The sequence below is a fragment of the Neisseria montereyensis genome (assembly GCF_024834045.1).
Lineage (GTDB): Bacteria > Pseudomonadota > Gammaproteobacteria > Burkholderiales > Neisseriaceae > Neisseria > Neisseria montereyensis.
Genome location: NZ_JANUXW010000002.1, coordinates 114887 through 172557 on the forward strand (window position 1 = coordinate 114887; position 57671 = coordinate 172557).

Genomic DNA, 57671 nt, shown 5'->3' on the forward strand with positions numbered 1-57671 from the left:
GAAAGCGATGGCCAATCCGATAATAAAGGTCAGCAATAGTAGAATTTGCCATAAAGGGCCGAAAATACTGACCGACCAGTCAAACCCGGTTTTCACATATTCGGATAAGGTATCTTGTTGGAATACGGCCATTAATACAAAAAGAATAATAAAACCGCCGCTATACCAAAAAGCAGGATTTTTAAGCCCTAGGCCGCCTGAAGAAGCGGTTTCGTTGCCGAAGCCGGCAGGCTGTTTGGTTTGTTTTTCTGACATGATTATGCTCCACTATTTCTCTTTCGTTGTTTTCATTTTTTCGGATTGTTATGGTTTAATTTTCTGTAATACAGGTCTATTCGGATAGAGATTAATAAACAAAAAACGATCTACTGGCGGGTAGGCAGAGAGTGCCTCAAAAACGCTAACCAATTGCCACCGATAATTTTTCCTGCTTCTTGTTCGTTAAAACCTGTTTTGACTAACCCGTTATAGATATTTTCCATACCTGATTTTCCAGTGAACCAGGGAAGAGAATCGGGCCAGCCAGCATTGGAAGAAGAACCTTCGCCGTAATCCATAACCTTAGACCAACGCCCGTTGCGCATCCATTCAAGTACGGATATCGGTTGGTTTAAACATAAGTCACTACCGATGGCTAAGGCGTCCGTACCAACAAGATCGGCTGTTTGGGCAACCATCTGGCAAAAATCTTCTAAGGTGCACTGGCTGCCGTTAGGCAAATGAAACGGGTATAGACTAAAACCCAATATTCCCCCCTTGGCGGCTAAGGCTTTAATAACGGTATCGGATTTATTGCGTAAAGCCTTATGGGCAAATAAAGGATTGGCATGACTGATGCAAATGGGGCGCTCTGATATTTCAATGGCTTCTAAAGTAGATTTTTCGGCACTATGAGACATATCGATAATCATGCCCACGCGGTTCATTTCGGCAATAGCTTGCCGACCGAAGCGGGTAATACCCGTATCTTGTTTTTCATAACAGCCGGTAGCTAATAAACTTTGGTTGTTATACGTTAGCTGCATAATTAATAAGCCTTGGCGGCGCATAACACCGATTAAGCCGATTTCATCATCTATCGGGGAGCAGTTTTGTGCGCCAAAGAAGATGCCTACTTTCCCTGAGGCTTTAGCAGATTCAATATCTTCCGCACTATAAACAGGCATAATGAGATCTGAGTGCTGTTCAAAAAGTAGATTCCATTCAGCGAAGCGGGTGAGCGTTGTTCGGGCATCTTCATGATAAACCAGTGTGACATGCACGGCATGTATGCCACTAGCGTGAAGCATCATGAAATAGTCACGATTCCATTTGCTATATTGAAGACCATCGATAACAACATGTTGTTGATACATAATAATTTATCCTTTTCAAATAATCGGTTTACGAATTATGAGAAATTGGTTCAATAAGCACGTTGATACGCGGTTTTGACAATCGTATAAAACTCTTTGGCATACTGCCCTTGTTCACGCGGGCCGAAGCTTGATGATTTACGGCCGCCAAAAGGAACATGGTAATCCGTACCGGCAGTGGGTAAATTGACCATAACGCAGCCGGCTTGTACCTGTTCTTTAAATAATGCGCTATAGCGGAGACTTTGAGTAATAATGCCGCCGGTAAGGCCGAAGCGTGTCGCATTCGTTAATGCTATGGCTTCTTCGATACTGTCTTGAATACGGATAACGCATGCAAGCGGTGCAAATACTTCTTCTTGATTGATTTCCCAATCGTTTTGCGTGCCGGTTAGTAATGTGGGTGCCATATAGTAGCCATTGTGCGGCATATCCAACCGGTTTCCGCCAAACGCTACTTCTGCGCCGAGTTTTTTGGCTTTTTCGACCCAGTCCAAATTAGCAGTCAATTGTTTTTCATCCACTACAGGTCCCATAAAAACACCATCCTCCAGGGCATGTCCGACTTTAAGGGTTTTCATACGGGCGATCAGTTTTTCTAGATATTCGTCATAAACACTATCCATCACAATGAGCCGCGAGGAAGCGGTACATTTCTGACCGGCGCCGGAAAACGAACCGGCAATCGTTGCTTCAACGGCAATATCCAGATCGGCGTCATGAGCGACGACCAACGCATTTTTACTACCCATTTCAAGCTGGCATCGGACAAAATTCGGTGCGGTTGCTGCGGCAATTTTACGTCCGACATCTACAGAGCCGGTAAAGCTTACGGCGTCAATTTCAGTTGAGTGGATGAGGGTATCCCCGACATGACTTCCGCTACCCAAAACGAGATTGAAGACTCCGGCGGGAATACCGTGTCGGTGTAGAATCTCGGCAAGGGCAACCGCACTGGCCGGTGTAAGATTGGCCGGCTTCCAAATAATGCTATTGCCGTAGGCCAGAGCCGGAGCGATTTTCCAAACGGCGGTTGCCATTGGGAAATTCCAAGGGGAAATGATAGCAACGACACCAACAGCTTCGCGTGTTACTTCTATCTTGACACCGGTTCGGACAGAGTCGGCAAAGTCGCCGATTTGGCGTAAAACTTCGGCGGCGTAGTAATGGAAAAATTGGCCCGACCGATAAACTTCACCGCGACCCTCGGCAAAAGGTTTGCCTTCTTCTCGCGATAACAAACGACCCAATTCATCGCAACGGGCAATCAGTTCGTCACCTATGGCTTGTAGAATGGCCTGCTTACGTTCCATCGGCGTTTGTGCCCATTCGGGCTGCGCCTGTTTGGCTGCTGCAATAGCTTCTTTGACTTGAGCAGTGCTAGCTTGGGCATAGTGGCCGATAATGTCGCTGGTATCTGAAGGGTTGATATTGGCTATTGTGCTTTCGCCTTGCTGCCATTGGCCGTTGATATAAAGGGTGTTATGAGTGGAATGCATATTCATGAAAAATCCTGTCTTATCAAAAGTGTTGTATCGGTTATCGAAAATAATAAAAAATATTGTGTATGATGATTTGCTATGCCGGTGATGTGGGTTTGACGGCGGCATATACGACTAATTCCACCAACATTTCCTCACGCGCCAATCCTGCCACAATCATGGCGGCACGATTGGGGTAGGGCGGTTGAAAATATTCGGCATAAATTTTGTTTACTGTCGGCAGATATTCCCTATCGGTTACATAAATTAAAACCTGAAGAACCGAATCCATATTTTCACCTGCACATTCCAGAGTGTGTTTCAGATTTTGTAGTGTTTGGCGAACTTGTGCTTCAATTCCTCCGCCGACAACGGTACCGTTTTCATCAATTGGGATTTGGGCCGTATAAAGCGTGCCTTGATGGGTTACGGCCCATTCCAAGGGTGCTTTAGATGCATATAGCGAAGTTGGAACCGGCTGTTTTTGTGTTGAAGATAATGGATTCATGTCTACTCCTATTGTTCTCTCATTTGTTTTCTTGAATAAATCTAACGAATTACTCAGGCAGATATTGGTTATTGGTTTGAATGCATAGTATCGAATAAGTCAGCGATAGGCCTAACAAATAATATTTGGCAGGTGATAGAATAAATCCATCACTTGGATGAAATGATTGTGTGAATGGATGGTGAGTAATGGATTTAAAGCAGGAGTCGGCTAGATCATGAATATTAAATTACAACAGCTGCGTCATTTTTTATTTGTTGTCGAAGAAGGCGGATTTCGGGCGGCGGCAAATAGGGCCAACCGTTCGCAAGCAACGCTTTCCGCTTCGGTAAAAACGTTGGAGGAGGCGCTAGGGCAACGTTTGTTTGAACAAGGTAATAATGCTGTTTTAACACCGTTTGGTCAGTTTTGTGTTTTTAAAATCAAGCAGTTCATCAGTATTTATGAAGCGTTTGAAGCGGACTTGATTGCCGCAGCAAAAGGGCAGGTGGGTGAAGTGCGTATTGCCAGTGTACCTTCTTTGGTAACCAAACTTATCCCCAATGTGCTTGCCGAATATTCCAAGCGCTATCCGAATATAGAAATCAATTTGATTGATGATAGTTCCGTCGGTGTTTCTAACCGTTTGTTGGCGGGGGAGGTAGATATTGCTTTGGGCAATCTGACGACTGCACAACAATATGGCATAGAATTCCGCCATTTATTAACCGACCCTGTCGGCGTTGTTTGTACGCGGGAACACCGGTTGGCAGGGTATGTGAAAGGTGTGGTATGGCAAGATTTGCTGGGGGAGCCGTTTATTTATAACGGAACGTGTAATCTATTGAATGTTACTCCTGCGTATCGTTTGAACCAGCAGCCGAGATATAAAGTTGAAAATATTACTTCGTTATTTTCACTGTTAACACATGGTTTAGGCATTACCACATTACCTAAATTGGCTTTTCCTTCCGATAATGAAAGCTTGGTGTGGCTGCCATTATTGGATCCTGTTGTGGCGCGGCAAATCGGTATATTCAGCATCCCGGGGCGTAGTATTTCACCTCAAGCGCAGATATTTTCAGACTTGTGCGTCGAGTATGTTCAAACATTGGCCAAATGATATATGGGTGAGATGCTGCCGGAATAGGGATATTGGTTAACGTAATTGCGTATTTGTTTAAGTGACTCAATTTCCCCACGAAAAATTTTGATAATGTTGTGTGTATATTGTGGAGAAATCAATATGCGCTTTGAAATATAAAGAGAATTTTAAATTGCTGAAAAAATAGGCAGTATAAACAAGCAACCCACAAAAAAGATTTGCTTTCATGTGCATGGTTTGTGGATAACATACTTAATACTATTATTTATAACATAAAAATAAATTTGCTTAAAAAATAAGCAGATATTTTTTTAATATGAAGCGGTATAATTGGCAGTGAAAGATAAAAATAAGGAGAACCGCCGTGCACACGCTATCTACCGAAGTCCGTACCCAAATTGCCCGCAAGCGGTTGCAAAAAAGCCGCCGTTGGGCTACCGGATTGTTGTTGGCGGCTTGTGTGTTGTTTGTGGTATCGGCGATTTATATCCGGCAATACCCTGCGTTGGGTTATGTGAAGGCTTTTGCAGAAGCTGCGATGGTGGGGGCGTTGGCCGATTGGTTTGCCGTTACGGCATTGTTCCGCCGCCCGCTGGGACTACCGATTCCGCATACCGCGATTCTGCCGCGTAATCAACACCGTATTGCCGATGAATTGGGGCGGTTTATCGAACATAATTTTTTGCAGGGTAAACCGATTGCTTTGCGGGTTTATCAGGCCGAACCGAGCCGGAAATTATTGGATTGGCTGGCAGCGGAAAAAACGCGTAGTCAGTGGCTGCCTTGGTTGGCCAAACAGCTACCGGCGGTACTTAATGTGGCAAAGCCGGAGCAGGCGGCGCGGTTTATCGGGATGTTGCTGGCCGAGCAATATAGCGGCGAGCGGATAGGGAAAACGCTGGCCAATATTCTGAAAGCCTTAAAAGCGCAGGGGATGCATGAAACTTTGTTTGTGGCGATGTTGAAGCAGGCGCGCCGTTGGTTGCAGGATCCGGAGACCCGTGCGCTATTGGAAGAAAATTTGCGCGAATGGGCGGCGCGAATCGAAAGCGATGCGCCGAGCACTTGGGAAAAATTAAAAGCTTCATTGAAAGGAACCATTGTCGATAGGGTAGATGGCTGGGTATCGGAAAAGGCTTTGGATTGGGCCGACAGCTATCTGGAAGCGGCTTTGGCAACCCCCGAACACCGTATCCGTGCCGCTTTTAATGAAGAATATGATCAGGTTGTTCATTCACTTAGCCATTCGCGCTTGTGGCATAAGCGTTTGGAACAGGGAAAAATGCAGATAGCACAATCGCCGGCCATGCGTGAAATGCTGATGCGCAGTTGGCAGGGTTTGCAAAACTGGACGGCGGCTGATGTCGAAAAGGCGGATTCTTTGTGGCTGGTGCAGTTGAATCGGCTGTTGGATCATATGTTGTCGCAAGCGCAGGCTTATCCGCAATTTATGCGCCGTGCCGATCTTCGTATTTCGTTGCTGGTGCGTGATTTTGTCATGCGTTATAAGGATAAGGCGGCGGTTTTTGTGTCGGATAAGGTAAAAGGTTGGGACAGTGCGCAGATGGTGGAAAAACTAGAATTAAGCGTAGGCCGCGATTTACAGTTTATCCGTATGAACGGCACAATTGTCGGCGGTTTGGTGGGGTTGGTGATTTATATTGTGTCGCAATGGTTGTTTTGAGTATTTTAAAGATAAGAGGCCGTCTGAATGTTTTTTTCAGACGGCCTCTTATCTTGATTTAAAACCGCAGATTAAATTCGGTTAGCCAATGCTTCGGCTTTGCCGATATATAGCGCCGGAGTCAGTGCCAATAGGGCGGTTTTGGCTTTGGTCGGAATCTCTAAAGATTCGATGAAAACTTTTAATACTTCCGGTGTGATGCCGTCTTTGCCGCGTGTCAGGTCTTTCAGTTTTTCATACGGATTGGCAACACCGTAGCGGCGCATCACGGTTTGAATCGGTTCGGCCAGTAATTCCCAAGTGGCATCCAAATCGGCAGCCAATGCGGCAGGGTTGGCTTCGAGTTTGTTCAGGCCGCGTAAATGGGCGGTTAAACCTAAAATGGTATAGCCGATACCGACGCCCATATTACGCAATACGGTGCTGTCGGTCAGGTCGCGCTGCCAGCGTGAAACGGGTAGTTTTTCCGCTAAGAAACCCAATACGGCATTGGCCATGCCCAGATTGCCTTCTGAGTTTTCAAAGTCAATCGGGTTGACTTTATGCGGCATGGTAGAGCTGCCTACTTCGCCGGCTTTGACTTTTTGTTTGAAATAGCCCAAAGAAATATAACCCCAAACATCGCGGTTAAAGTCGATAAGAATGGTATTAACGCGGCTGATGGCTTGGAAAAATTCGGCCATATAGTCGTGCGGTTCGATTTGAATAGTGTAGGGATTAAAAGTGAGGCCGAGCGATTGTTCGACAAATGTTTGGCAATGCGCTTCCCAGTCTACATCGGGGTAGGCGACCATATGGGCGTTGTAGTTGCCAACGGCGCCATTGATTTTGCCTAAAAACGCTTGGGTTTTCAGAATCGCTACTTGGCGTTGCAGGCGGTATACCACGTTGGCGATTTCTTTACCTAATGTAGTCGGTGTTGCCGGCTGGCCGTGGGTACGGCTCATCATGGGTACGGCGGCGAATTGGTGTGCCATTTCGGTGAGCTTGGCGGTGATTTCAGCCAATTTCGGCAACAGCACGGTTTCGCGTGCTTCTTTCAGCATCAGCGCATGGGAAAGGTTGTTGATGTCTTCGCTGGTGCAGGCAAAGTGGATAAACTCGCCCACGGCAGCTACTTCGGGCACATTGGCAAAGCGCTCTTTCAGCCAGTATTCGATGGCTTTTACATCGTGATTGGTGGTGGCTTCGATGGCTTTTACTGCCGCTGCGTCTTCTAAGGAAAATTCACGGATAACACGATCGATTTCGTCAATGGTTGCTTGGCTGAAGGCTGGAACTTCGGTGATTTTGGTTTCGGCAGCCAAGGCTTTGAGCCAGTTGAGTTCGACGGTAACACGGGCTTTCATCAGGCCGTATTCGGAGAAAATCGGACGTAAGGTTTCTACGGATTTGGCGTAACGGCCGTCTAAGGGGGAAAGGGCGGCGATGGTGTTTATCATATTTGTCGGATTCCTGTGAAGATAGACGAAAAAATATTAGCAGTGCACCGTTATCGGTGCGTTTCAAAATATATTCGGCAGCACGGGGGATAGGCTGCCGGATTTTTATCGAAGCGGTTATACGATATGGAAAATTGGCCGCTATTATACATCAAGCTGCTTTCAGACGGCCTGATGCTTGCTTAAAATAGTATTTTGGTTGTAATGGCATTATCGATAAACAGTCTAAATAAAACATGCTTAAGCCGGTTTTTTCGGATAAAACTGCACCGGGCTTTCCCCTTGCGGCAGGATTTGTTTTTTAACCGCATGGCCGTATACCGTTTCTAGGGTAATCGTGAGTTGTTTGTCAGCGGCAAACCAATCATCGACGGCATTGCGTGCGGCAGCGGGATCTTCAAAAACCAATGACGACCACAAACCTAATGTTTCCATATCCAGCCAAAAGGTTTCGGCTCTGCGGTAGCTCAATTCGAGTTTGGCCGTATCCATTACCGGATCATAAAAGCCGTGGTGAAACAGCATATCGCCCAAGTCGTGCATATCAAACAACATAGGGGCTTCAACACCGATACCTTGTGCATTCAGACGGCCTCTAAGTTCTACCAGCGTATCGACACCAAAATGGGTGAAAAACAGCAAGCCGTCGGTTTTTAATGCATTTGCCCAATTTTCCAAAACCAGTATCGGGTCTTTGTCGGCATGAATCAGCCCCAGATTCGACCATAGCATATCGGCTTGGGCGGTCGGTAAAGGGTCGGTCGGCGTTTGCTGATATTGGATAACGGCTTTCCCGGTTAACTTTTGCCATAAACCGGTTTGACGCGCTTCGGCAGCTGTTTCTAAGGCATCGGCGCGCGGATCGTATTCTGAGAAAACCGCTTTAGGGTAACGGGCAGCCAGCAAGCGGCGGCTTTCGTCGGCATCTGCGCCTACTAAAATAATTTGTTGCGGGGTGCGGCGTAATAATTGCAAGCGCTCGTCGGTATTTTGGGCGAGAAGGCGGTGGATTTGCCAGCGGTCATCTGTATTCATAGGTTCGATGTATGGTTATCGGTAATTAATATTATCGTGGTTGTATAAAGTATTAGAGGCCGTCTGAAAAAGTTTCAGACGGCCTTTGTTTAAATTAGATTGCGTGAGCCAATTAGATAAGCAGTAGCAGAGCTTATCAGACTAAATCATCGAATTGTGCTCGGCCTAGGGTCGGAAACAAGCTGTATTCTACCTGAATTCTGCTATTTCCGATGTAGCCTATTCGGGGGTGATAACGGCTTTAACCCATGCCAAACTTTCACGAACCAGTTTGCGTGAGTAGCCGCCGCTATTTCTATCGCAAGTGTCTTGTCCGGAATAAGCCTGTATGGTTTTCTTGTCTTTCCAGATTTTACCGCCCAGCCAAACCGCCCTTTTGAGGTGGTAGTCTGCACTAACAATAATCACGCTCTGATTGTTGGTGAGCGGTATCGTGCTAAAAAAGATATTTTCATAGGTGTTTTCTGATTTGCCTTCGGTGACAATACGGAATTCGGGTACACCCAATTCCATAGCGATTTCTTTCATATGAGCCGCTTCATTGCTGCCATCGCTATCCGTGCCGCCGCTGACAACTAGTTTCGGTGCTTTTCCGGCATTGTAAAGTTCGACAGCAGCGGTTACACGGGATCGTAGGCAGGGGTTGGGCTCGCCATTTCTATAAACGGCATTGCCCAATACCAATACGGCATCGGCGGGTTGGATTTCATTTAAGGTAACATTTCGTGCAAATAATGCAGATATATAGACCCAAGCCAGCAACACCAGCCAACATAATGCCAATATAACGGGCAGGTAAAGAAGCATATGACGTTTTTTACTCATGAATATCAGTTAAATTTTGGTGAATAGGATTTGTGGGAGCTCTTTATTTTGTGGGCGGGCCAGTCTTGGGCTCTAAAGAGCATATTTGTGTTATGTTATTTCGAAACAGTCTGCATTTATATTGCTACTTGTTTTGTTTTTTTGCAGTAAAGTAAAGTGGTATTTCGGTATTAATATTGTTATGTGTTCGGTAGGGTAGGACTTTACCGCAAGCATCCGTGCAAAAAAGGCAATAAATAAAAATCTGTGTAAAAGTAATTTGATAAATACGGAATAGTGTATTGAAATTATATTCAAATATGGTAATAAATCCGGTAGATATTGTATTTCTCAAATCTTCAGATAAAGATTATCGGTTATCGAGTTGGATGTTTCTGCTGTATTCGTCTCAGCGGTTTGAAAATATACTTAGCGGCATGATAGTCGAGTATTTGGTGTTTATGGCTAATTTGACCACTTAGTTTTTATATGTTAAATAATTTTATCTTTTGAAAAACAATGTTTCTATAAGGAGTGATTTGAACTAGAAGAAATTCTATATTATGTAATTTATTGTGTTGATGACTTCTTTGGGCTCACTCTGAGTTGATATAAATTATGGTCATTGGTTTTTAAATGGTATCTTCTTGTTATAAAAATTCCCTTTTATGCTAACCATTAAGCATTACATAAATTATGCGTTTTTTTAAAAAAAGCTATTTTAGATTTTATGCTATTTTACGAATTGAATACCTTTTGAATTAGTGGTATACACCTTATACTAAAAAATATTTAAGCTATTTTTCAGACTGAAATGCCTAAGTATGTTATAAACAAAAAAATGATTTTATTTATTATTTTTTTAGTTAGTAATTTAACCTAGTTGAGAGATGAGACTGAATAATGGAAACACTTGCTACCTTAGACGATCTGCCCAGAGCTTATGTTGATGAACTGACTCAAAAAAACTTGGTTCCTTTGTGGCCGAGTTTAAGAGAAGTGCTGCCTCCGAATAAGCCTAAACCTAACACCCAAGTTATTTCTTGGAAATACAAAGATATTCGGCCGCTGCTAATGCGTGCGGGTGAGCTTACGCCGATAGAAAAGGCGGAGCGTCGGGTGTTGGTATTGTCCAACCCGGGACATGGTTTGGAAAATATGCGTGCCAGCTCTGTTATGTATTTGGGTATGCAACTTTTGCTGCCCGGAGAATGGGCACCTAGTCATCGTCACACACCAAATGCTGTCCGTTTGATTGTTGAGGGCAACGGTGCTTATACCAGTGTGAACGGTGAAAAATGTTCAATGGAAAGAGGCGACTTGATTCTAACTCCTACCGGTATGTGGCATGAACACTCGCATGAAGGTGAATCGGAAGTCGTTTGGCTGGATGTATTGGACCTACCCTTAGTATATTATTCCGAAGCCAGCTTTGTTGAAGAGGGTAAAAAAGAAAAAAGCAGTAATGAAGCTAAACCGCATGTTTATGGGCCCGGCATCGTAGCTACCGAAAACTTCACACGCAACGACAATCATCTGGTTAAATATCCGGTATTGCGCTATCCGTGGGCTGATGCTAAAAAAGCATTGGAAACGATTGCGGAAAATAGTAATGTAGAAATGGTTCAAGTAACCTATGTGAACCCTGAAACAGGTGATGACGCACAAAAAATTATTGGTTTTAGTGCAATTATGCTGCGTCCTAACCAGGAGCTGAAATTAAGACAGCGTTCTTGTGCGATGGTATTCCATGTAATTGAGGGTGATGTTGATATTACTATTGATACGGTTAAGCACGATTTAACAGTTTCAGATACGCTTTGTACGCCTTGCTTTACAAACGTTACTTTAACCAATAGATTAAATAAACCAACTTTTGTTTTTGTAGCGGATGAGTCTCCTTTTCAAAGAAAATTAGGCTTGTATTCCGAACGCGAAAGAACGGATATTTAAGTATCAATAAGTCCTATCAAAGGATAAATAGGTATAAAAATATCGGTTTGTCACTCAAGAAGGTATCTATTCGGAGCAATTATTGATAAAAATAAATGAATAATTGCTCCTTAATAGATTAATCTTGTATTATGCCGGTATATTTTATAGTGATTATTCATAAAGGAATAATAATGAAACTTTATGGTTATTTTCGTAGTGGCACATCACATCGTCTACGCATTGCTTTGAATTTAAAAGGCTTGGAATATGAATATATTCCGGTTAACTTGTTTAAAGAGCAGCATTTGCAGCCTGAATTTAAAGCCATTAATCCTCAGGGGTTGGTGCCGGTATTGGAAGTAGACGGGTTACGTTTATTTCAAAGTCCGGCGATTATAGAATGGTTGGAAGAAACCTATACCGATACGCCTTTATTGCCTGAAGACAGCTTCGGCCGTATGAGAGTGAGAGCATTAAGTGCTTTAGTAGGTTGCGATATTCATCCGATTAACAACCGCCGTATTTTGCAGTATCTGCGCAAAGATTTATCGGTAGATGAAAAAGAAGTACAAGCATGGTGTCATCGTTGGATCAATGATGGATTTACCGCCTTGGAAAAACATTTGGCTGAAGATAAAGAGCGCGGTGATTTCTGTTATGGCAATAAACCCACTTTTGCCGATTGTTATTTGGTGCCGCAGGTTTATTCTGCCCGTCGTTTTAATGTCGATCTGACTCCTTATCCCAATATTGTGGCTGTTGACGAACATTGCCGCAGTTTGGAAGCTTTTATTAAAGCCGAGCCGGAAAATCAATCGGATGCTTTTTAATTTAAGTTGGTCATTATTTGGTAAACCTTGATTTATTATTCTGAAATATGAATTTTAATTGGTTTTTAGATTAATAAGTTGTTAATATTTATTTGCCGTTAAGGTAAAAATAGCAAAAGGAATGAAATATGTCATATGTTTTTGAACCTGTAAAAACAGTTGGTTTGAATGTACAAGGTACGGAAGATAAATTTCCCGTACGTCGTGTTTATTGTGTAGGTCGTAACTATGCGGCTCACGCTCGTGAAATGGGTTTCGATCCCGATCGTGAACCTCCGTTTTTCTTTTGCAAACCAAACGATCCGGAATCAGTGATTCCTGTTGAAAAAGACGGTACTGTTGATGTGCCTTATCCGACACTGACTGAAAATTACCACTATGAAGTAGAATTAGTTGTTGCCATTGGTAAAGATGCTAAAAATATTTCTGTTGAAGAAGCTAAAGATGTGATTTTCGGTTATGCCGTTGGTTTGGATATGACCCGTCGTGATTTGCAAATGAAAATGCGTGAACAAGGACGTCCTTGGGAAATCGGTAAAGCATTTGACTACTCAGCACCTATTGGCGAATTGGCTCCGATTTCTGCCATTGGTGAATTGAATGAAGGCAATATTGAGTTAACTGTAAATGGTGAAACCAAACAAAAGAGTAATATTACTCATTTGATTTGGAATGTATCAGAAGTAATTTCCCGCTTATCTGAACTGTTCGAATTAAGAGCCGGTGATTTAATTATGACCGGTACCCCTGAGGGTGTTGGCGCTGTTGTTAAGGGTGATAAGATGGTTGCGACTCTTGATGGCCTCAGCAAAATCACTGTTAACGTTAAATAAAAAGTTATTGATAACAAGCTGATTATTTAGCTTCTAAATTATAAAAAAACCTTATTGAGTTTATAGGCTCAATAAGGTTTTTATTTCGGCATACTATATTGATGGAATTTTAATTCGTCATTAATCTATAAAAGACGGTAATGTTGTACGATGGCAAGCATCTCTTTAATAATTTTATTTCTTTTGCTTGCTGGGAGTTGCTCCGCAGTTCCAATAGCAGTAATGGCATATATGTGCTGCTGTTGTCCGGCTGTATTAGAAAAATCTTGTATGTTTGAGAGATACATTACATCTACTGCTATGCTAAAAGCATTGATACCGGTCATCATATTGCCGATAACATAAGAAAAGCCTTGTTTTTTTATCTCTGGTAGTAATAATTCAAATTCATGCCAAAGTTTTAAAGCATCTTCTTTGTTGGCTTTTTTTGAGGTTTCAATATCATTAAATGAACTGCTTTCATTTGGATTATTGGACTGTAATTCTGTTAACACCAAAGGTTTAACGGTATCTAATGGTTGATAGCTTGCTAAGAGTTGGCCTGTTGCCGAGGAAGCGATAGGCATGCGGGAACCTATACGGGTATTGATACTAATTAGATTATTCGGATCGATAGATTGGATGACAACAGGCCCTTCATTAAACCATTTGGCTATCTGAACCCCACAATTTAAATTGTTTTTTATCTCAGTCGCTATTTTATTGAGTTGATTGATTACGCTGGTTTGCTCCAAACCCGTTTGCCGGATAGAGTTAATCCGTTCACCTAAAGTATAGTATCCGTTACTCAGTTGTTTCACATAGTTTTTAACTACCATGCTAACCAAGTAACGGTGTATTTTGGCTGCAGGCATTTGCATTGCAGAAGCAATGTCTTTCAGTTTCATCGGTTCTTTATGGTCAATTAATATATCTAAAATCGATAATCCGATTTCTATTGACTTTACGCCATGACGAGTTTTGTTAGGTTGAGTCATAGGTTACTCTATTAATGTTATATAACTTATCTTACTGTTACTTCTATTGGCAATTGAAGCAGATTATCAGTTGATATCATATCAAATTTACGAGATTTTAATGCTCCTTGTTGACTATGATCTCTATCAGATAGGGTGGGTTTTTCATATTAAACAAAAGAAGGATATTTGATTTTAATTTTTGGGATATTGTGGCTTATGTTGTACTACATTGATTTAAGATATAACTGGATATTTGTATGCCGATAGAGAGGCAAATGCCATCTTTCAAAAGTATAAAAATTTTAATTGCAGTGATTGATTCTGTATTTTTTTACTTTTGTTTTTTAATAAAAATCTCATTATTTCTCGCTTACATTGGTTCAAATATATTTAATAAAATTAATAATATGTTATTTTTTGTAAATAAATATTAGTATATATTTGTATTATTAATTATTATGTAAGCCTTTTTAAAATGATTATTAAATATTTTTGATATCAGATTTGTGGATGAAGTTTAGTTTAGCATGGATTGATTCATAGTTTAATTATCGGTGCATTTAAAATGATGCTTATTCAAAATCAGTTTATCTAAAGTATAAGACAAAAGTATATGTTATATGAAATATATTTGTTTTTAAAAGTATAAAAGTAAATAAAGCCAAACATTGATTAATTTATAGGTATGTTGGAATACGAATATATTTGTGAATTCTACATAATCGAAATATCTTTTTTAATCGTTTTATGTTAAAGAAAATAATCTTAATAACTTTAAATTTTTAATGTACAAATTATGTAATACATAATTTAATAGAAAAATTTATTATCATTTCTATTTTAGTTGTTATGAGTTCCTTTGATTGAAGCCTTATTATATACTTTGGAGAAATTCAGTTTTTATCTGGCATGTTTTTAGGAGGTTGGAGGAGATAAAACATCAATTACATAATTTCGAAAATAAAAAATTATTTCCGTTATGAGAAATGATGATTTAAAAATATTAGATGCCATCCATCGAAAAGTTTCCGGTTATATGTTTTCTATAAGGCTTAAATATTTTGCCGGACAACTTCAGAGTGGCATTATTTTTATACCAATAAATTAGACTATACAAAATAGTCATTTCTATTATTCGTCAAAGAAGGAACCTAGAATGAAACGAAAATTATCTTATGTAGCATTAATGGCAGGTCTGTTGGCTGTTGCAGGCTGTTCTAATGACCAATCATCTGCCGATTCTAACTCTGAAGGGGTAACTACTCTTAGATTTTCACATTTCATGACACCAAACGATCCGATTAACAAAGAAGTTTTCGAACCTTGGGCTAAAAAAGTTGAGGAAGACTCTAAAGGACGTTTGAAAGTTGAAATTTATCCTTCGGCTACTCTGAGTAAACCCGATAGTACTTATGAGTCATCCGTTAGCGGTATTGTTGATATTGGCGTTCAGCCACAAGGTTATACCAGTGGCCGTTTCCCTATCAGTCTTATGGCAGAGTTACCGGGCATATCAACTTCCGGTGAACAGCTTGGCTGTGTAATGCATAAGCTTTATGACGATGGTGTGATTGCCGATGAATATAAAGATACTCATGTATTGTTTATGTTGGGATCAGGTTCTCATTCCTTGCATACCAAAGATAAAACCATTAAAACGCCGGCAGATTTACAAGGCATGCGCATCCGTCGCACTTCTTCGGTAACGGCTGATTTACTAGATGCGCTAGGTGCCGTTCCCGTCGGCATCCCGGCAATGGATACTTATACCTCTTTGCAACGTGGTGTGATTGACGGTGTAAGCTTGCCATGGCAACCGATGGCTGCTTTCCGTTTAAATGAATTGGTGAATACCCATACCGTTCTTCCTTATTACAATGCCGAGTTCGTTATCTCTATGAACAAGGATAAATATAACAGTCTGCCCGATGATTTGAAGAAAGTAATTGATGACAACTCAGGAGCTCAGATGGGTATTAAAGGCTCGAAGATTTTTGACCGTATTAACGAAGAGGTGATGAAAGAAGCCGCTGCCAGAGGTGATACGATTATTGAAATTAAAGATCCTTTAAATGATCCGGCTTGGAAGCCGGCCCTTGAGAAAGGTACGCAAAAATATCTTGATAATCTCAAAGCTCAGGGTATTGATGCGGATGCTTTATATGAAAAAGTGAAAGCAGCCAGCGTTTCTTGCCAAGGCTAAGTTTAATCGCATAAATCACTTAAAAACCTAATGAACATTATCATGGCAGGTTGCTGTATGAAAATATAGTGAGAACCATGCCATGGTATGCACCATTAGGTTTTTTATAAAACCAAAAGGGTATCATATGGAGAGTTTATTTAAAGCGAGTGGCTTTATCTCAAAACTATGCCAGTTTATTGGCAGTCTCTGCATTGTTATTAGTGTATTGGCAACGGCAGTTGGCGTAACCACACGTTATTTGTTCAAATTAACCAATGGTGAATTTGGATTCGTGATGCAGGGTGGCGTTGAGATTGTTTCTTATTGTATGCTTTTTTCTTTATTGGCTGCTTTTGCTGCTTATATCGAACGAGCACAGATTATTGTGGATCTGTTCACACAAAAAATGCCGAAATCTGTCAAAGGTTTCTTGATGGCTATTTTCTTACTGGGCTTTGCTGTAATAGGGGCTATTTTTGCTTGGGGACTTTATGAAAGTGCCGTTGAAGCTCATGAGGTAGGCACATTTACTCAAGACCTTCGTATTTCATTTACACCTATTTATTCATTTGCTGCTTTCTTAAGCGGATTACTTGCCATTCGCTCATTGATTGAGTCTATTAAGATATTTAAAACAGGTGAGTTTTTTGATGCAGAGGAGATAGCACATGAGTCCTGAGGTGATTGGTGCCATTGGTTTGGCATGTATGATTCTATTGGTTTTAGTTAGGGTTCCGGTTGCATTGGCTATGCTGGGGGTCGGTATTATCGGCTTCGGTATCATTACTACACCTGGAAATGCTTTGCAGGTTATGAAGGATATCCCTGTTGAAGTTCTAGCTAAATATGATTTTAGTGCGATTCCTTTATTTATTTTAATGGGTGTGTTTGCCACACATTCGGGAATGGCCGGAAAACTCTTTACCTCTACGCGTATGATATTCGGCGGCGTTCGGGGAAGCTTGGGCATTGCCGGAGTCGGCTCTTCGGGTATTTTTGCTTCGATTTCAGGCTCTTCTTTGGCAACTGCCTCTACCATGACTAAAGTTGCCTTACCGGAAATGGAAAAGTTCGGCTATCAGCCGGGCTTTGCATGCGGTATTTTGGCAGCAGGCGGAACCTTGGGGATTATGATTCCGCCCAGTATTGCTTTACTGGTTTATGCTGTTTTAACAGAACAATCGGTTGGCGATATGTTTGTAGCCGGATTTTTACCCGGTATTTTGGGTATGGTGATGTATTCTTTGACCGTGGTTATTATGGTGCGTTGGAAGCCGCATCTTTCCCAACGCGGTGCGAAGACCTCGTGGAAAGACAAAATCTTGTCGTTGGTAGGCTTGATTCCTTTTAGTGTCATTTTTGTCATTATTATTTCGGGTATTTATTTTGGTGTGTTCACGCCTACAGAGGGTGCTGCCGTTGGTGCGCTGGCCTCTTGGATCTATGCCGTGATGAAGGGTATGCGTCTTAAAGGTTTGAAACAATCCTTAATCGAAACGTTATCTTTGTCTGCCGTTGTATTTTTGATGCTGCTTGGTGCGGAAGCTTTAGGATATTTTATTACTATTTCCCGCTTGTCTTATACCTTATCGGCATGGATTTCCGGTTTGGCCGTTAGCCCCATGATTATTTTGCTTTGCATCCTTTTGATGTATTTCCTATTGGGATTGTTTATGGATGCTTTGGCCATGTTGGTGATTACTATTCCCGTGGTCTATCCTATTATTGTTTCTTTGGGATTTGATCCGATTTGGTTTGGCATTATTACCGTGCTTACCGTAGAGCTTGGCTTGATTACACCGCCGATGGGCATGAATATTTTTGTGATTAAAGCGATGGCGCCACATATTAAGCTGGCCGATATGTTTAAAGGGGTGACGCCGTTTATTATTTCCGACTTTATCCGATTAGCCATATTAATTGCCTTTCCGATTATATCCCTCGGCTTATTATAAAGTTGATATTTAGTATATTGGCATAATTGAGACAGAAACCGGTTTGGAATCAGTATGAATACCAAGCCGGTTTTTTTATTGCATAGTATTTGCGCAACCATATATTTAGATTGATTTTTAGAATAGTAGATAAAGATAATAAAGAAGTATTGCTTAGTGATATTTTCATTAAATGAATCGTTTTATGGGTGAAAATAATGGATGAACTGCCACGAAGATAAGCAGATAGGATAAAATACGGTAAATTCTAAAACAGTGTTATTTGAGTCACAATTTTAGTGTTTTGAGAGCCAAATAGATGGTATCGGGCTATTGTTGGCATTCTTTCAAAGCACTGTATATGGAAGCTTTACATTATGGATAATATTCTAGCCAACCTTACCGGCCTACTTGCCGAATATGGTCAAACCGTTTCTTGCGCCGAATCCTGTACCGGAGGGCTATTATCCGGGGCGCTTACCAGCTTGCCGGGTAGCTCTGCATGGTTTCAAGCAGGATTGGTAACATATAGTAATGAAGCCAAACAGAATATTTTGGGTGTGAAAAAAAACACCTTGGAGTTTTATGGTGCCGTTAGTGAAGAAACCGTGCGTGAAATGGCACTTGGTGCATTGCTGACAACCAAAACGGATTATGCTTTGAGTATTTCCGGTATTGCCGGGCCGACGGGTGGGAGTGAGGAAAAGCCTGTGGGAACAGTATGGTTCGGATTGGCTACCAAGCAACGTATTTGGGCCAAGACTGCGTTATTTGAAGGTAATCGTGATGAAATTCGCCAACAGGCTGTTCAATTTGCGTTGACATTTTTATATGAAAAAATCATTGAGAAAAACAAACAGCCAAAATAACGGGAAGCTCTGTTTTTATTAACATTGCCCAAGATGGGATTGCGTAGTGATAAATGGAATGAGGCCGTCTGAAAAGTTTTCAGACGGCCTCATTCCATATTACTTTACCAAGCATAAATCACTAATGTACTGTACTGTCTAGAAGGTGTGCAGTAATAAGCAGTGCGGCTTTACTAATAGGATAATGATATCTAAATGACTGTTTTATATTTTTAAAATATCGAATATATTACTTATTGATGTTATATTATTAAATAGATGTCCCATCATTATTGGCCGAATCATTACAGATAGGTAGTTAAATATGAAGAATACAAATATCCATAACGCTGATAAAACAGTATCTGATTACAAAAACCATAATGATTTGATAGATAAGCAATTTGGCTCGCAGGCAAGTTTATATTTACAAAGTAACGTACATGCTTCAGGTCAAGAATTTGCATTAATGGCGCAACAAGTAGAGCAGTTTCAGCAGCCTACGATCTTAGATTTAGGCTGTGGGGCAGGGCATGTTAGTTTTAATGTGGCGCCATTGGCTCAGAAAGTGATTGCTTATGATTTGTCAAAAGATATGCTTAATCTCGTTGCGAAAACAGCTAAAGAAAAAGGGCTGAATAATATTGCCATAGAAAAAGGGATAGCTGAATCATTGCCTTTTGCAGAGGATAGTTTTGATATGGTTATCAGCCGTTTTTCGGCGCATCATTGGCAAGATGTGCCCCAAGCTTTAAAAGAAGTGCGACGGGTTTGTAAGCCTGATGCCAAAGTGATGATAGTAGATGTGATGTCCCCCGCCAATCCGCTCTATGACAGTTTTTTACAAACCATAGAGATGCTCCGCGATACCAGTCATGTGCGAGACTATTCTGCCGCTCAATGGCAAGCTATGTTTGCCTATGCAGGGTTGGAAATTCAAAGCATGCAAACGCGTAAACTGGTTTTAGATTTTGCTTCTTGGATAACAAGAATGCGAACGCCGGATCACTTTGTTACCAGCATTAGGGCGTTACAACAAGGCAGTAGCCAAGATTTAAAAAACTATTTTGATATTCAAGAAGACGGTTCGTTTACATTAGATGTTGTGACTTTCATCGCATCGGTATAAAAATATAAGATTATATTCATAACATTTGGATGAGTTTATATATAGAAATAAGGCCGTCTGAAAAAGTTTTCAGACGGCTTTTATTGTCAAATAAATATTGAAAAGCAGATGGTATCCAAACTGCTTAAACAGCTTACTCTACTTCCCGATAAACCGTAGTCGAGCCTTTGCGTTTTAAAGTAGCACGGCTGTCTTGTACATGCCAGCGGGTGGTGGCATTACCATATTCCACACCTTGTGCCCATGATTGGATTTGCTGCAGGGTTTCAACCGTATTGCCTTGGCGCAGTTCTACGGTGAGCGGACTATTACTATTATTGTAAATGGCAGTTAGGCGCTTGTTTTTTCCGGCCTGATAATGGATGGTTTGTGTTTGTGCTTCGACTACTAAAGGCGTAGGGGCATCGGGGCGGACGGCTTTTTGCGAACCGCAGGCGGCACATAATAAAACGGGAAGTAAAATAAAGTAACGCATCATTTTATTTGAATAATAGTTGAGAGGTACAAAACGGATAGTGGGCAGATTATAACAAATTCATGATACGGCTTGGTTATCCTAACGGATATAAACCATAATCTGATGGGTTTATTTTATTTGTATATTTTATACAGGCTGATAATTTTTAGCTTATCAGCCCGTTGTTGGTCAAACGCTTAGGCGGCAGGCGGGACTAATGCCGATAAATCTTTATCGACATAATACAAGCCTTTGCCATCATCGCCGACTAAATTGAGCTTGTCTAAAATAGATTTGAACAAGCGTTCTTCTTCATGTTGTTCGGCTACATACCATTGCAAGAAGTTAAAGGACGAATAATCTTTTTCGGCGAAAGTGGCTTCAACCAATTCGTTGATTTTTTGCGTAATCATTTTTTCATGTTCGTAAACCGTCTGAAAAACATCTTTTAAGCCGTTGTAATCCGCTTTGGGGGCATTAATGGTACCGATTTGGGGGGTGGCGCCTGTTTCGCTCAAGTAATTGAACAGCCGTTGCATATGTTGCATTTCTTCGGCGGCATGTGCTTTTAAGAAGGCGGCGGTGCCTTCAAAACCGTGGCTGTCGGCCCATGCAGACATTTGTAGGTAAACATTGGATGAATAAAACTCAAGGTTCATTTGATCGTTTAGATGATCGATGATTTTTGTGGAAAGCATAATGTTGCTCCTTTGTTATCCATAGTCGTCAAAAAATGAAATCAAAATAGTGCAGATATTGCGCTTAACCTATTTTTATCACTGATACCGGTATGCCGGAAAAGTTCGGCATATTGCACTTTTTCTTTCCCATCCTACACATGTTTATCATAGCAGGTTGCTTAGCCTTTGGGGATACATACGGGTGACGTTCTTTCAATATTGCTTTATGATAACTATGTTTACTATTAAAAAAAGAATTTGATTGATGCGGGGATTAGGGTTGCCGCTGTGGGTGGCTGGTGTGGTAGTGTCGTTTGCATTGCCTATTGTGCCGCCGTGGGCATGGTCTATTGCGCTGTGGTTGGTTCTGCTGGCTGCATCATGGCGGTTTCGTGCGGCAGGGTGGGCTTGGATATGCCTTTCAGGTGTGTTGTACGGCATCGGGCATACGCAATGGCAGTTGGCGAAACAGTGGCCGTTGTCTGAGGAAGTGGTTGCCGTGCCGCTAACCGTTCAAGTCATCGACTTACCTCAGGCTGATGAGCGGCGGATACGTTTTATTGCCGATGCGGTTGACGAATCCGGCAAGCATTTTCGGTTGCGGTTGTCAGACTATCATTTGCGGGATTGGCCGGCAGGTAGCCGCTGGCAGGTTCGTGCCAGAGTGCGTGCACCTGTTGGCGAAGTTAATTTACGCGGATTAAACCGTGAAGCATGGGCGTTGGCATCCGGTTTTGATGGGCTGGGTACGGTTGGGAAAGAGCGGCGGCATTTATCAGATAGTACGGGCGGATTATTGGGTATGCGCGAGGCCATCAGTTTGAATTGGCAGCAAACCGATATGCGCGGCTATGATTTTTCAGACGGCCTATCGTTAATGCGGGCATTAAGTTTGGGCGAAAAATCGGCTTTAAGGGCGGATGTCTGGCAAACCTTCCGACCGCTAGGTTTAAATCATCTGGTGAGTATTTCGGGCCTGCATGTGGGCATGGTGGCTTTATTGGCGGGCTGGTTGATGAAGCAGATATTACGCTTATGGCCGTTTGTGCCGAAAATACCGCGTTTATGGATATTGGCGGCAGGATTAACGGCGGCTTTGCTGTATGCGGGTTTGGCGGGTTTTTCCGTACCGACGCAACGTAGTGTTTTGATGTTGTCTGCCTTGGCATGGGCTTGGTGGCGCGGTAACGGTGTGGCAGCATGGCGCGGTTGGTGGCAGGCATTGGCGTTGGTGTTGTTGTTTTCCCCGCAGGCGGTATTGAGTGCGGGGTTGTGGTTGTCTTTCGGTTTGGTGGGGGCTTTGTTGTGGGTGTCGTCAGGCCGTCTGAAAACGGATAAGGGGTGGCGGCAGGTATTACGCGCTCAGTGGGCGGTTTCGGTGCTTTCGGTGGTGGCTTTGGGCAGTATATTTGCTTCGCTGCCACTGATTAGCCCGTTGGTTAATATGGTGGCGGTGCCGTGGTTTTCGTGGGTGTTGGTGCCGCTGGCTTTATTGGCTTCGTTGCTGCCGTTTCCTACATTGCAATGGTTGGCGGCAGGGGCGGGCGAATATACATTGCGTGCGCTGGCGTATATGGCGCAGGGTGCGCCGGAATATGCGGTTGCCGCCGCGCCGTCTTATTTGCTTTTGTTGGCCGTGGTGTCGGCATGGCTGTTGTTATTGCCGCGTGGCAGCGGTTGGAAACCTTTTGCCTGTTTGGTGTTGTTGGGGTTTGTGGCATACCGTCCGCCTGAAGTAGGGCAAGGCCATCTGAAAATCACGGTTTGGGATGCGGGGCAGGGTTTGTCGGTATGGATGCAGACACACCGGCATCATCTTCTGTTTGATACCGGTACGGAGCCGACGGCAGTGATGAATATTCTGCCCAGCCTGAATGCGGCGGGGGTGCGGCGTTTGGATATGTTGGTGTTGTCGCATCATGATGCCGATCATGACGGCGGGTTTCGGCAGGTCAATCAGGCGAAAAAGCCGCAACTCATCATGGCCGGCCAGCCTGAGTTTTATACCGGCGCTTCGTTGTGTGAAGAGCGGTATTGGTTTTGGGACGGTGTATATTTTGAATTTTTAAGGCTGTCTGAAACCTTGGCGCGTGAAGACAATGATAAGAGTTGTGTCTTGCGGGTGTTGGCCGATGGGCAGTCGTTATTGGTGACGGGGGATTTAAGAAAACAGGGCGAATCGGCCTTGGTGAATACATTCGGTGAGAAATTGTATAGCCAAGTGCTGGTTTTGGGGCATCACGGTAGCGGGTCGTCTTCAAGCGGGCGTTTTTTGAATACGGTGTCGCCGCGTTATGCGGTGGCGTCCAGCGGTTATGCCAATCCTTATAAACATCCGGCCAAGGCGGTTAGGCGGCGATTGCGGGCGCATGGCATTACATTACTGCGCACTGATTTATCAGGGGCTTTGGTATTTGAATTGGGTGATGACGGACAGGATATTTTCAGAGGCCGTCTGAAAGGTTTAAAACCTTATTGGCAGAAGAAACCGTTTAATGAAAAATAAATATAATAAAATGACAATAGAATTAATATCCGGTTATAAAAAAAAGCATAATTTTACAATGCAGAAAGATGGATATGCTTGAAACATCAGGTGAAAACTACTATGCTGAAAGCAAGCTTCAGGGCTTAAAACCTACACATTTAGGAGAATGACAATGGCTAAAAATTTAAATGTATTTGATAAAGAATATGGTTTGCTGATTAATGGCGAATGGACCAAAGGTAGCAAAGGCGAGCTGCGTGCATCCTATAATCCGGCTAATAATGAGGAGTTGGCTAAATTTGTCGAGGCTACGAACGAAGATGTGGATGCTGCTGTTCAAGCGGCACAAGAGGCGTTTAAAACATGGCGTAAAACAACTGTTGTCGAACGTGCGGCGATACTCAATAAAATTGCCGATGTAATTGATGAGAATACCGAGTTGTTTGCCTTGCAGGAAACGCTGGACAACGGTAAACCGATTCGTGAAACCCGTGCTGCCGATATTCCTTTGGCTGCCGATCATTTCCGTTATTTTGCCGGTGTTATCCGTGGCGAAGAGGGCACATGTAATCAGTTGGATGAAGAAGATTTATCTATTGTATTGCGTGAGCCGATTGGCGTGGTTGGTCAGATTATTCCGTGGAACTTCCCGTTCCTAATGGCAGCGTGGAAAATCGCCCCTGCATTGGCAGCCGGTTGTACCATCGTTATCCATCCTTCCAGCAGCACTTCATTGAGCTTGTTGTCTTTTGCTCAAAAAATTAACCATCTGCTACCTAAAGGTGTTTTGAATATTATTACCGGTGGCGGTTCTAAATCCGGCGAATATATGCTGCACCATAAAGGCTTTAATAAATTGGCCTTTACCGGTTCGACCGCAGTCGGTCGCCGTGTCGGTGTGGCAGCCGCTGAAATGTTGATTCCGTCTACTTTGGAATTGGGCGGTAAATCTGCCAATATCTTCTTTGACGATATGCCGTTCGACAAAGCTTTGGAAGGTGCGCAAAAAGGTATTTTGTTCAACCAAGGTCAAGTATGTTGTGCCGGTTCGCGGATTTTTGTGCAAGAGGGTATTTACGATAAATTCGTTGCCGCTTTGGCCGAAGAGTTTAAAAAAGTGAAAGTTGGCCTGCCTTGGGAAGACGATACCCAAATGGGCGCACAAGTAAACGACGGCCAACTGGAAACCATTCTGAACTATGTGAAAATCGGCGAAGAAGAAGGTGGCCACGTTCTTACAGGCGGTAAGAAAATCGAAGGCGGTGATTTGGGTAAGGGCGAGTTTTTGGAGCCGACCCTGATTGAAGCCAAAGGCAATGATGCCCGTATTGCCCAAGAAGAAATCTTCGGCCCGGTGGCAACCGTGATTAAATTCAAAACCGAAGAAGAAGTGGTGAAAATGGCCAATGATTCCGAATATGGCTTAGGCGGTGCGGTTTGGAGTAAAGACATCAACCGTTGCCTGCGTGTTTCACATGCATTGGAAACCGGCCGTGTTTGGGTGAACTGTTATAACCGTCTGCCTGCCGGTGCACCATTTGGCGGTTACAAAACATCCGGTATCGGCCGTGAAACCCATAAAATGATATTGAATGCTTATACCCAAGTGAAAAATATCTATATCAGTACCCGTGAAGAACGCGAAGGTATGTATTAATTCATTTACCCGATATTAAATGATTGAAATTGAATTAAGGCCGTCTGAAAATGTATTCAGACGGCCTTTGGGTTTTATTTATTATCCGATTCATCAGGTTTATCAGGATGTTCTAAAAATTCATCCACACCATGTTCGCAGCGGATTTTCTTTTCTTCCAAAGTGGCTTTTAATAAAGCATCATTGGCCGGTAGGGCAGCCCTGTCGGCCTCGTTATGCCATAAATGATAGGCAATGCCGGCAAATTTGAGATTATGCCGTTTCATACCGTTATGGTAGCAGCGTGCGATAAATTCACTGTCTTCACGCCCCCAGCCGACAAATTCGTTATTAAAGCCGTTAACCGCCAGTGCGTCGTCACGGAAAAAGCCCATATTGCAGCTTTTAATGCCTTTATGTTTTTGATTGCCACGTTTGCCGATAAATTTGGCCAGTTTGGGTAGTCGGAGTGCGGCAAAACGTTTGTCAATGCCATGTGCGCCAAAGGAAAGTTTGGGTAATAGTAGCTCACGGTCGTTCAGAATATCGTGGGTACGATTTTGTGTGATTAATACGCGCGAACCTTGAATCAGACGGCCTTTACGGGCAATGGCGATATGGTCGGCGATAAAAGACGGATCCAATATCATATCCCCGTCGATAATAATCAAATAATCGGAAGAGGCAGCGGCAATGGCACGGTTGCGGGATTGGGCGGCGCGAAAACCTTTGTCTTGCTGCCAAGTATGCTTCACCGGAACCGGGCTGGCTTGGGCGAATTTGCCTATCACTTCGGTGGTTCTGCGGTCGGAGCCATCGTCGGCAATAATAATTTCTTGGGGTAGGCGGGTTTGTGCCAAAGCGGATTTCAGCACCAAAGCCAAGGCGTCGGGGCGGTTGTAGGTGGTGATAATCAGTGCAACACTGACATTACGGTTGTGTTCGTAGAGCTTAACGTATTTGTAATAAGAGCCTTGTGCATTAGCCGCCGAAATAATTAATCCGTCATAACCGTATAAAATCCCTTTTTTCAGTAGATAGTTTTTCAAAAAAGACGTACCGCCGTGTAATAAGGCTTTTAAAGGTGATGCGGTTTTTTTAAAACGGTTTTCTTCTGCATACAAGGTAGTGTATTGCTGCATTTTTTGAATCAGACCCTCTGCATTTTGAAACGAATAGTGTTTCAAAATACCTTTGAGCGAGCGGATATTGAATTGAGGGCCGATAGATAATGCTTCATGTACGCGCCTATTTGAAAAAGATACATAATTACGTTGGTAAAGCCTTGGCAAAACATCAGGATACCAGCCGCACCCTTTAATCAGGCGGCCGTTGTAATGGTTTAGGCGCGAAAGGCTGTAAACGGTTTGCGGGTCGTTATGTGCAACCGCTTCCCGAATGCTTTCGATTAATTCGGCATCGGGTACTTCGTCGCTGTCGATACTGAATATCCAATGATGTTTGGCCAGAGAAGCGGCTAAATTTTTCATGGGGCCGAAACCGGTGAATTCATGTGTGTGTATGCGTACGTTTTCAAATTGTTGTGCGATTTCTAGGGTGCTGTCGGTCGAGCCGTTATCGAGTAGCAGCACTTCGTCGAATGCCGACAAAGCGGCCAATACTTCGGGCAGATAGCGTTCGGAGTTTTTCACCAGCATGGCGGCGCTGGCAGGGATTTTATTTGCTTGCATAGGTTATCGGAGGCCGTCTGAAAAGTAGGGTTGTGGAAAGAGATAAAAATCGGCTTACGTCGGTTAAGACGTTCAGACGGCCTTAAGTTTCCAACATTTTGGCGGGTTTTGCAAAAAAATCAGGCCGTCTGAAAATAAGTGAATATTTCAGACGGCTTAAATATTGTATGTTATGGTTTTATGGGGTGTAAAAACACGCTTTATCGGTGTCAATGCGCCCTATAAAGCATCATAATTTAGCATGCAGTGCTTGGGCTTTTTCAAAGGCCGCGCCGGCATCTTTATCTAATACGGTGAAATGCCCCATTTTGCGGCCTTTACCGGCTGATTTTTTACCGTAAAGATGCAGATAGGCATGTAGGTCGGTTTGTATAGGTAACCAGTTCGGCTCGCCGTTGTCTTTCCATACATCGCCTAAAATATTGGCCATGCAGCAGGAAGACAATAAGCGGGTGTCGGCGGGCGGCAGGCCGCACATAATACGGACTTGTTGCTGGAATTGATCGGTTGTGCAGGCGTTTAAGGTGTGATGGCCTGAGTTGTGCGGGCGGGGTGCCATTTCGTTGACGATTAAGCTATGGGTATCGCCGACCACAAACATTTCAACCGCCAACACGCCGACATAATCCAGCTCATCGGCCAGGCGCCGCGCCATATCCTGCGCTTGTTGTTGTACATCGGCACTCAAACGGGCGGGTACGATGGAATAGGCGAGTATGCCGTCTTCGTGGATATTTTCGGCAGGGTCGAAAGTTTGTTCGTTGTCGCTGTCTAAACGGCAGACAATCACGGAAATTTCACTGCGCAAATCCACCATTTTTTCCAAGATACAATCCACGCGGTTTAGCGTTTCAAAGGCCGCTTTCAGTTCGTCCAATGTTTTTACGCGAACCTGACCTTTGCCATCATAGCCCAAGGTGGCGGTTTTTAAAATGCCGGGTAGGAGTTCCGCGCTGGCTTCGGTAATGTCGTCAAGAGAACAAACCGCCTGATAAGGTGCCGTTTCCAAGCCGGCTTTTTGAATCCATGCTTTTTCCTGAATACGGTTTTGGGCAATGGATACCGAATCGCCGCGCGGTGAAACAACGGTGTGGTCGGCCAAAAAGTGCATTACATCGGCGCTAACGTTTTCAAATTCGGTGGTTACGGCAGCGCATTTAGCCAATTCTGCCAAAGCGGCTTCATCATCGAATGGCGCGCACAAATGGCGGTCGGCAAATGCGGCGGCCGGCGCATCAGGATTGGGGTCGAGTACGGTGACTTGATAGCCCATGGTTTTGGCGGCAACGACAAACATACGGCCGAGTTGACCGCCGCCAAGTACGCCGAGCATAGCAGGAGGGAGGATGGGTTGGGATGTGTTCATAGTTATATTTCTATAATTGGTTTCATTCGGTATCATTTTGTTTTGTTGATACATAATTTGTCTATATAATTATTTAAGATACAATGGTGTAATTCATTTTATTTTTCCTGTGTGGTAGGAGGTAAGCAGTTATTTTGTTTTAATAAATTTGAGAATTGTTCTAGCTGTAATATTCTTTGTTGTCTTTCAGATTCAGATAAGGGGCGACCAACAATAGCAAACCCCTGTGCAACACCAGAATTTAGCTCATCATTTATACGGTCAAGTTCATTTTGCCATTTTTGTCTTTCTTGCCAGCAAGATTGCTGATTGAGAAATTGCGTATTATTTTTTTGAGATTGCCCTTCTAGCTCTTGATTGCGCTGCTCTAACTCTTGATTGCGCTGCTCTAACTTTTGATTTTGATCTTTTAAGTTATTTAAAGAATTAATATATAGAGACTTAGATATTGAATCATTTTGAATTTGTTTTAAATTCCTGATTTCTTCATTTTTCTGCGTAACTAATTCTTTTTCACTTTTGAGTTGAGCTTCAAGAGTATCTTTTTGTGCACCTATAATTAAATGCCATACCCCTGCTCCAATGGCAATACCAAATAGTAAAGTAATTAAATATTCTTTGAATAATTTTTCCGTTTTATCACTAAATAAAATATTCCACATGGTTATGTCTTTTGGTTTTTTTGTAAAATGCAATAAATATTAAATTAATAAGCTAAATTGGTTACTTATCCAGCCCGTTCTGAACCATTTCTGCCGCCCGCAAGACTGCGCGGGCTTTGTTTTGGGTTTCCTGCCATTCGGCTTCTTCGTCTGAGTCGGCCACAATGCCACCGCCGCTTTGCACATACAGGGTTTGATCTTTAATCACGGCAGTGCGGATGGCGATAGCCAAGTCCATATCGTTATTAAAGCTCCAGCAGCCGACGGCGCCGCCGTAGATACAGCGTTTAACGGGTTCGAGCTCTTCGATGATTTCCAATGCCCGCACTTTGGGTGCGCCGGATAGGGTGCCGGCGGGGAAGGTGGCGGCGAGTACGGCCATATTGTCGGTGTCGGGTTTCAGACGGCCTTCGACATTGGAAACAATATGCATTACATGCGAATAGCGTTCGACCACCATTTTTTCGGTTACTTTAACTTGTGCGGTTTCGCTGACTCTGCCGACATCGTTGCGACCCAAATCAATCAGCATCACATGTTCGGCGATTTCTTTGGTGTCGTTCAATAAATCTTGTTCGTTGGCCAAATCTTCGGCAGGTGTTTTGCCGCGCAGACGGGTGCCGGCAATGGGGCGGACGATAATATTGTCGCGTTCGCGGCGTACGAGGATTTCGGGGGACGAGCCGACCACATGAAAATCGCCGAAATCATAATAAAACATATAGGGTGAGGGGTTGAGCGTGCGCAGGGCGCGGTAGAGGCTGAGCGGGTGGTCGCTAAACTGCTGTTTCATGCGTTGGCTGGGGACAACCTGCATACAGTCGCCGTCGAGAATGTATTGGCGGATTTTGCGTACATATTCTTTATAGCGCGCTTCGCCGGTTTCGTGTTCCGGTTCGGTTTTCGGGCTGCCGAGTGATAACGGAATGGCGCAGCTTTGGCGCAACAGGGTGCGTAAATCTTCCAAGCGGTTGCGTGCCCGTTCGTAGCCGTCTGAAAGGCTTGGGTCGGCATAAACAATCAGGTAGATTTTGCCGCTGAGGTTGTCGACCACGGCCAATTCTTGCGACAGCATTAGCAGGATATCGGGGGTGCCGATGGTGTCGGGTTTGTTGCTGTTGCGGAAACGGTGGGCGAAATGCTCGAAATGGTAAATGGTTTCATAGCCGAAATAGCCGACCAAACCGCCGGTAAAGCGGGGTAGATTGGGAATTTCCGGTGTTTTGAAGCGTTCATGGAAGGCTTCGATAAAGTGTAGCGGATTGCCTTCGTATTGTTCGGTTAGATTGCCGTCTTGATATACGCTGACTTTTTTGCCTTCTGCTTTTAAATAGGTTTTGCAAGGTAGGCCGATAAAAGAATAACGCCCGAAACGCTCGCCGCCGACAACGGATTCCAGCAGATAGGTAAAAGGCTGGTTGGCGAGTTTGAGGTAAAGCGATAGCGGGGTGTCCAAGTCGGCCAGCAGCTCTTGAACGAGCGGAATGCGGTTATAACCCGCTTCTGCTTGGGCTTGGTATTCTTGTTTGGTAATCATGTTTCAGACGGCCTGAAAATGGTGTAGAAAAATAGGGGCTGAGTATAGCATTTTTACGGGGGCAGATGTAGCGTATCGATGGCTTGATTGGATAAAGTGCGGTGGTTGTAGGGGTTTGTTTTTGTTTGGGTTCGTTATATGGAAAGATAGTGTTGTGATTTTGCTTCATTGTCGTATACGGCAATCGGATAAGCCGTATGTTGATGTATTTAAACGGCCTTGCCGTATTGCCTGAAAATGTAAAACCGTATTTTCAGACGGCCTGATGTTATATAATAAATCAGATAATAAAACCAAAAACGGACACATTATGACCCCAGTTCCTGTTACCGTTACCTCTTACAATATGCATAAAGGCATGTCTGCCTTAAACCGTAAAGTACAGGTCGGCAGCATGGCGGAAGCGCTACACGACTTAAAATCAGATATCCTGCTTTTGCAGGAAGTGCAGGGCGAGCACCGTATCCGCCATAACCGACTCCCCGATTTCCCGCATAGACCGCATTACGATATTCTCGGCGAGCATTTATCGTTTAACAGCAGTTACGGTAAAAATGCCGTCTATCCCGAACGGCATCACGGCAATGCGATTCTGAGCCATATGCCTATCGATACCCGCCATAATTTGAATATTACTGTGAACAAACTCGAACAGCGCGGCGTGTTGCATTGTGAGTTTCAGCCTGAAAATTGGGCGCTGCCGCTGGTGTGTTTATGCGCCCATTTGAATTTGCGCGAACTTGACCGTATCAAGCAATATCAGGCGATTTACGAATATGTCGATCAACATGTTGATCCGGATAGTCCTTTGATTATTGCCGGTGATTTTAACGATTGGCGCTATAAATCTTCGCATTCGCTGGGCAAGGCTTTAGACCTGCAAGAGGCATTTGTCGATGCGGCGGGCAAACGCCCGAAAACGTTCCCTGCCCGTTTGCCGGTATTAAGCCTCGACCGTATTTATACGCGCAATCTCGAAGTGTTGGATGCCCGTATTCATAAAGAAAAACAGTGGCAAAAACTTTCCGACCATCTGCCTTTGAGTGTGAAAGTTTTACCACGGATTAAACAGCCTTAAATCTCAGGTTTATATATTGATTAAGGCCGTCTGAATCGTTTCAGACGGCCTCTTTAATGGTTATAAAACCAAGTTATGCGGCAGATTAGTTTTTATCTAAATCAACCAGTTTGTTTTTAGAAATCCAAGGCATCATGCTACGCAGCTGGGCACCGACTTTTTCGATTTGATGGTCGGCATTCAGGCGGCGGCGGGCAGTCATGCTGGCATAGTTGCTGGCGCCTTCTTGGATAAACATTTTGGCATATTCGCCGGATTGGATGCGGTATAACGCTTTTTTCATGGCTTCTTTGGTAGCTGGTGTAACTACTTCGGGGCCGGTAACGTATTCGCCATATTCGGCATTGTTGGAAATTGAGTAGTTCATATTGGCAATGCCGCCTTCATACATTAAATCTACAATCAATTTCAATTCGTGCAGGCATTCGAAATAAGCCATTTCTGGGGCGTAGCCGGCTTCCACCAAGGTTTCAAAACCGCATTTCACCAACTCTACCGCACCACCGCACAATACGGCTTGTTCGCCGAATAAGTCGGTTTCAGTTTCTTCACGGAAGTTGGTTTCAATCACGCCGCCTTTGGTGCCGCCGTTGGCAGCTGCATAAGAAAGGGCGATATCGCGGGCTTTGCCGGATTTGTCTTGATAAACGGCGATAAGCGTCGGAACGCCGCCGCCTTTCAGGTATTCGCTGCGTACGGTATGACCGGGGCCTTTGGGGGCAACCATAATCACGTCTAAATCGGCGCGCGGCACGATTTGGTTGTAATGTACGTTAAAGCCGTGGGCAAAGGCCAATACCGCGCCGTCTTTCAAGTTAGGTTCGATTTCGTTTTTGTAAACGACAGGTTGGTTTTCATCCGGCAGCAGAATCATCACCACATCGGCTGCTTTGGTGGCATCGGCTACGTTGTAGACTTTGTGGCCGGCGGCTTCGGCTTTTTTCCATGAACCGCCTTGGCGCAAACCGATGACAACGTTTACACCTGAATCTTTCAGGTTGGCTGCGTGTGCATGGCCTTGCGAACCATAGCCGATGATGGCAACGGTTTTGCCTTTGATTAATGATAGGTCGGCGTCTTTATCGTAAAAAACTTGCATTTCGGGTTTCCTTAAAATTGAATATGAATGATTGATGATAACGGTATTAATCGGTGTTTTCGGATATGTCTGTCATCGTGATGACTTCCAAACCATCGGTTTTACCTTCGGCGGCTTTCAAGAAGTTTTGAAAATGGGCGGTTGTGCCGTGTTTTTCCAAAGCAGCTTGGGTTTGCCAATGTTCAAAAAAGATAAAACGGTTTTCGTTTTGCGTGTCTTGATGCAGATCGTAACGGATATTGCCTTCTTCGCTGCGGCTGGCGGCGACCAATTGGCGGAATACTTCAAGTAGCTCGTGGCGGTACTCGGGTTTCACGATAATTATGGCAGTCACTTTAACATTACTCATATCCGTTCCTTTCAAATACAGTGCTTAAATTTTCAAAATCCGTTCGCCGCGTCCGATTCCGGCCGCACCGGTTCGCACGGTTTCGAGAATTGAAGTTTTGCCTAATGTTTCTAAGAATGAATCCAGTTTGTCGGATGAACCGGTAATTTCTATGGTGTAGGTTTTATCGGTAACATCGACAACGCGCCCACGGTAAATTTCAGAGAGGCGCAGGAATTCATCGCGGTCTTTGCCGACGGCGCGGACTTTAACCAACATCAGTTCCCGTTCGACAAAACGGCTTTCATTTAAATCGACCACTTTAATCACTTCAACCAACTTATTAAGCTGTTTGGTGATTTGTTCTATAACCGTGTCGTCGCCGTGGGTGACAATGGTCATCCGCGATAAGGTTTTGTCTTCGGTGGCGGCAACGGCCAATGAGTCGATATTGTAATCACGGGCGGAGAACAAGCCTACCACACGGCTCATCGCGCCTGATTCGTTTTCCATCAGGATAGATAAAATATGTCGCATTATGGCACGCTCCTTGTATCGTAATCACGGTCTTTCACATCGTTCACATCCGAATCTTTCGGTGTTTCGCGCATGTGCGGCGGCAATACCATTTCATCTAAGCCTTTGCCGTTGCCGACCATGGGGAACACGTTTTGTTTTTTGTCGGTAATAAAGTCCAAGAACACCATGCGGTCTTTTTGCTTGATGGCTTCAAGCAAGGCGCCTTCCACGTCGGCTTTTTTATCGACGCGGATACCGATGTGGCCGTATGCTTCGGCCAGTTTCACAAAGTCGGGCAGCGAATCAAAATAGGTTTCGGATTCGCGGTTGCTGTAATACAGCTCCTGCCATTGGCGAACCATGCCCAGATAACCGTTATTTAAGGTCACCACATTAATCGGAATATGGTATTGGAAGCAGGTCGACAATTCTTGGATATTCATCTGAATCGAACCTTCGCCCGTGATACAGAAAACATCTTGGTCGGGTGCGGCTAACTTAGCGCCCATCGCATAGGGTAGGCCGACGCCCATAGTACCGAGGCCGCCTGAATTGAGCCATTGGCGGGGGCGCTCGAAAGGATAATATTGCGCGGTAAACATTTGGTGTTGACCGACATCGGAAGTAATGATGGCGGAATTGTTGGTTACTTCCGCTAATTTTTGCAGCACATATTGAGGCTTGATAATATCGCCGTCATTTTCATTATCAAACCACAAGCAGTTGCGGCTGCGCCAGCTTTCCAGAGCGTGCCACCATTTTTCAAGCGAAGTAGGCGAAATCAATAATTCTTGCTTTTTCCACAACGCCGCCATATCTGCTAAAACATTTTTAACATCGCCGACAATCGGGATATCCACTTTTACACGTTTGGCAATGCTGGAAGGGTCGATGTCGATATGGATGATTTTTTTGGGTTTTTCCAAAAACTTAGACGGTACGGAAACCACACGGTCGTCAAAGCGCGCACCAACGGCAAGCACGACATCGGCATTTTGCATGGCCAGATTGGCTTCATAAGTGCCATGCATACCGAGCATGCCGAGGAACTGGCGGTCGCTTGAGGGGAAAGCGCCTAAGCCCATCAATGTGCCGGTACAGGGAACACCGGTTAAGCGGATAAAATCAATCAATTCTTGATGGGCATTGCCCAATACTACGCCGCCGCCGAAATACACCAAAGGCCGTTTGGCCGATGCAAACATCTGTACGGCTTTTTTGATTTGGCCGGCATGGCCTTGGGTTACCGGTTGGTATGAGCGGATAAAAACATCTTCTTGCGGATAGCTGAACTTAGCCATTGCCTGAGTCACATCTTTGGGGATGTCGACAACCACCGGGCCGGGGCGGCCGGTAGCGGCAATTTGGAATGCTTTTTTAATGGTTACCGCCAGATCGTTGATATCGGTGACCAAGAAATTGTGTTTAACACACGGTCGGGTAATGCCTACGGTATCGACTTCTTGGAATGCGTCGGTACCGATAGCGGGTGTGGCAACTTGCCCGGTAATCACGACAAGAGGAATCGAGTCGGAATAAGCAGTAGCAATGCCGGTAACCGCATTGGTGGCGCCGGGGCCGGAAGTCACCAGTGCCACACCTACTTTGCCGCTGGTGCGGGAATAGGCATCGGCGGCATGAACCGCAGCTTGTTCGTGGCGTACCAGAATATGTTTGAGTTTATTAAATTGGAACAGCGCATCGTAGATTTCGAGGACTGCGCCTCCGGGATAGCCGAAAACGTATTCTACACCCTCGGCTTTAAGACTTTGCACGAGTATTTGTGCACCTGATAATTGCATGTCTGCCTCTGTTTTCTGCGTGTAAGCCAAAAGGAGCAATTCGTTTCGCCACAGCACCTGTAATGCAATTTTTGTAAGCAACGATTTAGGGTACGCGCATTACAAAAAAACGGCGACAACCAAACTGCCCGAGCAATTGAGCTCAGACGCTTGAGCGTTTTACTGATAAAGGGAATCAGAACAATAACCTAAACTTAATGTTTAAATCAAGATAAAAACTTTCATCTTGATAAAGAAAAAATGATTTTATAGATTATTGTTTGATTTATAAAGAATAAAATAAAGCGGTTTGATAGAGCGCTATTTAATGAAAATATGTATATGATAATGAACCCATAGCAAGTTGTTTCAAACGGCGGCGATTAATCAAGCAAGTCTGATGGTTTAAAGAGGGGTTGTCGGCCTTCTTCACGAGCGGTTATGTCGAGGCGGTATTATTGCGGACGGGCCGTCTGAAAATATAAAAATATATAAAAGCCTTTGATTGATACGGTTCAATCAAAGGCTTTCGGGTTATTTATTGTGTTAGACGGTTAACGGATAGATTCGATTTGATAATCCAACCGGTCTGTTTTATTGGTCTGATGATTGGTTTGAACCACAATGCGCGGGATAAACATTTGATAGTCGTATAAGTAATAACCCTCGAAATTCTGAGTGAGGTTAACCGTTCCGGCAGGGTTTTTCATCGTCAGCGTACAGTTGGCATGTTGTGCATTGCCTTTGAGGCTGGAATGGATGGCTTGGGCATTTGCCGCTGCCGCAAGCGTACATTTTTCCTGTACATTCAGCGTGCCGTTGGCATCTTCCAATACGGCGGCACTTTCAACGGTGGCGCCGTGTAACGACCATTGTGCAGGCGGCGGTGCGATTTGAATATCACGCGTGGTAAAACCCGCTTCATTCATTTTCCATTGTAAATCCCAGTGGTTGAGCAAAACCAAGCTTTCTGAATCAGGGCGGTCGGTGACGGAAGAACTTTTACGTTTGAGTACGCTAGGGGCGGAAGAAAACCAGCCCAAACCGGAAAATTTATCGGTTTGGCGGTATATACGGACGTTGTCTTGCGTATTGCTTTGTTCGGCAACCTGATAAACGATTCTGCGGATACGCTGTTCGGGTTTGCCAATCTCAAACGCTTCGCTCAGGTTAATCAGTCTTTTTTCTTCCTGATCCGCTGCCGATGCGGCGGCAGGCAGGAGGGACAGGGCAAGTATAAATATCAATGGACGCACGTTCGGTATCCTCATTATCAATGATTGAATAATATAACAAACAAGTAATCGGATAAATAAGACAACAGGCCGTCTGAAAGTTTCAGACGGCCTGTTAATATTTACATACCTTCTTTACGTTGGCGGCCTAAATCGGCTGCGGCGGTAAACAATACATCGGTAGAAGAGTTCAGCGCGGTTTCTGCAGAATCTTGTACCACACCGATAATAAAGCCGACGGCAACAACCTGCATGGCGATATCATTGGAAATACCGAACAGGCTGCAAGCCAACGGAATCAGCAGCAAAGAACCGCCTGCCACGCCGGAAGCACCGGCGGCACTCACGGTGGCAACTAAGCTCAACAATAGGGCGGTAGCAAAATCCACTTGGATATTTTGCGTGTAGGCTGCGGCCATCGCCAATACGGTAATCGTGATGGCGGCACCGGCCATATTAATGGTGGCACCCAAGGGAATCGAAATAGAGTAGGTGTCTTCATGTAGGCCGAGTTTTTTTGCCAAAGCCATATTCACCGGAATATTAGCGGCGGATGAACGGGTGAAGAATGCGGTGATACCGCTTTCACGCAGGCAGGTCAGCACCAGCGGATAGGGATTGCGGCGGATTTTCCACCAAACCAATACGGGGTTGACCACCAAAGCGATAAACAGCATACAGCCTAATAATACGGCCAATAAATGGGCATAGCTGGATAAGGCACTGAAACCGGTTTCGGCAATGGTAGACGATACCAAGCCGAAAATACCCAAAGGCGCAAAGCGGATCACCCATTTCACAATGGCGGATACCGCATCGGATAAATCGGCAATCATGGTGCGCGTGGTTTCGGATGCGTGTCTGAGTGCGAAGCCCAATAACAATGCCCAAGCCAAAATGCCGATATAGTTGGCATTGGCAATGGCGTTAATCGGGTTGGCCACCAGATTCATCAATAAGGTTTTCATCACTTCGGTAATACCCGAAGGCGGTGTGGTGGTAACCGCATCCGCATTAACCAATATCATTTCGGTGGGGAAGATAAAGCCTGCCAATACTGCAACAAATGCGGCGGAAAAGGTGCCGATGGCATAAAGTACGACAATCGGTTTGATATAGGCTTCGCTGCCTTTTTGGTGGCGGGCAATCGCGCTGATGACCAATACAAAGATCAATACGGGGGCGACGGCTTTCAATGCGCCGACAAACAAACTGCCGAGCAATCCTGCCGCAAGGCCGGCAGCAGGCGAGAGCCAAGCCAAAATAACACCCAAAATCAGGCCGACAATGATTTGTTGCACCAAACTGATGCGGTTGACGGCATCAATAACCGGATTTCCGCTTGCCATGAGTTTTCCTTTAGATAAGGTTAAGAAAGGATAACATTTTAAAATAAAATGCCTTTCCCGTAATGGGCTTCAAAAAATACAGCATTTAAAGTTTTAATAAAGCAATTATTTAGAATTTTATTCTTATTTTTTACAAAAAAATCTAAGAAAACGATAACTTTTTGTAATTTTAATTTTGCTTTTTTCGGGATAAACAGGCTTGTTGATAATGCGGTTAAGATATATTCGGGTATAAAGGCAGCTATAAAACAGTAGATAAAAATTAATTTCCTGATTTTTTATTTCAAATTATGGTTGTATTGATTATGGATAGATTATTTCAGACGGCATGTATGTCTTAATGGTTTTTTTCTAAGATAACCATATCGGTTACAGATGCTTGGTATACAAACTGCTGAAAATGGTGAAAATAGTGCTAAAATCGCCTTTCTTCCAACAAGCAGATTTGGTTTTTGGTTTGAACATGATGAAAAAGCGTACTGCCTCCCTTTTTTTATTTTCCACCTTGTCGCTGGCCTGTATGCAGGCATGGGCATTTGTTGCGGTTCCTGAAGATTATGTTCCGATTAAGCAGACGGAAAAGGATAAGGCGGATAAAAAATCAGAAGAAGGCAATCTGCCTATCAAATATCCGGTTGAAATTCGTGTGTCCGACAGGGAAGTAAGGGAAATGTTGGAGGAATATCTGCCGTTGATTACCCAGCAACAGGAAGAAGAATTAGATAGGGAACAGGTCGGTTTCTTAGCGGAAGAAGCGCCGGAAGATGTTCTGACCATGTTGAAAACCAGAGGTTATTTTAACGGTAAGGTAACGGTGGAACCTTCCGGTAGCGGGTATATTGTTAATGTGACTCCGGGCCCGCGTACCCGGGTCGAAAATGTGGGGGTGGCGATTGTCGGCGATGTGCTGCAAGACGAAGATTTGGCGCTTTATTATAAAAATGCGTTGGAAAATTGGGCTTTACCGGTAGACGATTATTTTAACCAAAGCGGCTGGAGCCAGAGTAAAGCTTCGGTTCTCTCGGCGGTTACACGCAAAAAATACCCGTTGGCCAAGCTGTCGCAAACTCAGGCAACCATTAATCCGGAAAACAATACTGCCGATTTGAATGTGGTGGTGGAAAGCGACCGGCCGATTTATTTCGGCGATATTCAGGTGGACGGCGTTCAGCGTTATCCCGAAAGCGTTGTGCTCGGCATGGCCAGTTTCCAGCCCGGCGCACCCTATGATTTGGATCAGCTTTTAGACTACCAACAGGCATTGGAGCAGGACGGCCATTATTCCGGTGCTTCCGTACAGGCGGACTTTAATAATCTGGATGAAGACCGTGTGCCGGTAAAAGTAGCGGTTTCCGAAGTGAAGCGGCATAAATTCGAAGCCGGTATACGTTATGATTCCGAATATGGTCCGGGCGGACGCCTCAACTACGATTATTACAATTTGTTTAACCGCGGCTATATCGGCTCGTTGGTAACGGATATAGATAAATATGAAACCACATTGGCGGCCGGTATCAGCCAGCCGAGAAGAGATAACGGTCACTACTGGACTTCTAACGTTTCTTATACCCATTCGACCACGCAGAATCTGGAAAGAAACTCTTTAACAACCGGCGTTTGGTATGTCCGCGACCGCAACAATATCGAGTCGCGGATAGGTTTGGAATACATCACCGAAAGCCGCAATGTTCCCGGTACCGACCTTGATTTCGGCCGCAGTCATGCCACCATGCTGACTGCATCTTGGCGCAGACAGGAAATCGAAACAACACTACGCCCTGAAAACGGCTATTACCTTGATGGTAAAATCGGTGCCACTTTAGGTTCGTTATTGTCTTCCACTTCGGTTATCCATGCCAGAGCCAATGCAGGTTATTACTTCACACCTGAAAACAAACAGATAGGTACGTTTATCGTACGGGGGCAGATGGGTTATGTTCGTGCCAGCGAAGATGATTCCGTGCCGTCCGTACTGCAATTCCGTACCGGCGGCGCCACTTCTATCCGGGGTTACGACCTAGACAGTATCGGCTTAGACGGGCCTAACGGCTCGGTATTGCCGGAACGTGCTTTGGCGGTAGCCAGCTTCGAATACCAATATCCGATTAATAAAAGTTTTTCCGCTGCGGTATTCCATGATATGGGCGACGTAGCGCCTAACTTTAAGAAAATGACCTTGAAACATGGTACGGGCGTAGGGCTGCGTTGGTTTAGCCCTGTCGCACCGTTCTCTTTTGATATCGCCTACGGTCATCAGGATAAAAAACTAAGATGGCATATCAGCTTGGGCACACGGTTCTAATGCATACCGTTTATTAGGCCGTCTGAAAACCTGAACAACCGCTTTCAGACGGCCTTGATTTCCCAATATAGATAGCATACAGCACAAGTGCTGTTTTTAAGATGTAAACAGGTTAATACAATATGACAGAACATCACGATACGGCCGAATCCACACCATCTGAACAAACTGTTCAGGCCGTAGAGCAGACAGCGGGTTCGGAACCGCCCGAGAAAAAGAAGGGCAAAAAAAGCCGTAAATTTAAAATATTTGCCGGGCTGGCGGCTACGTTGTTTGTTTTCTTTGTGGCGGTAGCTGCCGCTTTGGTGTGGCTGGCGACAACCGAATCCGGTTTACGTTTCGGTTTGTATAAGATTCCATCTTGGTTTGGTGTCGGCATTCAATCCAAAACCTTACAGGGCACATTGTGGGACGGCTTTAAAGGCGACGGCTGGCGTATTGAAACCGAAGGTGCCGATGTCGATATCAGCCGTTTTGACTTTGATTGGCAGCCGAACGAACTGATGCAGAAGAAACTGCATATCGAGCATATTCTGGCCGGTGATATTCAAGTAGTGACCAAACCGACCCCGCCGCGCGAAGAGGAGCCCGCTTCGGGTTTCCCCCAAAGCGTGAGCCTGCCGTTGGAAGTGCTGGTCGACCGTTTGGAAACCGGCAAAATCAGTGTCGGCCCGAATGCCGAAGAACAAACCGTTTATTTGGAAAAAATCGGCGCGTCTTATGTTTATAACCACCAATTGCATAATCTCAAATTAGCCGCCTTACAAACCCCTTGGACAACCTTGTCGGGTAGTGCCACTTTAGGCACCAAAAGCCCGTTTTCGCTGAATGCCATTATTAATGGCGACGGTGTGTTGGATAATGAGCCGATTGTGGCTGCGAACCGTTTTTGGGGCAGTTTGCAGGATATACAAACCGATATCCGCATCGACGGCGATAATGTGCGCCTTCATGTCGAATCTGTTTTGCACCCTTTTGCTGAAAAGTTAAATGACAAAGTCGAACTGGTTCAGGTAATAGGCTTTAATATCAACCCGAAAGCATTCTTACCCTCTTTACCGCAGGCATTGTTGCAATTTGAGGCTGCCGTTAAGCCCTCTTTTGAAGAAGGATTGGCATTGCAGGGTTCGATTGATTTATTAAACCCGGGTGCGGCAACGGTAGATGCTGGCGGGATTCCCGTGCGCGAATTAAAAGGTGCTTTTTTTGTTGATCAAAACGGTTTGGTAAACATAGACAATGCTGCTGCACAACTCTTACAAAAAGGCGTGATCGCCCTTGCCGGCGATATTGATACGGTCGGACAGAAGCTGGCTTTAGGGCTCGCTTTAAAAGACATTACTGCCGCCGATGTGGTCGAACAATCATTAGAGGGCAGTTTAAACGGCACCATTACCGTTGGCGGTAATTTTCAAAACCTGGAAACAGGCTGGATGTTGAATACCGGCAATGCCGTTTCAGACGGCCTGCTTCAAATGCAAACCGATAAGCAAAACGGGCAGCAGACCTTATTGTTTAAAAATGCCCGTATCCGCCCTGAAAACGGCGGCGTTATCCAAGCCGAAGGTTCGTTGGAATTATTTAAAGATCAGATTTTACAACTGGTGATAACCAGTGCCGACTTTAACCCGAACAGATTGAATGCCCAGTTTCCTGCGGGTAGTGTCAACGGCACCATCAACCTTGCCGGCGAACTGGCCAATCAGAAATACAGCGGCAAAATGGCTTTCGGCCCCAGTACGCTTTCCGGTGTGCCGCTCAGGGGCAGTGCCGATGTGGTTTACGAACAAGCCCACTTGTCACGCGCGCTTACCGATATCTTACTCGGCAATAACAGCATCAAAACCAACGGCAGTTTCGGCAAACGGGGCGACCGCCTGAATGTGGATATTAACGCCCCCGATTTGGCACGCTTCGGCTTCGGCCTGAACGGATTGGTAACCGCCAGAGGCTTTATTGCCGGTGATATGAATACCCCTGAAGCCAATTTAAGCGGGCAGGCACGCAACCTGCGTGTGGGCGACAGTATCCGCATTAACGATTTGAACTTTACTTTACAAGGTTCGCCCGATTACACCCGCCCGTTAAATATCGAATTGAGAGGCAATAATATCGCCATAGCAGGCGAAGGAGCGCCGACGGTGATTGATACGGTTGATTTGGCCGTGAACGGAACCGGACGCAATCACCGTATCCGCGGCAGTGGCAATATGTCGTTGGCGGGTAAGCCGTATCAGCTCAATATCAATGCCGAGGGTGGCTTGGATGACAGGCAGCAATGGCGCGGCACACTCAGTGCGCTTAATATCAGCGGTGCGTTTAATCTAACCCTGCAAAACCGTATGCGTCTCGAAGCAGGTAGCGAGCGGGTGGTGATGAGTGCGGCACGCTGGGTGGCTATGGGCGGCAGCCTGAATATGGAAAATTTTGTTTGGGATAGCCGCAGCGGTATTACCACCAAAGGCAGTGCCAACAATCTTGAAATAGCGCAATTACATAATTTCTTTGAGCCGCCGTTGCAGCACAATTTGGTTTTATCGGCCGATTGGGACTTGTCTTACAGCAATAATGCCCGCGGATATTTGAATATCCGCCGCCAAAGCGGTGATATCGAATTGCCTTCCCGCAAACAAATGCTCGGATTAGGGGCATTGTCATTGAATACCCGTTTTCAAAACGGCCGTATCGATACAACGCTTAACGGTGTAACCGGATATGGCAATATTGATGGTAATTTAGTGATTAACCAGCAATTCGGCAACGACATCAGCTTGGCACCGATGAGCGGCCAAATCCGCATCAGTGCGCCCGATTTGGAACGTTTCCGCAATTTCTTGCCCATCGGCCAATCGTTGCGCGGCAATCTGTTGGGCGTGGCAACCATTAGCGGGCGTGTTGGTGAGCCGCAATTAAACGGCACGTTAAACGGCGATAATTTATATTACCGCAACCAAGATTTAGGTTTGATATTGGATAACGGAGTGTTGCGTTCGCGTTTGCAAGGGCAGACTTGGGTAATAGACCAACTGCGTTTCCAACGCGGTGGATCAGTCGAGCTGAAAGGCACGGTAAATATGAGTAATGCCGCGCCAGATGTGGATGTGGATATTGTTCTAAATAAATACAATGCCTTAGATAAAGCCAGTCGCCGTTTAACCATTAGCGGCAATGCCAAAATGCTTTATAGTCAGGCACAAGGGATTACCCTAACCGGAGCGCTTAAAGCAGATTCGGGGCGGTTCGGTTTGCAGAAGTCATCTATGCCTACTTTGGATGAAGACGTAGTAGTGTTGGGTGAAGCGGAAAAACCGGTATCGACACCATTGGCCATTAATATGAACCTGACTGTAGATTTGAACAACAGTGTGCGTTTCAGCGGTGTGGGTTTGGATGTGACACTTGGCGGCAAACTGCAATTAATTGCCAGGCCGGGCGAATCCATACAGGGTATCGGTACGGTAACGGTGGTCAAAGGCGGTTATAAAGCTTACGGCCAAGATTTGGATATTACCAAAGGCAGTATTTCGTTTGTCGGCCCGTTGGATCAGCCAAACCTAAATATCCGTGCCGAACGCCGCCAATCGCCGGTCGGTGCCGGTGTGGAAGTATTGGGTAATCTCAGCAGTCCGCGTATTTCATTGGTAGCCAATGAGGCGATGAGTGAAAAAGACAAACTATCGTGGCTGATTCTAAACCGTGCCAGCAGTGGCAGCGATGGTGATAATGCCGCATTGTCAGCAGCCGCAGGCGCATTCTTGGCCGGTAGTGTGAATGATAGGCTTGGTTTGGTGGACGAAATCGGTTTTACCAGCCAACGCAGCCGTAATGCGCAAACCGGTGAAATGAACCCGGCCGAACAGGTGTTGACGGTCGGCAAGCAGTTGACCAATGATCTGTATTTCGGCTACGAATACGGCCTGAATACCAGTACCCAAGCGGTTAAATTGGTGTATCAGTTAACACGGGCGCTTCAGGCCGTTGCCAGAGTCAGCAGTGTTTCATGGGGTGGCGAGGTGAAATACAGCATACGTTTTGACTAAGTTTTTTATGTATCATCAATAAAAGCCGTCTGAAATATTTCAGACGGCTTTTTTATTTGTTTGTGCGTATGGTATAAAATAATCATGATATTTGTATAAATTGATTACTTTGTGTGAATGACAATGTATTTTTTAATGTTTGCTTGAAACCTGTTAAGTAAATATTTTTTACTACCCGAAATGCATTTTTAAAAGATAAAAAAAACCATTCATACCAAGGGAGAAGTATGAATGGTCAATACATTGCGGGAAAACGTCTTACTGTACCGGCTGCTTTAAGGGAGGAAAAGCAGCCGCTGCCAGTGCTTTGCATTTTAACCGAGTTAGCTTTAAATAGCGTTAATCTATGCAATTATTTTCATTTTTTACGTTCAATGTTGTATGTTTGCAAATGTCATAAACAATTATTGGTTTTCACGAATCCATTTTAGCCATTTTTCAAATAGGGCAGGTTGTATGCCGGCAATCACGGAGCGTTTGAAAACATGCATGCCGCTCCAGAATTCATCGCCTTCCAAAGTAGCCAATTGGCCGCCGGCTTCTTCAAAAATCAGCGCACCTGCCGCATAGTCCCACAATTTTTGGCCGCCGTGTACATAGATGTCATATCTTCCGGCTGCCAGATAACACCAGTCTAAAGTGCTGCTGCCCATGCTGCGCAGGCTGCCGAACGGGGCGAGGGTATTCATACGGCTGGATAGTTTGCCTGAGCGCAGGTATTTGATTTCTACGCCGGCAATGGCTTCGTGTAAATTTTTCTCAACACTGCGCAGAGGCAGCGGGCGGCCGTTCAGATAGGCACCTTTGCCGTGTTTGGCATAAAAACATTCGTCGCTGACAGGGTTGTACACCACGCCCAATTGGGCGCGGCCGTTTTGGATAAAGGCACAAGAGAGGGCAAAGTGCGGCAGGCCGTTGATAAAATTATTGGTGCCGTCGATGGGATCGACCACCCATAATCCTTGCTGGCTGTGCTGCCATAATTCCTGTTGGCGCTGTGTGGTCATTTCTTCGCCGAGCATCGGACAGTCGATGAGTTCGGGCAGTGTCGCCGCAAAGGCCGCCTGTGCCGCAAGGTCTGCTTCGGTTAACAGCGAACCGTCGGCCTTACGGCTGATGCTGGCGTTGAGAAAACGCGGCATCACTTCGGCCATGGCTATTTGGCGTACCAATGAATGCAGTTTATCTAACACAGTTTATCCTCTGATGTGAACAATACTTGCTATTTTGATTTGAAAACGACAATATTAACTTTTTTCTGTAAACGATACCAACCTGTATGCCGCGTTTTTATCTTTCCGAAGCCCTTCATCAGGGGCAAATCATTGATTTGCCCGATAATGTTGTCCGCCATCTTCATGTTCTGCGCATACGGCCGCATGAAGACATTGTTTTATTCAACGGCAACGGTCGCGCTTATCACGCCCGTTTGCTGACTTTGGAAAAACGTCGTGCTTCGGCGGAAATCCTGCACGAACAAACGGCCGACAACGAATCCGCACTCAAAATCACTTTGGTTCAGGCGGTATCGAGCGGCGACCGTATGGATTTCACCCTGCAAAAAAGCGTTGAATTGGGCATTACCGAAATCCGTCCGGTTTTAAGCGAGCGTTGCGTGGTGCGTTTGAGCGGCGAGCGTGCCGAAAAACGCGCTGCCCGCTGGCAGGATATTGTTATTGCCGCTTGTGAGCAGAGCGGCCGCAACGTAGTGCCTAAAGTTTTGCCGGTGGCGGATTATCATGCTGCTTTGGCGGCATTGCCGCCGGAAAACACCCGATTATTAATGAGCCTGAACCGTGCCCGCCGTTTAAAAGACGTGGTGCCGTCGCCGCAGGGCATTGTATTGATGATCGGCCCTGAGGGCGGTTGGACGCTGCAAGAGGAGGAGCAGGCGTTTGCGGTAGGGTTTGAATCCGTCACTTTGGGCCCGCGCGTATTGCGCACCGAAACCGCTTCATTGGCGGCGATTGCGGCCATGCAAACCTTATGGGGCGACTTCACCTAAATCGGGTAAATCATTTTATATATAGAACGATTGAATATTCAAGTAAAGCGGCGATATGCTTTCGCTATGATAGGCCGTCTGAAACCTTTCTTTTTAAATTTTTCAGACGGCCTGTTATCCGTCTAGATTCAGCAGAATATCTTCTTTCACTTCTTCCATCACCACATAGCTGCGGCTTTCGGCAGCGGCGGGCAGATGCAGCAGGATATTGCCGAGCATATCGCGGTAGGCCGACATATCGGGCAGGCGCACCTTAATCAAATAGTCGTATTCGCCCGATACCAGATGGCATTCGAGAATTTGCGGAATCATTGATACTTCGCGGCGGAAATCTTCGAAAATATTGCCTGATTTCGAGCGCAGTTTGATTTCTACAAACACCAGCAAGCCTTGCCCTAACGCATGCGGGTTTAAGCGGGCATGGTAGCCGGTAATGATATTTTCCCGTTCCAAACGGCGTACGCGTTCGGTAACGGGGGTGGTGGATAGGCCGACTTTTTCTGCTAATTCGGTCATTGGCATACGGGCATTTTGTTGTAATAATTTTAAAATTTTGAGATCGGTTTTATCTAATTCTTTCATCTTAAAAATTTCACTGTTATTTTTTATTATTGAAGAATAATAGCCTTTTTTATTGTTACAATAAAGTGAAAAACACTGGTGGAAATTGTTTAGACTATGCATCTTCACTTTATTACATAATATTACAAAGGAGGGGTTGTGCGGGTTATTGTTTTGGGTGCCGGCGTTGCCGGGGTGTGTACTGCTTGGTATCTTTTAGAAGCAGGGCATGAGGTGACTATTATCGACCGTGCCGGCGCGGCGGCGGAAGAAACCAGCTTTGGCAATGCCGGGCAGCTTTCTTATGGCTATACCACGCCGTGGGCGGCACCGGGGATTCCGAAAAAAGCCGCTAAATGGTTGTTAAAAAAACATTCGCCGCTGATTTTCAGACCCGACGGCAGCTTGTATCAATTGCAATGGCTCAAGCAGATGCTGGCAAACTGTAATCACGACAGCTATAACCTCAATAAAGAGCGCATGGTACGGATTTCGGAATACAGCCGCGAAATGTTCCGCCGTTTTGAAGCACAAACCGGATTAACTTTTGAAGGAAGGCAAAAAGGCACTTTACAAATTTTCCGCCAACCGCACGAAGTGGAAGCTGCCGAAAAAGATATCGAAGTATTGGCCGCTTACGGCGTGCCTTATCAGCGTTTGAAAGCGGAAGAATGCCTGCAATACGAGCCGGCTTTAAAAGGCGCGCTGCCTAAAATCGCCGGCGCTTTGCATCTGCCGAACGACGGCACGGGTGACTGCCATTTGTTTACCCAAAAATTGGCGGCCTTATGTGTAGAAAAAGGGGCGGATTTTCAATTTAACCACACCATCGAACGCATCGAACATACCAACGGCCACGTTCACGCCGTTTATGCCAGCGGGCAGCGTTTCGAGGCCGACCGTTTTGTGTGTGCACTCGGCAGTTTCAGCCGCCCCGCCTTAGCCGAATTGGGCTTGGATGTGCCGATTTATCCGGTGAAAGGTTATTCGCTCACCGTTCCGATTGTCGATGAAGCCGCCTCACCGGTTTCCACCATTATCGATGAAACCTATAAAGTGGCGATTACCCGTTTCGACCAAAGAATCCGCGTCGGCGGTATGGCCGAATTATCCGGCTACCAGATTACACTTAAACCCGAACGCCGTGAAACCTTGGAAATGGTGGTGAATGATCTTTATCCGAACGGCGGCAATGTGAGCCGTGCGCTGTTTTGGAGCGGCTTGCGCCCGATGACGCCGGACAGCACACCGATTGTCGGCAAAACCCGCTTTGACAATTTATTCCTCAATACCGGCCACGGCACACTCGGCTGGACCATGTCGCTCGGTTCGGCCAAAATCGCCGCCGATATTGTGTGCGATGTTCCAACCGAAGTCCGTAGCGACGATTTGGGCTTGGCGAGATACAGCGCATAGCCATAGAGAAATACAAGTGCCGTCTGAAAATTTTCAGACGGCCTTATTAGCTAGGGCAGCCTGCCGCCCTAAACAAAACGGCATCAAAGCAGATGCCGGATAGATTGAAAAATAGATTGTATTGATTGTGAACAGGCCGTCTGAAAACCTACTTTAAGCATTTTTCAGACGGCCTCGAAATGTAAAAAGGATTTTATTGATGCGCCCGCTGAACGCCCAAATCAGGCTCGACAACCTGCGCCATAATTACCAAACCCTGAAAAATATCCACGGCGGCAAACTATTGGCCGTCGTAAAAGCCAATGCCTACGGGCACGGCGCAGTACGTTGCGCCCATGCCTTGGCCGACAGTGCCGACGGTTTTGCCGTTGCCTATTTGGCCGAAGCGGTAGAGTTGCGCGAAAACGGCATTGACCATCCGATTTTGTTATTGGAAGGCGTTTTTGAGGCCAAAGAATATGCCGCAGTCGAACAATATGATTTATGGCCGGCCGTGTGCAGCCAGTGGCAGCTTGAAGCCCTGTTGCGGCATCCGTGGCAGAAGCCGGTAAAAGTATGGTTGAAAATGGATTCCGGTATGCACCGTGCCGGCTTTTTCCCGCATGATTATGCCGCCGCCTATACCGCATTGAAACAAAGCGGCGTGGTTGCCGATATTGTGAAGTTCAGCCATTTTGCCAGTGCCGACGACCCCGAAAGCGGCATGACCGATATGCAGATAGAGGCTTTTGATGCCGCCTGCGCCGGCTTGGAAGGCGAAGAGAGCTTATGCAATTCCGCCGCCCTAATGAATTACCCCGAAGCCCGCCGTGATTGGGGTAGGGTAGGGATTGCGCTGTATGGTGTCTACCCTTTCGGCGGTACCCATCCCGAATTAAAACCGGTGATGCGCTTGAGCACGCGCGTATTCGGTGAACGCGTTTTGCAACCGCATTCGCCGGTAGGCTACGGTGCCATTTTCTACACCCAAAAATCCACCCGCGTCGGCCTTTTGGCCTGCGGCTATTCCGACGGCTATCCGCGTAACGCCTCCACCGGCACACCCGTTGCCGTCGGCACACACCGTACCCGCGTTATCGGGCGCGTTTCTATGGATATGATGACGATAGAACTTGATCCGTCGCATGAGGGTATCGGTGACGAAGTCGAATTGTGGGGCGATATTGTGAATGTGAATGAAACCGCCAAAGCCGCCGGAACCATTGCTTATGAATTATTGTGTAATGTGAAACGGGCGAAGTTTACTTATTATGAGTAAGCCATTTCGTGGGCGCGGATTATATATCCGCCCGCGTGGGCATTAAACAACAGGCAGATATATAATCCGTGCCCCTACATATTGTTTCAGGCCGTCTGAAAGCTTTTCAGGCGGCCTTTAGAATATAATCATAAAGATTGTGCCACCCTATTATTAGGCGCTTTTGGGCTATTTCGGGGTGAGGTGGAAAATTCAATATTAAACAGGATAAAATAATGAAAATAAAAGATTTTAATTCAATAAAAGAAGCGCTTATAGCGTTGGGTCTCAAGCAGGGATTTGACCTTAGCGACAAAGAGGCAGTCGAAAAAATCAATAGTGAAGTTCCTTTTGATTCACGATGGCTTTGCTACTATTCGTATGACTGGGATAATGATTTGAAAGAACGCTTTCATGATTTTCTTAAGTATATGCAGAAATATCAAGATGCAATGGACAAAGAAGATATTAAATCTGCCAGTTGTTCCTTCGGCTTAGCTGTGCTCTGTGTTGGTAGTCTCAAAAGTTTCTTTGAGTGTTTAGAAAGTGATGTAAATAAACTTTTAGACGGCGAGAGCAAAACAAATGATTTCCAATGGACACAATTTGATGATGAATAAAACGCAGTAAGCCGTAGAGTGGGTATTTGTTGCCTACTCTAAAAAATTCAAACCTATCATTAGGCACTTATCGGCTATTTCGGGGCAATGTAGAAAATTTAATATTAAAAACAGAATGAGATGATGATGGAAATAAACGATTTAAACTCAGTAAAAGAAGCACTTATAGAATTGGGTCTTAAAGAAGGACTCGACCTTTGCGACGAAAATATAAACGAAAATTTCACGAGTGAAGATTCTATTTTTTCACAATGGTTTCGCGATTATTCGGAGGACTGGAATGATGAACAGCAAACACGCATTCGTTATCTTTTAAAGCATATGCGGAAATACCAAAATGCAATGGATAGAGAAGATACCCAATCTGCCAGACGTTCTTTATTATTAGCCATGATCTGGATTGGTACTATCAAAAATGCCTTTAGTTATCTAGAATGGGATATGATTAAACTCCTAGAAAATAAGAATAAAACAACTGATTTCCAATGGACACAATTTTGATAATGAATAGAACGCAGTGAGCCGTAGGCGGTATTTGTTGCTTACCCTGAAAATTCACATGCAAGGCCGTCTGAAAGGGTTTCAGACGGCTTTTAGAATATAATCATAAAGATTGCGCCGCCCTATGATTAGGCACTTATCGGCTATTTCGGGGTGAGGTAGAAAATTTAATATTAAACAGGATAAGATGATGGAATTAAACGATTTTAATGCAGTAAGAGACGCACTTAGAGAACTGGGCCTTAAACAAGGATTTGAGCTTGGCGACGAAGAGGCAATCAACAAATTCAATGATGAAGTTCCTTTTGATTCACGATGGATTTGCTACTATGCGGATGACTGGAATGAAAAACTGGAAAAACGTCTTCATGATTTTTTTGAGAATATGAGGGACTACCAAGATACAATGGCCAAAGAAGATATTAAATCTGCCAGTCATTCCTTCCTCTTAGCTGTGATCTGTGCTGGTAGTCTTAGAAGTTTCTTTGAGAGTATCGAAAAAGATATGGATAAACTCCTAGTAGGTGAGCATCAAACAACTGATTTCCAATGGCCACAATTTGATAATGAATAGAACGCAGTAAGCCGTAGGGGGTATTCGTTGCTTACCCTGAAAATTCACATGCAAGGCCGTCTGAAAGGGTTTCAGACGGCCTTTGATAATATGGCACTTAGGGTATATGCCGTCGGTACGCATGTATTGGTCAGGCTTTTATTAACCACATGTATGGTTCGCTATTATATTTTTGATACGGTAATGGCAAGGGGTGCTATTTGGTAGGGGCGGATTATATATCCGCCCGCATGGGTATTTCCCCGATAATGTTTATAAAAATACGACTGTTTGAACCCGGCCATATTGTTATCATTTAACCGTTTATGCGCCGCAAACAACGGGCGGATATATAATCCGCCCCTACATATTGTTTTAGGCCGTCTGAAAGTTTTTCAGGCGGCTTTTTCATAACATAATGGATACGGTGCTTAGGGTATATGCCGTCGGTACGCATGCATTGTTCGGGCTTTTGATTAACCGCATGTGTGGTTCGCTATTATATTTTGGATACGGTAATGGCAAGGGGTGCTATTTGGTAGGGGCGGATTATATATCCGCCCGCATGGGTATTTCCCCGATAATGTTTATAAAAATACTACTGTTTGAATCCGGCCATATTGTTATCATTTAACCGTTTATGCGCTGCAAACAACGGGCGGATATATAATCCGCCCCTACATATTGTTTTAGGCCGTCTGAAAGTTTTTTCAGACGGCCTTTTCATAAAATAAACGGATACGGTGCTTAGGATGTATGCCGTTGGCGCGCATGCGTTGGCCAAGCTAACCGCATGTGTGGTTCGCTATTATATTTTGGATACGGTAATGGCAAGGGGTGCTATTTGGTAGGGGCGGATTATATATCCGCCCGCATGGGCATTTTTCCGATAATGTTTATAAAAATACTACTGTTTGAACCCGGCCATATTGTTATAATTTAACCGTTTATGTGCCGCAAATAACGGGCGGATATATAATCCGCCCCTACAGGCCGTCTGAAACCGATAGGAAACATTATGAACGAAACCGAATCATTAAACCTTGCCAAACAACTCATTGCCCGCCCGTCTGTTACCCCCGATGACAAGGGTTGCCAGCAGCTTTTGGCCGAACGTTTGGGCAAAATCGGTTTTATTGCCGAAGAAATGAATTTCGGCGACACCAAAAATATATGGCTGCGGCGTGGTGATAGTGCGCCGTTATTTTGCTTTGCAGGCCATACCGACGTGGTGCCGACCGGGCCGCTTGAAAAATGGGATTCGCCGCCGTTCGAGCCTACCGAGCGCGACGGCCGTTTATATGGTCGCGGGGCGGCGGATATGAAAACCAGCATTGCCTGTTTTGTCACCGCCTGCGAGCGTTTTGTGGCTGAAAATCCCAATCATCAGGGCAGTATCGCCTTATTGATTACGTCTGATGAAGAGGGCGACGCGCACGACGGCACCACCAAAGTGGTCGATGCCTTAAAAGCGCGCGGCGATCAGATTGATTATTGTATTGTCGGCGAGCCAACCGCCGTCGAAACCTTGGGCGACACCATTAAAAACGGCCGCCGCGGTTCCCTATCGGGCAATCTCACTATTAAAGGCAAACAGGGGCATATTGCCTATCCGCATCTGGCCTTAAACCCCGTTCATACTTTCGCGCCCGCCTTAGCGGAAATGGTGGCGACCGAGTGGGACAAAGGCAACCAATATTTCCCGCCGACCGGCTTTCAAGTTTCCAATATCAACGGCGGCACCGGCGCCACCAATGTGATTCCCGGCACCTTAAACGTGAAATTCAATTTCCGCTTTTCCACCGCTTCCACCGATATCGGCCTGAAACAGCACGTTCACGATATTCTGGATAATCACGGCATCAGCTACGATTTGGACTGGTCGCTTTCGGGGCAGCCGTTTCTCACCGAAGCCGGCCGCCTCACCGAAGTGGCGCGCCAAGCGATTGCGCAGGTGTGCGGTGTGGAAGCCGAGCTATCCACCAGCGGCGGCACTTCAGACGGCCGTTTTATCAAAGCCATTGCCAGCGAATTAATCGAACTGGGCCCCTCGAATGCCAGCATCCACCAAGTGAACGAAAACGTGGCTTTAGACGATATTCCCAAGCTGTCTGCCATTTATGAAGCCATGCTGAAAGACTTATTGTGAACAAAGTCTGCAACAGGCCGTCTGAATCATTCGGGCGGCTTGTTTGTTTGGTGCGGCGCAAAAGCACTTGCCCATTAACCAAAATCCGTTATGATGCCGTCTGAAAACCCCCATACAGATAAAGCCCATGCGCGAAACCGTTTTTATTGCCGATTTACACCTTTCCGACGACACCCCCGATCTGAACCGTTTATTTTTAAATGCGGTGCAGCGTTGGCAGGGCAGGGTGGACGCGCTGTATATCTTGGGGGATTTTTTTGAAGTCTGGTTTGGCGACGATGTTTTAAGCGATATTGCCCGCGAAGCTGCCGCCGCTCTGAAAGCCTTTAGCCGCGAAGCCCCCGTTTATTTTATCTGCGGTAACCGTGATTTTTTATTGGGTGAGCAATACGCCGAACAAGCCGGCATGACGCTGTTGCCCGAAAGCCAAGTGGTTACGCTCTACGGCACCCATTATCTGATTACCCACGGCGATGAAATGTGTACCGACGATATTTCTTATCAACGCTTCCGCCGGATTATCCGCCAAAAATGGTTGCAAAAACTGCTGTTGTCACTGCCGCAAAACTACCGCCGCAAAATCGCCGCCCGTATCCGCGCCACCAGCAAACAGAAAAAACGCCGCATGGGGCAAAGCTCAATTTCCGATGTTACCGAACAAGGCGTTCAGACGGCCTTAAATCATTATCCGCAGGCGCAGGCGATTATTCACGGCCATACTCACCGCCCCGCTGTTCACGAGCATATTGTTAATGGCCGCACCATCAAGCGTTATGTGCTGCCCGATTGGCACGATGGCAAGGGCGGGTATGTGTCGGTGTCGGAAAAGGGGGTGGTGATGGAAGTGTTGGATGAAGATGGTAATACATCATTGTGGCCGTCTGAATAATATTTAACTGGTTGCCATTTAAATATTATTTTATTTATTAATGAAATAAGTATATTTATTTATTGAGTGAGATTAATTAATGATAGCGGAAAATACGTTGTAACCATCAAAAAACGTTTAAAATACCCTGTTTGGGCGGTAGCGTATAAAGATTGCCGCCGCCTTCCCTAAGATACAAAGGAAAAAAAATGAACTTCAACGATTTGTTCAATCAAAATGAATTTGCCGCCCGTCATATCAGCTTTCAAGACGAGGCGGCGCTTTTGGGCGCTTTGGGCGAAAAAGATATGGCCGGTTTTATCGATCATACCGTGCCGCAGAGTATCCGTATGCCGTCTGAACTGAATCTGCCGGAAGCCTTAACCGAAGCCGATGCTTTGGCCAAGCTGAAAGGTATGGCGGTGAAAAACAAGGTGAATAAAAGCTATATCGGCTTGGGCTATTATCCGACCCGCCTGCCGAATGTGATTTTGCGCAATGTATTGGAAAACCCGGGTTGGTATACGGCTTATACGCCTTATCAGGCCGAGATTGCACAAGGGCGTTTGCAGGCTTTGTTGAATTTCCAACAGGTGTGTATCGATTTAACCGGCTTTGAAGTGGCCGGTGCTTCTCTGCTCGACGAAGCCACCGCAGCGGCGGAAGCGATGTCGATGGCCAAGCGCGTGAGCAAATCGAAATCCAACCGCTTTTTTGTAGACGAACGGGTATATCCGCAAACCTTAGATGTGATGAAAACCCGTGCCGGATATTTCGGCTTTGAATTGGTGGTGGGCGATTTTCAGACGGCCAATGAGGGCGATTTCTTCGGTGCGCTGTTGCAATATGTCGGCAAAGACGGCGATGTGGTGGCCTTGGAAGACGTGATAGGCCGTCTGAAAGCGCAAGGTGCGGTAGTGGCGGTTGCGGCCGATATTATGAGCTTGGTGCTGTTGAAATCGCCGGCGGCTTTGGGCGCGGATATTGCTTTGGGCAATACCCAGCGCTTCGGTGTGCCGATGGGCTTCGGCGGCCCGCACGCGGCTTATTTTGCGTTTAAAGACGAATTCAAACGTTCGTCGCCCGGTCGGATTATCGGCGTGTCTAAAGATGCTGCGGGCAAACCGGCATTGCGTATGGCATTGTCTACGCGCGAACAGCATATCCGCCGCGAAAAAGCTACTTCGAATATTTGTACCGCGCAGGCGTTGTTGGCGAATCTGGCCGGTATGTATGCGGTTTATCACGGCCCCGAAGGGGTGAAACGCATTGCCAACCGTATTCATGCGCTGGCTTCCGCGTTTGCCGATGCGGTAAACGGTTCAGACGGCCTGAAAGTGGCGCATGCTGTTTTCTTCGATACCGTTGCCGTTGATTGCGGTGATAAAGCCAAAGCCGATGCGGTTTATCAGGCGGCTTTAAATGCGGGCTACAACTTGCGCCGTATTAGCGACAATGTGTTGGCAGCGGCATTCCATGAGGAATCTTCCGCGCAAGATTTTGCCGATCTAACCGAAATCTTCACCGGCAAAGCACAAGCATTGCCCGAACAGGCAGGCGGCAAACTTTCAGACGGCCTGTTGCGTACCGATGCGATTTTGCAGCATCCGGTATTTAACCGTTATCACACCGAACATGAAATGTTGCGCTATCTGAAAAAACTGGAAGAGCGCGATTTGGCGATGAACCGCAGCATGATTTCATTGGGCAGCTGCACCATGAAACTCAATGCCACCAGCGAAATGTTGCCGATTACCTGGCCGGAATTCAGCCATATCCACCCGTTTGCCCCGCGCGACCAAGTGGGCGGCTATATGCAGATGCTAGACGATTTGCAAACCCAACTGAAAGCGATTACCGGTTTCGATGCCATTTCGATGCAGCCGAACTCCGGCGCACAAGGCGAATATACCGGTCTGCTGTCTATCCGCCGCTATCACGAAGCCAATGGCCAATCCGAGCGCAATGTCTGCCTGATTCCGCGTTCCGCACACGGTACCAATCCGGCCACCGCCACCATGATGGGCATGAAAGTGGTAACGGTCGATACCGACGAACACGGTAATGTCGATATTGAAGACTTAAAAGCCAAAGCCGCCGAGCATAGCGAGCATTTGGGCGCATTGATGATTACCTATCCGTCTACCCACGGCGTGTATGAAGAGGGTATCCGCGATATTTGTCAGATTATTCATGATCATGGCGGCCAAGTGTATATGGACGGTGCCAATATGAACGCCCAAATCGGCATTATGCAGCCGGCCGAAGTCGGTGCCGACGTGTTGCACATGAACCTGCATAAAACATTCTGTATCCCGCATGGCGGCGGCGGTCCGGGTATGGGCCCGATTGGTTTGAAAGCCCACCTTGCCCCGTTTGCCCCAAGCCATACCGTATCGCCTGTTGAAGGTGCAACTGAGGGCATGAGCGCCGTTTCCGCCGCGCCTTATGGTTCTGCCGGTATTCTGCCGATTACATGGATGTACATCACCATGATGGGCAAACAAGGCATGATACAGACTTCGCAATGGGCGTTGCTGAATGCCAACTATGTGGCCAAAGCATTGAGTGAGGATTATCCGATTCTCTATACCGGCAAAAACGGCCGTGTCGCACATGAATGTATTGTTGATTTGCGTCCGCTGAAAGCCGAAAGCGGTATCACCGAAACCGATATTGCCAAACGCTTGATGGACTACGGTTTCCACGCGCCGACGGTGTCGTTCCCCGTAGCCGGTACCTTAATGATCGAGCCGACCGAAAGCGAAAGCAAAGCCGAACTCGACCGCTTTATCGCCGCGTTGAAACAAATCAAGCAGGAAGTGTTGAATGTAGAGAAAGGTGTTTGGCCGAAAGACAATAACCCCTTGGTAAACGCGCCGCACACCGCCGCCGATATTACCGGCGAGTGGGATCGTCCGTACACCCGTGAAGAAGCCGTTTTCCCGCTGCCTTATGTGCGTGAAAACAAATTCTGGCCGAGTGTGAACCGTGTCGATGATGTTTATGGCGACCGCCACTTGGTGCCGTCTTTGCCTGAAGATGTCGGTTTATAAGTTTCAAAATTTGGTTTAAACCGGTTTGGTATCGGTTTGAGATGCCCGCCCGAAGCTGATTCGGGCGGGTATTGTTTTGGGTTTTGCGGCGGTAGAAAAACCGATATTTTGAGGCCGTCTGAATGTTTTCAGACGGCCGATGCCCCTGTTTTCTCGAAAACATGGCATAATTGTTTGACAATAAATAAAATAAAACAACAAAACAAAGGAAGAAATCAACTATGGAACGGTTCGACTTTAACTACGCCCCTTTCAATTATCTCAACAATTCCGAGCGGATTCTGTTGCAGAAGTCTGTCAATATCGCCTTTTTCCACGACGATGAAACCATTATCAAACCGGAAGAGCCGATTGAGTTTTTATATGTGGTGATGAAAGGCTTGGTAAAAGAAATCGGTGCCGATGGCGAAA

Annotated in this window: 48 protein-coding genes (2 of these 48 running past the window's edge); 25 read left to right on the plus strand and 23 right to left on the minus strand. The window is 45.4% G+C overall.

What is annotated here, in order from left to right:
• The 4 genes from NXS09_RS02875 to NXS09_RS02890 form a co-directional block, all read right to left on the minus strand.
• Positions 1–255, minus strand: partial view of a BCCT family transporter gene (locus NXS09_RS02875; protein ID WP_259291051.1) — the beginning only. 1380 nt of this gene lie to the left of the window's left edge; the window shows 255 of its 1635 coding nt (coding positions 1–255); the start codon lies at positions 253–255; its stop codon lies beyond the left edge, outside the window.
• A gap of 110 nt (positions 256–365) precedes the next feature.
• Entirely contained in the window at positions 366–1355 is a 990-nt protein-coding gene (locus NXS09_RS02880; RefSeq protein ID WP_259291052.1) for a membrane dipeptidase, read from the minus strand.
• Positions 1356–1405: 50 nt separating this feature from the next.
• Positions 1406–2860: an aldehyde dehydrogenase family protein gene (locus tag NXS09_RS02885; RefSeq protein WP_259291053.1), complete on the minus strand. Its 1455-nt coding sequence runs from the start codon at positions 2858–2860 to the stop codon at positions 1406–1408.
• Between the two features lie 73 nt (positions 2861–2933).
• The gene (locus NXS09_RS02890; RefSeq protein WP_259291054.1) at positions 2934–3344 is read right to left on the minus strand and encodes a RidA family protein; all 411 of its coding nucleotides are present in this window, start codon (positions 3342–3344) and stop codon (positions 2934–2936) included.
• Between the two features lie 217 nt (positions 3345–3561).
• Here NXS09_RS02890 and NXS09_RS02895 point away from each other — a divergent pair, with 217 nt between their 5' ends.
• Together NXS09_RS02895 and NXS09_RS02900 are read left to right on the plus strand one after the other, a co-directional pair.
• Positions 3562–4446, plus strand: a complete 885-nt coding sequence (locus NXS09_RS02895) for a LysR family transcriptional regulator (protein ID WP_259291055.1) — start codon at positions 3562–3564, stop codon at positions 4444–4446.
• 346 nt (positions 4447–4792) lie between these two features.
• Positions 4793–6112 (plus strand): DUF445 domain-containing protein, encoded by a 1320-nt coding sequence (locus NXS09_RS02900; RefSeq protein ID WP_259291056.1) that lies wholly within the window; start codon positions 4793–4795, stop codon positions 6110–6112.
• A 71-nt stretch (positions 6113–6183) separates the two neighbouring features.
• Here NXS09_RS02900 and purB read toward each other — a convergent pair whose 3' ends face one another.
• The 3 genes from purB to NXS09_RS02915 all read right to left on the minus strand — a co-directional run bounded on the left by purB (position 6184) and on the right by NXS09_RS02915 (position 9414).
• Positions 6184–7554, minus strand: a complete 1371-nt coding sequence (purB, locus tag NXS09_RS02905) for an adenylosuccinate lyase (RefSeq protein ID WP_259291057.1) — start codon at positions 7552–7554, stop codon at positions 6184–6186.
• A 240-nt stretch (positions 7555–7794) separates the two neighbouring features.
• On the minus strand, positions 7795–8589 hold the full coding sequence (locus tag NXS09_RS02910; RefSeq protein WP_259291058.1) for a class I SAM-dependent methyltransferase: 795 nt from the start codon (positions 8587–8589) through the stop codon (positions 7795–7797).
• Between the two features lie 219 nt (positions 8590–8808).
• On the minus strand, positions 8809–9414 hold the full coding sequence (locus tag NXS09_RS02915) for a YdcF family protein (RefSeq protein ID WP_259291059.1): 606 nt from the start codon (positions 9412–9414) through the stop codon (positions 8809–8811).
• A gap of 882 nt (positions 9415–10296) precedes the next feature.
• On the opposite strand from NXS09_RS02915, the gene NXS09_RS02920 reads away from it, so the two are divergent.
• The 3 genes from NXS09_RS02920 to NXS09_RS02930 all read left to right on the plus strand — a co-directional run bounded on the left by NXS09_RS02920 (position 10297) and on the right by NXS09_RS02930 (position 12991).
• Complete coding sequence (locus tag NXS09_RS02920) at positions 10297–11346, plus strand: cupin domain-containing protein (protein ID WP_259291060.1); 1050 nt, start codon at positions 10297–10299, stop codon at positions 11344–11346.
• A gap of 173 nt (positions 11347–11519) precedes the next feature.
• Positions 11520–12158 (plus strand): maleylacetoacetate isomerase, encoded by a 639-nt coding sequence (maiA, locus tag NXS09_RS02925; RefSeq protein ID WP_191963642.1) that lies wholly within the window; start codon positions 11520–11522, stop codon positions 12156–12158.
• A gap of 128 nt (positions 12159–12286) precedes the next feature.
• On the plus strand, positions 12287–12991 hold the full coding sequence (locus tag NXS09_RS02930) for a fumarylacetoacetate hydrolase family protein (RefSeq protein ID WP_259291061.1): 705 nt from the start codon (positions 12287–12289) through the stop codon (positions 12989–12991).
• Between the two features lie 125 nt (positions 12992–13116).
• Here NXS09_RS02930 and NXS09_RS02935 read toward each other — a convergent pair whose 3' ends face one another.
• Positions 13117–13968 (minus strand): IclR family transcriptional regulator, encoded by an 852-nt coding sequence (locus tag NXS09_RS02935; RefSeq protein ID WP_259291062.1) that lies wholly within the window; start codon positions 13966–13968, stop codon positions 13117–13119.
• Between the two features lie 1138 nt (positions 13969–15106).
• Between NXS09_RS02935 and NXS09_RS02940 the strand changes: the two genes are divergently transcribed.
• The 5 genes from NXS09_RS02940 to NXS09_RS02960 all read left to right on the plus strand — a co-directional run bounded on the left by NXS09_RS02940 (position 15107) and on the right by NXS09_RS02960 (position 20046).
• On the plus strand, positions 15107–16153 hold the full coding sequence (locus NXS09_RS02940; RefSeq protein WP_259291063.1) for a TRAP transporter substrate-binding protein: 1047 nt from the start codon (positions 15107–15109) through the stop codon (positions 16151–16153).
• Between the two features lie 127 nt (positions 16154–16280).
• A complete protein-coding gene (locus tag NXS09_RS02945; RefSeq protein ID WP_259291064.1) occupies positions 16281–16814 on the plus strand; it encodes a TRAP transporter small permease in 534 nt (177 codons plus the stop codon).
• Positions 16804–18090, plus strand: a complete 1287-nt coding sequence (locus NXS09_RS02950; protein ID WP_259291065.1) for a TRAP transporter large permease — start codon at positions 16804–16806, stop codon at positions 18088–18090. Before NXS09_RS02945 ends, NXS09_RS02950 begins: the two co-directional genes overlap by 11 nt.
• 356 nt (positions 18091–18446) lie before the next feature.
• The gene (locus NXS09_RS02955) at positions 18447–18938 is read left to right on the plus strand and encodes a CinA family protein (protein ID WP_259291066.1); all 492 of its coding nucleotides are present in this window, start codon (positions 18447–18449) and stop codon (positions 18936–18938) included.
• Positions 18939–19242: 304 nt separating this feature from the next.
• Positions 19243–20046, plus strand: coding sequence for a class I SAM-dependent methyltransferase (locus NXS09_RS02960; RefSeq protein WP_259291067.1), 804 nt, complete (start codon positions 19243–19245; stop codon positions 20044–20046).
• A 133-nt stretch (positions 20047–20179) separates the two neighbouring features.
• Here the strand turns inward: NXS09_RS02960 and NXS09_RS02965 are convergent, their stop codons facing one another.
• Both NXS09_RS02965 and ftnA read right to left on the minus strand, forming a co-directional pair.
• On the minus strand, positions 20180–20524 hold the full coding sequence (locus NXS09_RS02965; protein WP_259291068.1) for a putative periplasmic lipoprotein: 345 nt from the start codon (positions 20522–20524) through the stop codon (positions 20180–20182).
• A gap of 176 nt (positions 20525–20700) precedes the next feature.
• Positions 20701–21201 (minus strand): non-heme ferritin, encoded by a 501-nt coding sequence (gene ftnA / locus NXS09_RS02970; protein WP_259291069.1) that lies wholly within the window; start codon positions 21199–21201, stop codon positions 20701–20703.
• 247 nt (positions 21202–21448) lie between these two features.
• Between ftnA and NXS09_RS02975 the strand changes: the two genes are divergently transcribed.
• Positions 21449–23689: a DNA internalization-related competence protein ComEC/Rec2 gene (locus NXS09_RS02975; protein WP_259291070.1), complete on the plus strand. Its 2241-nt coding sequence runs from the start codon at positions 21449–21451 to the stop codon at positions 23687–23689.
• Between the two features lie 154 nt (positions 23690–23843).
• Positions 23844–25328: an aldehyde dehydrogenase family protein gene (locus tag NXS09_RS02980; protein WP_259291071.1), complete on the plus strand. Its 1485-nt coding sequence runs from the start codon at positions 23844–23846 to the stop codon at positions 25326–25328.
• Positions 25329–25402: 74 nt separating this feature from the next.
• Here NXS09_RS02980 and NXS09_RS02985 read toward each other — a convergent pair whose 3' ends face one another.
• The 4 genes from NXS09_RS02985 to trpE all read right to left on the minus strand — a co-directional run bounded on the left by NXS09_RS02985 (position 25403) and on the right by trpE (position 30563).
• On the minus strand, positions 25403–26998 hold the full coding sequence (locus tag NXS09_RS02985) for a glycosyltransferase family 2 protein (protein ID WP_259291072.1): 1596 nt from the start codon (positions 26996–26998) through the stop codon (positions 25403–25405).
• 229 nt (positions 26999–27227) lie between these two features.
• Positions 27228–28364, minus strand: coding sequence for a 5-(carboxyamino)imidazole ribonucleotide synthase (locus NXS09_RS02990; RefSeq protein ID WP_259291073.1), 1137 nt, complete (start codon positions 28362–28364; stop codon positions 27228–27230).
• Positions 28365–28462: 98 nt separating this feature from the next.
• Entirely contained in the window at positions 28463–29026 is a 564-nt protein-coding gene (locus NXS09_RS02995; protein WP_259291074.1) for a hypothetical protein, read from the minus strand.
• A 61-nt stretch (positions 29027–29087) separates the two neighbouring features.
• Positions 29088–30563 (minus strand): anthranilate synthase component I, encoded by a 1476-nt coding sequence (trpE, locus tag NXS09_RS03000; RefSeq protein WP_259291075.1) that lies wholly within the window; start codon positions 30561–30563, stop codon positions 29088–29090.
• A 310-nt stretch (positions 30564–30873) separates the two neighbouring features.
• On the opposite strand from trpE, the gene NXS09_RS03005 reads away from it, so the two are divergent.
• Positions 30874–31641, plus strand: a complete 768-nt coding sequence (locus NXS09_RS03005) for an endonuclease/exonuclease/phosphatase family protein (protein WP_259291076.1) — start codon at positions 30874–30876, stop codon at positions 31639–31641.
• A gap of 85 nt (positions 31642–31726) precedes the next feature.
• Here NXS09_RS03005 and ilvC read toward each other — a convergent pair whose 3' ends face one another.
• From ilvC to sstT, 6 genes are all read right to left on the minus strand, one after another.
• Positions 31727–32740, minus strand: a complete 1014-nt coding sequence (gene ilvC, locus NXS09_RS03010) for a ketol-acid reductoisomerase (protein WP_259291077.1) — start codon at positions 32738–32740, stop codon at positions 31727–31729.
• Positions 32741–32786: 46 nt separating this feature from the next.
• Entirely contained in the window at positions 32787–33089 is a 303-nt protein-coding gene (locus NXS09_RS03015) for a putative quinol monooxygenase (protein WP_259291078.1), read from the minus strand.
• Between the two features lie 24 nt (positions 33090–33113).
• The gene (gene ilvN, locus NXS09_RS03020) at positions 33114–33605 is read right to left on the minus strand and encodes an acetolactate synthase small subunit (protein ID WP_259291079.1); all 492 of its coding nucleotides are present in this window, start codon (positions 33603–33605) and stop codon (positions 33114–33116) included.
• The gene (gene ilvB / locus NXS09_RS03025; protein WP_259291080.1) at positions 33605–35389 is read right to left on the minus strand and encodes a biosynthetic-type acetolactate synthase large subunit; all 1785 of its coding nucleotides are present in this window, start codon (positions 35387–35389) and stop codon (positions 33605–33607) included. Before ilvB ends, ilvN begins: the two co-directional genes overlap by 1 nt.
• Positions 35390–35922: 533 nt before the next feature.
• Entirely contained in the window at positions 35923–36624 is a 702-nt protein-coding gene (locus NXS09_RS03030) for a hypothetical protein (protein ID WP_259291081.1), read from the minus strand.
• 101 nt (positions 36625–36725) lie between these two features.
• Complete coding sequence (gene sstT, locus NXS09_RS03035; protein ID WP_259291082.1) at positions 36726–37952, minus strand: serine/threonine transporter SstT; 1227 nt, start codon at positions 37950–37952, stop codon at positions 36726–36728.
• 520 nt (positions 37953–38472) lie between these two features.
• On the opposite strand from sstT, the gene NXS09_RS03040 reads away from it, so the two are divergent.
• Both NXS09_RS03040 and NXS09_RS03045 read left to right on the plus strand, forming a co-directional pair.
• A complete protein-coding gene (locus NXS09_RS03040; protein ID WP_434803005.1) occupies positions 38473–40254 on the plus strand; it encodes an autotransporter assembly complex protein TamA in 1782 nt (593 codons plus the stop codon).
• Between the two features lie 122 nt (positions 40255–40376).
• Positions 40377–44294: a translocation/assembly module TamB domain-containing protein gene (locus NXS09_RS03045; protein ID WP_259291083.1), complete on the plus strand. Its 3918-nt coding sequence runs from the start codon at positions 40377–40379 to the stop codon at positions 44292–44294.
• A gap of 404 nt (positions 44295–44698) precedes the next feature.
• On the opposite strand, the gene NXS09_RS03050 is transcribed toward NXS09_RS03045, so the two are convergent.
• The gene (locus NXS09_RS03050) at positions 44699–45487 is read right to left on the minus strand and encodes an inositol monophosphatase family protein (protein WP_259291084.1); all 789 of its coding nucleotides are present in this window, start codon (positions 45485–45487) and stop codon (positions 44699–44701) included.
• Positions 45488–45573: 86 nt separating this feature from the next.
• Between NXS09_RS03050 and NXS09_RS03055 the strand changes: the two genes are divergently transcribed.
• Positions 45574–46299 (plus strand): 16S rRNA (uracil(1498)-N(3))-methyltransferase, encoded by a 726-nt coding sequence (locus NXS09_RS03055; protein WP_259291085.1) that lies wholly within the window; start codon positions 45574–45576, stop codon positions 46297–46299.
• A 114-nt stretch (positions 46300–46413) separates the two neighbouring features.
• On the opposite strand, the gene NXS09_RS03060 is transcribed toward NXS09_RS03055, so the two are convergent.
• Positions 46414–46881 carry an Lrp/AsnC ligand binding domain-containing protein gene (locus NXS09_RS03060; RefSeq protein WP_259291086.1) on the minus strand — a complete coding sequence of 156 codons (468 nt, stop codon included), beginning with the start codon at positions 46879–46881 and terminating at the stop codon, positions 46414–46416.
• A 138-nt stretch (positions 46882–47019) separates the two neighbouring features.
• Here NXS09_RS03060 and NXS09_RS03065 point away from each other — a divergent pair, with 138 nt between their 5' ends.
• The 8 genes from NXS09_RS03065 to gcvP all read left to right on the plus strand — a co-directional run bounded on the left by NXS09_RS03065 (position 47020) and on the right by gcvP (position 57260).
• Positions 47020–48276, plus strand: coding sequence for a D-amino acid dehydrogenase (locus NXS09_RS03065; RefSeq protein WP_259291087.1), 1257 nt, complete (start codon positions 47020–47022; stop codon positions 48274–48276).
• A 199-nt stretch (positions 48277–48475) separates the two neighbouring features.
• Complete coding sequence (gene alr / locus NXS09_RS03070; protein WP_259291088.1) at positions 48476–49534, plus strand: alanine racemase; 1059 nt, start codon at positions 48476–48478, stop codon at positions 49532–49534.
• 215 nt (positions 49535–49749) lie between these two features.
• Complete coding sequence (locus tag NXS09_RS03075) at positions 49750–50133, plus strand: DUF6853 family protein (protein ID WP_259291089.1); 384 nt, start codon at positions 49750–49752, stop codon at positions 50131–50133.
• Positions 50134–50253: 120 nt separating this feature from the next.
• Positions 50254–50634 (plus strand): DUF6853 family protein, encoded by a 381-nt coding sequence (locus NXS09_RS03080; RefSeq protein WP_259291090.1) that lies wholly within the window; start codon positions 50254–50256, stop codon positions 50632–50634.
• Positions 50635–50824: 190 nt separating this feature from the next.
• Positions 50825–51208: a DUF6853 family protein gene (locus tag NXS09_RS03085; protein WP_259291091.1), complete on the plus strand. Its 384-nt coding sequence runs from the start codon at positions 50825–50827 to the stop codon at positions 51206–51208.
• 997 nt (positions 51209–52205) lie between these two features.
• Positions 52206–53336, plus strand: a complete 1131-nt coding sequence (gene dapE / locus NXS09_RS03090; RefSeq protein ID WP_259291092.1) for a succinyl-diaminopimelate desuccinylase — start codon at positions 52206–52208, stop codon at positions 53334–53336.
• Positions 53337–53463: 127 nt separating this feature from the next.
• A complete protein-coding gene (locus tag NXS09_RS03095; protein ID WP_259291093.1) occupies positions 53464–54225 on the plus strand; it encodes a UDP-2,3-diacylglucosamine diphosphatase in 762 nt (253 codons plus the stop codon).
• A gap of 188 nt (positions 54226–54413) precedes the next feature.
• Complete coding sequence (gene gcvP / locus NXS09_RS03100) at positions 54414–57260, plus strand: aminomethyl-transferring glycine dehydrogenase (RefSeq protein ID WP_259291094.1); 2847 nt, start codon at positions 54414–54416, stop codon at positions 57258–57260.
• A 15-nt stretch (positions 57261–57275) separates the two neighbouring features.
• On the opposite strand, the gene NXS09_RS03105 is transcribed toward gcvP, so the two are convergent.
• On the minus strand, positions 57276–57428 hold the full coding sequence (locus NXS09_RS03105; RefSeq protein WP_259291095.1) for a hypothetical protein: 153 nt from the start codon (positions 57426–57428) through the stop codon (positions 57276–57278).
• 53 nt (positions 57429–57481) lie between these two features.
• Here NXS09_RS03105 and NXS09_RS03110 point away from each other — a divergent pair, with 53 nt between their 5' ends.
• A protein-coding gene (locus tag NXS09_RS03110) for a DUF294 nucleotidyltransferase-like domain-containing protein (RefSeq protein WP_259291096.1) crosses the window boundary here: on the plus strand, positions 57482–57671 show its start. Its footprint extends 1619 nt past the window's final position; 190 of the gene's 1809 nt are visible here — the first part of the coding sequence; it begins with the start codon at positions 57482–57484; its stop codon lies off the right edge, out of view.

What these genes read in the sequence shown, in the direction of transcription:
- NXS09_RS02880 (WP_259291052.1), bottom strand. Translation starts at nt 1,355, where the DNA reads ATGTATCAACAACATGTTGTTATCGATGGTCTTCAATATAGCAAATGG.
- NXS09_RS02885 (WP_259291053.1), bottom strand. Translation starts at nt 2,860, where the DNA reads ATGAATATGCATTCCACTCATAACACCCTTTATATCAACGGCCAATGG.
- NXS09_RS02890 (WP_259291054.1), bottom strand. Translation starts at nt 3,344, where the DNA reads ATGAATCCATTATCTTCAACACAAAAACAGCCGGTTCCAACTTCGCTA.
- NXS09_RS02895 (WP_259291055.1), top strand. Translation starts at nt 3,562, where the DNA reads ATGAATATTAAATTACAACAGCTGCGTCATTTTTTATTTGTTGTCGAA.
- purB (WP_259291057.1), bottom strand. Translation starts at nt 7,554, where the DNA reads ATGATAAACACCATCGCCGCCCTTTCCCCCTTAGACGGCCGTTACGCC.
- NXS09_RS02910 (WP_259291058.1), bottom strand. Translation starts at nt 8,589, where the DNA reads ATGAATACAGATGACCGCTGGCAAATCCACCGCCTTCTCGCCCAAAAT.
- NXS09_RS02915 (WP_259291059.1), bottom strand. Translation starts at nt 9,414, where the DNA reads ATGAGTAAAAAACGTCATATGCTTCTTTACCTGCCCGTTATATTGGCA.
- NXS09_RS02920 (WP_259291060.1), top strand. Translation starts at nt 10,297, where the DNA reads ATGGAAACACTTGCTACCTTAGACGATCTGCCCAGAGCTTATGTTGAT.
- maiA (WP_191963642.1), top strand. Translation starts at nt 11,520, where the DNA reads ATGAAACTTTATGGTTATTTTCGTAGTGGCACATCACATCGTCTACGC.
- NXS09_RS02930 (WP_259291061.1), top strand. Translation starts at nt 12,287, where the DNA reads ATGTCATATGTTTTTGAACCTGTAAAAACAGTTGGTTTGAATGTACAA.
- NXS09_RS02935 (WP_259291062.1), bottom strand. Translation starts at nt 13,968, where the DNA reads ATGACTCAACCTAACAAAACTCGTCATGGCGTAAAGTCAATAGAAATC.
- NXS09_RS02940 (WP_259291063.1), top strand. Translation starts at nt 15,107, where the DNA reads ATGAAACGAAAATTATCTTATGTAGCATTAATGGCAGGTCTGTTGGCT.
- NXS09_RS02945 (WP_259291064.1), top strand. Translation starts at nt 16,281, where the DNA reads ATGGAGAGTTTATTTAAAGCGAGTGGCTTTATCTCAAAACTATGCCAG.
- NXS09_RS02950 (WP_259291065.1), top strand. Translation starts at nt 16,804, where the DNA reads ATGAGTCCTGAGGTGATTGGTGCCATTGGTTTGGCATGTATGATTCTA.
- NXS09_RS02955 (WP_259291066.1), top strand. Translation starts at nt 18,447, where the DNA reads ATGGATAATATTCTAGCCAACCTTACCGGCCTACTTGCCGAATATGGT.
- NXS09_RS02960 (WP_259291067.1), top strand. Translation starts at nt 19,243, where the DNA reads ATGAAGAATACAAATATCCATAACGCTGATAAAACAGTATCTGATTAC.
- NXS09_RS02965 (WP_259291068.1), bottom strand. Translation starts at nt 20,524, where the DNA reads ATGATGCGTTACTTTATTTTACTTCCCGTTTTATTATGTGCCGCCTGC.
- ftnA (WP_259291069.1), bottom strand. Translation starts at nt 21,201, where the DNA reads ATGCTTTCCACAAAAATCATCGATCATCTAAACGATCAAATGAACCTT.
- NXS09_RS02975 (WP_259291070.1), top strand. Translation starts at nt 21,449, where the DNA reads ATGCGGGGATTAGGGTTGCCGCTGTGGGTGGCTGGTGTGGTAGTGTCG.
- NXS09_RS02980 (WP_259291071.1), top strand. Translation starts at nt 23,844, where the DNA reads ATGGCTAAAAATTTAAATGTATTTGATAAAGAATATGGTTTGCTGATT.
- NXS09_RS02985 (WP_259291072.1), bottom strand. Translation starts at nt 26,998, where the DNA reads ATGCAAGCAAATAAAATCCCTGCCAGCGCCGCCATGCTGGTGAAAAAC.
- NXS09_RS02990 (WP_259291073.1), bottom strand. Translation starts at nt 28,364, where the DNA reads ATGAACACATCCCAACCCATCCTCCCTCCTGCTATGCTCGGCGTACTT.
- NXS09_RS02995 (WP_259291074.1), bottom strand. Translation starts at nt 29,026, where the DNA reads ATGTGGAATATTTTATTTAGTGATAAAACGGAAAAATTATTCAAAGAA.
- trpE (WP_259291075.1), bottom strand. Translation starts at nt 30,563, where the DNA reads ATGATTACCAAACAAGAATACCAAGCCCAAGCAGAAGCGGGTTATAAC.
- NXS09_RS03005 (WP_259291076.1), top strand. Translation starts at nt 30,874, where the DNA reads ATGACCCCAGTTCCTGTTACCGTTACCTCTTACAATATGCATAAAGGC.
- ilvC (WP_259291077.1), bottom strand. Translation starts at nt 32,740, where the DNA reads ATGCAAGTTTTTTACGATAAAGACGCCGACCTATCATTAATCAAAGGC.
- NXS09_RS03015 (WP_259291078.1), bottom strand. Translation starts at nt 33,089, where the DNA reads ATGAGTAATGTTAAAGTGACTGCCATAATTATCGTGAAACCCGAGTAC.
- ilvN (WP_259291079.1), bottom strand. Translation starts at nt 33,605, where the DNA reads ATGCGACATATTTTATCTATCCTGATGGAAAACGAATCAGGCGCGATG.
- ilvB (WP_259291080.1), bottom strand. Translation starts at nt 35,389, where the DNA reads ATGCAATTATCAGGTGCACAAATACTCGTGCAAAGTCTTAAAGCCGAG.
- sstT (WP_259291082.1), bottom strand. Translation starts at nt 37,952, where the DNA reads ATGGCAAGCGGAAATCCGGTTATTGATGCCGTCAACCGCATCAGTTTG.
- NXS09_RS03040 (WP_434803005.1), top strand. Translation starts at nt 38,473, where the DNA reads ATGCAGGCATGGGCATTTGTTGCGGTTCCTGAAGATTATGTTCCGATT.
- NXS09_RS03045 (WP_259291083.1), top strand. Translation starts at nt 40,377, where the DNA reads ATGACAGAACATCACGATACGGCCGAATCCACACCATCTGAACAAACT.
- NXS09_RS03055 (WP_259291085.1), top strand. Translation starts at nt 45,574, where the DNA reads ATGCCGCGTTTTTATCTTTCCGAAGCCCTTCATCAGGGGCAAATCATT.
- NXS09_RS03060 (WP_259291086.1), bottom strand. Translation starts at nt 46,881, where the DNA reads ATGAAAGAATTAGATAAAACCGATCTCAAAATTTTAAAATTATTACAA.
- alr (WP_259291088.1), top strand. Translation starts at nt 48,476, where the DNA reads ATGCGCCCGCTGAACGCCCAAATCAGGCTCGACAACCTGCGCCATAAT.
- NXS09_RS03075 (WP_259291089.1), top strand. Translation starts at nt 49,750, where the DNA reads ATGAAAATAAAAGATTTTAATTCAATAAAAGAAGCGCTTATAGCGTTG.
- NXS09_RS03080 (WP_259291090.1), top strand. Translation starts at nt 50,254, where the DNA reads ATGATGATGGAAATAAACGATTTAAACTCAGTAAAAGAAGCACTTATA.
- NXS09_RS03085 (WP_259291091.1), top strand. Translation starts at nt 50,825, where the DNA reads ATGGAATTAAACGATTTTAATGCAGTAAGAGACGCACTTAGAGAACTG.
- dapE (WP_259291092.1), top strand. Translation starts at nt 52,206, where the DNA reads ATGAACGAAACCGAATCATTAAACCTTGCCAAACAACTCATTGCCCGC.
- NXS09_RS03095 (WP_259291093.1), top strand. Translation starts at nt 53,464, where the DNA reads ATGCGCGAAACCGTTTTTATTGCCGATTTACACCTTTCCGACGACACC.
- gcvP (WP_259291094.1), top strand. Translation starts at nt 54,414, where the DNA reads ATGAACTTCAACGATTTGTTCAATCAAAATGAATTTGCCGCCCGTCAT.
- NXS09_RS03105 (WP_259291095.1), bottom strand. Translation starts at nt 57,428, where the DNA reads ATGCCATGTTTTCGAGAAAACAGGGGCATCGGCCGTCTGAAAACATTC.